The 55,274-nt window shown below is 41.8% G+C and carries 63 protein-coding genes, 1 tRNA gene, 7 pseudogenes and 2 riboswitches (2 of these 73 only partly in view); of the genes and pseudogenes, 42 read left to right on the forward strand and 29 right to left on the reverse strand.

Annotated elements, in window-relative coordinates:
* Both AXI57_RS15040 and AXI57_RS15045 read right to left on the reverse strand, forming a co-directional pair.
* Positions 1-443, reverse strand: partial view of a lytic transglycosylase domain-containing protein gene (locus tag AXI57_RS15040; RefSeq protein WP_061670521.1) — the 5' portion only. 268 nt of this gene lie to the left of the window's left edge; only the first 443 of its 711 coding nucleotides appear in the window; the start codon lies at positions 441-443; its stop codon lies beyond the left edge, outside the window.
* Between the two features lie 14 nt (positions 444-457).
* Positions 458-1,030, reverse strand: a complete 573-nt coding sequence (locus AXI57_RS15045; RefSeq protein ID WP_061670522.1) for a CYTH domain-containing protein — start codon at positions 1,028-1,030, stop codon at positions 458-460.
* Positions 1,031-1,154: 124 nt separating this feature from the next.
* On the opposite strand from AXI57_RS15045, the gene AXI57_RS15050 reads away from it, so the two are divergent.
* Genes AXI57_RS15050 through AXI57_RS15065 form a run of 4 tightly spaced genes read left to right on the forward strand, consistent with a single transcriptional unit; the run spans position 1,155 to position 3,922 of the window.
* Positions 1,155-1,523 carry a UPF0738 family protein gene (locus AXI57_RS15050; RefSeq protein WP_003327569.1) on the forward strand — a complete coding sequence of 123 codons (369 nt, stop codon included), beginning with the start codon at positions 1,155-1,157 and terminating at the stop codon, positions 1,521-1,523.
* Between the two features lie 33 nt (positions 1,524-1,556).
* Positions 1,557-2,192 carry a GTP diphosphokinase gene (gene yjbM / locus AXI57_RS15055; RefSeq protein WP_061670523.1) on the forward strand — a complete coding sequence of 212 codons (636 nt, stop codon included), beginning with the start codon at positions 1,557-1,559 and terminating at the stop codon, positions 2,190-2,192.
* A gap of 18 nt (positions 2,193-2,210) precedes the next feature.
* Positions 2,211-3,011, forward strand: coding sequence for an NAD kinase (locus AXI57_RS15060; protein ID WP_010788251.1), 801 nt, complete (start codon positions 2,211-2,213; stop codon positions 3,009-3,011).
* Between the two features lie 14 nt (positions 3,012-3,025).
* Positions 3,026-3,922 (forward strand): RluA family pseudouridine synthase, encoded by an 897-nt coding sequence (locus AXI57_RS15065; protein WP_061670524.1) that lies wholly within the window; start codon positions 3,026-3,028, stop codon positions 3,920-3,922.
* A gap of 83 nt (positions 3,923-4,005) precedes the next feature.
* Here AXI57_RS15065 and prpE read toward each other — a convergent pair whose 3' ends face one another.
* Positions 4,006-4,740 carry a bis(5'-nucleosyl)-tetraphosphatase PrpE gene (prpE, locus tag AXI57_RS15070; protein WP_061670525.1) on the reverse strand — a complete coding sequence of 245 codons (735 nt, stop codon included), beginning with the start codon at positions 4,738-4,740 and terminating at the stop codon, positions 4,006-4,008.
* Between the two features lie 244 nt (positions 4,741-4,984).
* Between prpE and AXI57_RS15075 the strand changes: the two genes are divergently transcribed.
* The 10 genes from AXI57_RS15075 (at position 4,985) to AXI57_RS15120 (ending at position 14,018) form a co-directional block, all read left to right on the forward strand.
* The gene (locus AXI57_RS15075; RefSeq protein ID WP_061670526.1) at positions 4,985-6,829 is read left to right on the forward strand and encodes a monovalent cation:proton antiporter family protein; all 1,845 of its coding nucleotides are present in this window, start codon (positions 4,985-4,987) and stop codon (positions 6,827-6,829) included.
* A 61-nt stretch (positions 6,830-6,890) separates the two neighbouring features.
* A riboswitch (TPP riboswitch) is annotated at positions 6,891-6,999 on the forward strand.
* Between the two features lie 83 nt (positions 7,000-7,082).
* Positions 7,083-7,790, forward strand: a complete 708-nt coding sequence (tenA, locus tag AXI57_RS15080) for a thiaminase II (protein WP_003327562.1) — start codon at positions 7,083-7,085, stop codon at positions 7,788-7,790.
* Positions 7,768-8,385 (forward strand): thiazole tautomerase TenI, encoded by a 618-nt coding sequence (gene tenI, locus AXI57_RS15085; protein ID WP_061670902.1) that lies wholly within the window; start codon positions 7,768-7,770, stop codon positions 8,383-8,385. The genes tenA and tenI overlap by 23 nt, the downstream gene beginning before the upstream one ends.
* Complete coding sequence (thiO, locus tag AXI57_RS15090) at positions 8,369-9,478, forward strand: glycine oxidase ThiO (RefSeq protein ID WP_061670527.1); 1,110 nt, start codon at positions 8,369-8,371, stop codon at positions 9,476-9,478. The genes tenI and thiO overlap by 17 nt, the downstream gene beginning before the upstream one ends.
* Complete coding sequence (gene thiS / locus AXI57_RS15095; RefSeq protein WP_141292168.1) at positions 9,478-9,678, forward strand: sulfur carrier protein ThiS; 201 nt, start codon at positions 9,478-9,480, stop codon at positions 9,676-9,678. The genes thiO and thiS overlap by 1 nt, the downstream gene beginning before the upstream one ends.
* Before the next feature lie 3 nt (positions 9,679-9,681).
* On the forward strand, positions 9,682-10,446 hold the full coding sequence (gene thiG / locus AXI57_RS15100) for a thiazole synthase (RefSeq protein ID WP_010788259.1): 765 nt from the start codon (positions 9,682-9,684) through the stop codon (positions 10,444-10,446).
* A complete protein-coding gene (gene thiF / locus AXI57_RS15105; protein WP_061670529.1) occupies positions 10,443-11,453 on the forward strand; it encodes a thiazole biosynthesis adenylyltransferase ThiF in 1,011 nt (336 codons plus the stop codon). Before thiG ends, thiF begins: the two co-directional genes overlap by 4 nt.
* A gap of 18 nt (positions 11,454-11,471) precedes the next feature.
* Entirely contained in the window at positions 11,472-12,287 is an 816-nt protein-coding gene (gene thiD / locus AXI57_RS15110) for a bifunctional hydroxymethylpyrimidine kinase/phosphomethylpyrimidine kinase (RefSeq protein ID WP_061670530.1), read from the forward strand.
* A gap of 136 nt (positions 12,288-12,423) precedes the next feature.
* Entirely contained in the window at positions 12,424-13,200 is a 777-nt protein-coding gene (fabI, locus tag AXI57_RS15115) for an enoyl-ACP reductase FabI (protein ID WP_061670531.1), read from the forward strand.
* 104 nt (positions 13,201-13,304) lie between these two features.
* Positions 13,305-14,018 carry a CotO family spore coat protein gene (locus tag AXI57_RS15120; protein WP_061670532.1) on the forward strand — a complete coding sequence of 238 codons (714 nt, stop codon included), beginning with the start codon at positions 13,305-13,307 and terminating at the stop codon, positions 14,016-14,018.
* Positions 14,019-14,127: 109 nt separating this feature from the next.
* Here the strand turns inward: AXI57_RS15120 and cotZ are convergent, their stop codons facing one another.
* The 5 genes from cotZ to AXI57_RS15145 form a co-directional block, all read right to left on the reverse strand.
* Positions 14,128-14,568: a spore coat protein CotZ gene (gene cotZ / locus AXI57_RS15125; protein ID WP_003327550.1), complete on the reverse strand. Its 441-nt coding sequence runs from the start codon at positions 14,566-14,568 to the stop codon at positions 14,128-14,130.
* A gap of 138 nt (positions 14,569-14,706) precedes the next feature.
* The gene (gene cotY / locus AXI57_RS15130; RefSeq protein WP_003327548.1) at positions 14,707-15,195 is read right to left on the reverse strand and encodes a spore coat protein CotY; all 489 of its coding nucleotides are present in this window, start codon (positions 15,193-15,195) and stop codon (positions 14,707-14,709) included.
* A 148-nt stretch (positions 15,196-15,343) separates the two neighbouring features.
* Positions 15,344-15,850, reverse strand: a complete 507-nt coding sequence (gene cotX, locus AXI57_RS15135; protein ID WP_061670533.1) for a spore coat protein CotX — start codon at positions 15,848-15,850, stop codon at positions 15,344-15,346.
* Between the two features lie 91 nt (positions 15,851-15,941).
* Complete coding sequence (locus tag AXI57_RS15140) at positions 15,942-16,262, reverse strand: hypothetical protein (RefSeq protein ID WP_061670534.1); 321 nt, start codon at positions 16,260-16,262, stop codon at positions 15,942-15,944.
* A gap of 40 nt (positions 16,263-16,302) precedes the next feature.
* Positions 16,303-16,689 carry a spore coat protein gene (locus tag AXI57_RS15145; protein ID WP_061670535.1) on the reverse strand — a complete coding sequence of 129 codons (387 nt, stop codon included), beginning with the start codon at positions 16,687-16,689 and terminating at the stop codon, positions 16,303-16,305.
* Positions 16,690-16,860: 171 nt separating this feature from the next.
* On the opposite strand from AXI57_RS15145, the gene AXI57_RS15150 reads away from it, so the two are divergent.
* From AXI57_RS15150 to spoVIF, 4 genes are all read left to right on the forward strand, one after another.
* A complete protein-coding gene (locus AXI57_RS15150) occupies positions 16,861-17,217 on the forward strand; it encodes a DUF1360 domain-containing protein (protein WP_061670536.1) in 357 nt (118 codons plus the stop codon).
* A gap of 289 nt (positions 17,218-17,506) precedes the next feature.
* Positions 17,507-17,713 (forward strand): hypothetical protein, encoded by a 207-nt coding sequence (locus AXI57_RS15155; RefSeq protein ID WP_010788265.1) that lies wholly within the window; start codon positions 17,507-17,509, stop codon positions 17,711-17,713.
* A gap of 81 nt (positions 17,714-17,794) precedes the next feature.
* Positions 17,795-17,944 carry a YjcZ family sporulation protein gene (locus AXI57_RS21015; RefSeq protein WP_003327540.1) on the forward strand — a complete coding sequence of 50 codons (150 nt, stop codon included), beginning with the start codon at positions 17,795-17,797 and terminating at the stop codon, positions 17,942-17,944.
* 175 nt (positions 17,945-18,119) lie between these two features.
* Positions 18,120-18,374, forward strand: a complete 255-nt coding sequence (gene spoVIF, locus AXI57_RS15160) for a sporulation-specific transcription regulator SpoVIF (protein WP_003327539.1) — start codon at positions 18,120-18,122, stop codon at positions 18,372-18,374.
* Positions 18,375-18,459: 85 nt separating this feature from the next.
* On the opposite strand, the gene AXI57_RS15165 is transcribed toward spoVIF, so the two are convergent.
* Positions 18,460-20,745 (reverse strand): ATP-dependent helicase, encoded by a 2,286-nt coding sequence (locus AXI57_RS15165; protein ID WP_061670537.1) that lies wholly within the window; start codon positions 20,743-20,745, stop codon positions 18,460-18,462.
* Between the two features lie 118 nt (positions 20,746-20,863).
* On the opposite strand from AXI57_RS15165, the gene AXI57_RS15170 reads away from it, so the two are divergent.
* From AXI57_RS15170 to AXI57_RS15185, 3 genes are all read left to right on the forward strand, one after another.
* Positions 20,864-21,118, forward strand: coding sequence for a hypothetical protein (locus AXI57_RS15170; RefSeq protein ID WP_061670538.1), 255 nt, complete (start codon positions 20,864-20,866; stop codon positions 21,116-21,118).
* Positions 21,119-21,348: 230 nt separating this feature from the next.
* Positions 21,349-22,836, forward strand: a complete 1,488-nt coding sequence (locus AXI57_RS22105) for a pre-toxin TG domain-containing protein (protein WP_219996602.1) — start codon at positions 21,349-21,351, stop codon at positions 22,834-22,836.
* 11 nt (positions 22,837-22,847) lie between these two features.
* The gene (locus AXI57_RS15185; RefSeq protein WP_003327534.1) at positions 22,848-23,201 is read left to right on the forward strand and encodes a hypothetical protein; all 354 of its coding nucleotides are present in this window, start codon (positions 22,848-22,850) and stop codon (positions 23,199-23,201) included.
* Between the two features lie 118 nt (positions 23,202-23,319).
* On the opposite strand, the gene AXI57_RS15190 is transcribed toward AXI57_RS15185, so the two are convergent.
* The 3 genes from AXI57_RS15190 to AXI57_RS15200 are packed head-to-tail and all read right to left on the reverse strand — an operon-like array spanning position 23,320 to position 25,051.
* A complete protein-coding gene (locus AXI57_RS15190) occupies positions 23,320-23,751 on the reverse strand; it encodes a GNAT family N-acetyltransferase (protein WP_061670539.1) in 432 nt (143 codons plus the stop codon).
* Between the two features lie 5 nt (positions 23,752-23,756).
* Positions 23,757-24,272, reverse strand: a complete 516-nt coding sequence (locus AXI57_RS15195; protein ID WP_061670540.1) for a YjcG family protein — start codon at positions 24,270-24,272, stop codon at positions 23,757-23,759.
* 56 nt (positions 24,273-24,328) lie between these two features.
* On the reverse strand, positions 24,329-25,051 hold the full coding sequence (locus AXI57_RS15200) for an esterase family protein (protein ID WP_003327531.1): 723 nt from the start codon (positions 25,049-25,051) through the stop codon (positions 24,329-24,331).
* 193 nt (positions 25,052-25,244) lie between these two features.
* Positions 25,245-25,369: riboswitch (SAM riboswitch) on the forward strand.
* A 70-nt stretch (positions 25,370-25,439) separates the two neighbouring features.
* Here AXI57_RS15200 and AXI57_RS15205 point away from each other — a divergent pair.
* Together AXI57_RS15205 and metC are read left to right on the forward strand one after the other, a co-directional pair.
* Positions 25,440-26,561, forward strand: coding sequence for a methionine biosynthesis PLP-dependent protein (locus tag AXI57_RS15205; RefSeq protein WP_061670541.1), 1,122 nt, complete (start codon positions 25,440-25,442; stop codon positions 26,559-26,561).
* Positions 26,554-27,726 (forward strand): cystathionine beta-lyase, encoded by a 1,173-nt coding sequence (gene metC, locus AXI57_RS15210; protein WP_061670542.1) that lies wholly within the window; start codon positions 26,554-26,556, stop codon positions 27,724-27,726. Before AXI57_RS15205 ends, metC begins: the two co-directional genes overlap by 8 nt.
* A gap of 31 nt (positions 27,727-27,757) precedes the next feature.
* On the opposite strand, the pseudogene AXI57_RS22380 reads toward metC, so the two are convergent.
* Together AXI57_RS22380 and AXI57_RS15215 are read right to left on the reverse strand one after the other, a co-directional pair.
* Positions 27,758-27,958 (reverse strand): annotated as a pseudogene (locus AXI57_RS22380) (GNAT family N-acetyltransferase); the annotation flags it as partial.
* A 72-nt stretch (positions 27,959-28,030) separates the two neighbouring features.
* Positions 28,031-29,221 (reverse strand): DUF819 family protein, encoded by a 1,191-nt coding sequence (locus AXI57_RS15215; RefSeq protein ID WP_061670543.1) that lies wholly within the window; start codon positions 29,219-29,221, stop codon positions 28,031-28,033.
* A 170-nt stretch (positions 29,222-29,391) separates the two neighbouring features.
* On the opposite strand from AXI57_RS15215, the gene AXI57_RS15220 reads away from it, so the two are divergent.
* A tRNA-Val gene (locus AXI57_RS15220) sits at positions 29,392-29,464 on the forward strand.
* Positions 29,465-29,578: 114 nt separating this feature from the next.
* Here the strand turns inward: AXI57_RS15220 and AXI57_RS22565 are convergent.
* A pseudogene (locus AXI57_RS22565) lies at positions 29,579-30,492 on the reverse strand (site-specific integrase); the annotation flags it as partial.
* Positions 30,493-30,635: 143 nt separating this feature from the next.
* Here AXI57_RS22565 and AXI57_RS21425 point away from each other — a divergent pair.
* From AXI57_RS21425 to AXI57_RS15245, 4 genes and pseudogenes are all read left to right on the forward strand, one after another.
* Positions 30,636-31,083: pseudogene (locus AXI57_RS21425) on the forward strand (peptidoglycan recognition protein family protein); the annotation flags it as partial.
* A gap of 41 nt (positions 31,084-31,124) precedes the next feature.
* Positions 31,125-31,352: a LysM peptidoglycan-binding domain-containing protein gene (locus AXI57_RS21430; RefSeq protein ID WP_238380192.1), complete on the forward strand. Its 228-nt coding sequence runs from the start codon at positions 31,125-31,127 to the stop codon at positions 31,350-31,352.
* A 315-nt stretch (positions 31,353-31,667) separates the two neighbouring features.
* Positions 31,668-32,168, forward strand: a complete 501-nt coding sequence (locus tag AXI57_RS15240) for a hypothetical protein (RefSeq protein WP_061670546.1) — start codon at positions 31,668-31,670, stop codon at positions 32,166-32,168.
* Positions 32,169-32,239: 71 nt separating this feature from the next.
* Entirely contained in the window at positions 32,240-32,974 is a 735-nt protein-coding gene (locus tag AXI57_RS15245; RefSeq protein WP_061670547.1) for a DUF6060 domain-containing protein, read from the forward strand.
* Positions 32,975-33,054: 80 nt separating this feature from the next.
* Here AXI57_RS15245 and AXI57_RS22120 read toward each other — a convergent pair.
* The 3 genes and pseudogenes from AXI57_RS22120 to AXI57_RS15255 all read right to left on the reverse strand — a co-directional run bounded on the left by AXI57_RS22120 (position 33,055) and on the right by AXI57_RS15255 (position 34,713).
* Positions 33,055-33,244 (reverse strand): annotated as a pseudogene (locus AXI57_RS22120) (hypothetical protein).
* A 4-nt stretch (positions 33,245-33,248) separates the two neighbouring features.
* Positions 33,249-33,589, reverse strand: a pseudogene (locus tag AXI57_RS22125) (YolD-like family protein).
* 671 nt (positions 33,590-34,260) lie between these two features.
* Positions 34,261-34,713 carry a MarR family winged helix-turn-helix transcriptional regulator gene (locus AXI57_RS15255; RefSeq protein ID WP_035175069.1) on the reverse strand — a complete coding sequence of 151 codons (453 nt, stop codon included), beginning with the start codon at positions 34,711-34,713 and terminating at the stop codon, positions 34,261-34,263.
* 125 nt (positions 34,714-34,838) lie between these two features.
* On the opposite strand from AXI57_RS15255, the gene AXI57_RS15260 reads away from it, so the two are divergent.
* Positions 34,839-35,708 carry an SDR family NAD(P)-dependent oxidoreductase gene (locus tag AXI57_RS15260; RefSeq protein ID WP_061670548.1) on the forward strand — a complete coding sequence of 290 codons (870 nt, stop codon included), beginning with the start codon at positions 34,839-34,841 and terminating at the stop codon, positions 35,706-35,708.
* Positions 35,709-35,713: 5 nt separating this feature from the next.
* Here AXI57_RS15260 and AXI57_RS15265 read toward each other — a convergent pair.
* A pseudogene (locus AXI57_RS15265) lies at positions 35,714-36,407 on the reverse strand (T7SS effector LXG polymorphic toxin); the annotation flags it as partial.
* Positions 36,408-36,628: 221 nt separating this feature from the next.
* Here AXI57_RS15265 and AXI57_RS15275 point away from each other — a divergent pair.
* The 3 genes from AXI57_RS15275 to AXI57_RS21770 all read left to right on the forward strand — a co-directional run bounded on the left by AXI57_RS15275 (position 36,629) and on the right by AXI57_RS21770 (position 38,416).
* Positions 36,629-37,759 carry a Rap family tetratricopeptide repeat protein gene (locus AXI57_RS15275; RefSeq protein ID WP_061670551.1) on the forward strand — a complete coding sequence of 377 codons (1,131 nt, stop codon included), beginning with the start codon at positions 36,629-36,631 and terminating at the stop codon, positions 37,757-37,759.
* The gene (locus tag AXI57_RS22305) at positions 37,759-37,890 is read left to right on the forward strand and encodes a hypothetical protein (RefSeq protein WP_255265364.1); all 132 of its coding nucleotides are present in this window, start codon (positions 37,759-37,761) and stop codon (positions 37,888-37,890) included. Before AXI57_RS15275 ends, AXI57_RS22305 begins: the two co-directional genes overlap by 1 nt.
* 352 nt (positions 37,891-38,242) lie before the next feature.
* Positions 38,243-38,416 carry a hypothetical protein gene (locus AXI57_RS21770; protein ID WP_169800246.1) on the forward strand — a complete coding sequence of 58 codons (174 nt, stop codon included), beginning with the start codon at positions 38,243-38,245 and terminating at the stop codon, positions 38,414-38,416.
* A gap of 1,090 nt (positions 38,417-39,506) precedes the next feature.
* On the opposite strand, the gene AXI57_RS15285 is transcribed toward AXI57_RS21770, so the two are convergent.
* Complete coding sequence (locus AXI57_RS15285) at positions 39,507-39,791, reverse strand: hypothetical protein (RefSeq protein WP_061670552.1); 285 nt, start codon at positions 39,789-39,791, stop codon at positions 39,507-39,509.
* Positions 39,792-40,179: 388 nt separating this feature from the next.
* Here AXI57_RS15285 and AXI57_RS21435 point away from each other — a divergent pair, with 388 nt between their 5' ends.
* A complete protein-coding gene (locus AXI57_RS21435) occupies positions 40,180-40,317 on the forward strand; it encodes a hypothetical protein (RefSeq protein ID WP_155723726.1) in 138 nt (45 codons plus the stop codon).
* 112 nt (positions 40,318-40,429) lie between these two features.
* Here the strand turns inward: AXI57_RS21435 and AXI57_RS15290 are convergent, their stop codons facing one another.
* Positions 40,430-40,759 (reverse strand): hypothetical protein, encoded by a 330-nt coding sequence (locus AXI57_RS15290; protein WP_010788288.1) that lies wholly within the window; start codon positions 40,757-40,759, stop codon positions 40,430-40,432.
* A gap of 59 nt (positions 40,760-40,818) precedes the next feature.
* On the reverse strand, positions 40,819-41,097 hold the full coding sequence (locus AXI57_RS15295) for a hypothetical protein (protein ID WP_061670553.1): 279 nt from the start codon (positions 41,095-41,097) through the stop codon (positions 40,819-40,821).
* 190 nt (positions 41,098-41,287) lie between these two features.
* On the opposite strand from AXI57_RS15295, the pseudogene AXI57_RS15300 reads away from it, so the two are divergent.
* A pseudogene (locus AXI57_RS15300) lies at positions 41,288-41,714 on the forward strand (NucA/NucB deoxyribonuclease domain-containing protein).
* A gap of 148 nt (positions 41,715-41,862) precedes the next feature.
* Positions 41,863-42,525, forward strand: coding sequence for an MgtC/SapB family protein (locus AXI57_RS15305; protein WP_010788290.1), 663 nt, complete (start codon positions 41,863-41,865; stop codon positions 42,523-42,525).
* Positions 42,526-42,583: 58 nt separating this feature from the next.
* Here the strand turns inward: AXI57_RS15305 and AXI57_RS15310 are convergent, their stop codons facing one another.
* The 3 genes from AXI57_RS15310 to AXI57_RS15320 form a co-directional block, all read right to left on the reverse strand.
* Complete coding sequence (locus tag AXI57_RS15310; RefSeq protein WP_061670554.1) at positions 42,584-42,823, reverse strand: hypothetical protein; 240 nt, start codon at positions 42,821-42,823, stop codon at positions 42,584-42,586.
* 212 nt (positions 42,824-43,035) lie between these two features.
* The gene (locus tag AXI57_RS22130; protein WP_061670555.1) at positions 43,036-43,248 is read right to left on the reverse strand and encodes an aspartyl-phosphate phosphatase Spo0E family protein; all 213 of its coding nucleotides are present in this window, start codon (positions 43,246-43,248) and stop codon (positions 43,036-43,038) included.
* A gap of 59 nt (positions 43,249-43,307) precedes the next feature.
* Positions 43,308-43,523 (reverse strand): spore coat protein, encoded by a 216-nt coding sequence (locus AXI57_RS15320; RefSeq protein WP_081112782.1) that lies wholly within the window; start codon positions 43,521-43,523, stop codon positions 43,308-43,310.
* A gap of 314 nt (positions 43,524-43,837) precedes the next feature.
* Here AXI57_RS15320 and AXI57_RS15325 point away from each other — a divergent pair, with 314 nt between their 5' ends.
* On the forward strand, positions 43,838-45,238 hold the full coding sequence (locus AXI57_RS15325) for a polysaccharide deacetylase family protein (protein ID WP_061670557.1): 1,401 nt from the start codon (positions 43,838-43,840) through the stop codon (positions 45,236-45,238).
* A gap of 52 nt (positions 45,239-45,290) precedes the next feature.
* Here AXI57_RS15325 and AXI57_RS15330 read toward each other — a convergent pair whose 3' ends face one another.
* From AXI57_RS15330 to AXI57_RS15340, 3 genes are all read right to left on the reverse strand, one after another.
* Positions 45,291-45,764, reverse strand: a complete 474-nt coding sequence (locus AXI57_RS15330; protein WP_061670904.1) for a YjfA family protein — start codon at positions 45,762-45,764, stop codon at positions 45,291-45,293.
* A gap of 135 nt (positions 45,765-45,899) precedes the next feature.
* Positions 45,900-46,310 carry a ribosomal maturation YjgA family protein gene (locus AXI57_RS15335; protein ID WP_061670558.1) on the reverse strand — a complete coding sequence of 137 codons (411 nt, stop codon included), beginning with the start codon at positions 46,308-46,310 and terminating at the stop codon, positions 45,900-45,902.
* Positions 46,311-46,435: 125 nt separating this feature from the next.
* Complete coding sequence (locus AXI57_RS15340; RefSeq protein WP_061670559.1) at positions 46,436-46,999, reverse strand: YjgB family protein; 564 nt, start codon at positions 46,997-46,999, stop codon at positions 46,436-46,438.
* 157 nt (positions 47,000-47,156) lie between these two features.
* Between AXI57_RS15340 and fdhF the strand changes: the two genes are divergently transcribed.
* The 4 genes from fdhF to AXI57_RS15360 all read left to right on the forward strand — a co-directional run bounded on the left by fdhF (position 47,157) and on the right by AXI57_RS15360 (position 52,210).
* Complete coding sequence (gene fdhF / locus AXI57_RS15345) at positions 47,157-50,111, forward strand: formate dehydrogenase subunit alpha (protein WP_061670560.1); 2,955 nt, start codon at positions 47,157-47,159, stop codon at positions 50,109-50,111.
* Positions 50,104-50,664: a helical membrane plugin domain-containing protein gene (locus AXI57_RS15350; RefSeq protein ID WP_003327503.1), complete on the forward strand. Its 561-nt coding sequence runs from the start codon at positions 50,104-50,106 to the stop codon at positions 50,662-50,664. Before fdhF ends, AXI57_RS15350 begins: the two co-directional genes overlap by 8 nt.
* A gap of 217 nt (positions 50,665-50,881) precedes the next feature.
* Positions 50,882-51,475: a DUF4352 domain-containing protein gene (locus tag AXI57_RS15355; protein WP_061670561.1), complete on the forward strand. Its 594-nt coding sequence runs from the start codon at positions 50,882-50,884 to the stop codon at positions 51,473-51,475.
* A 117-nt stretch (positions 51,476-51,592) separates the two neighbouring features.
* The gene (locus AXI57_RS15360) at positions 51,593-52,210 is read left to right on the forward strand and encodes an NUDIX hydrolase (protein WP_061670562.1); all 618 of its coding nucleotides are present in this window, start codon (positions 51,593-51,595) and stop codon (positions 52,208-52,210) included.
* A 29-nt stretch (positions 52,211-52,239) separates the two neighbouring features.
* Here AXI57_RS15360 and AXI57_RS15365 read toward each other — a convergent pair whose 3' ends face one another.
* Entirely contained in the window at positions 52,240-52,518 is a 279-nt protein-coding gene (locus tag AXI57_RS15365) for a hypothetical protein (RefSeq protein ID WP_061670563.1), read from the reverse strand.
* 391 nt (positions 52,519-52,909) lie between these two features.
* On the opposite strand from AXI57_RS15365, the gene AXI57_RS15370 reads away from it, so the two are divergent.
* A complete protein-coding gene (locus tag AXI57_RS15370; RefSeq protein ID WP_061670564.1) occupies positions 52,910-54,100 on the forward strand; it encodes a cytochrome P450 in 1,191 nt (396 codons plus the stop codon).
* Positions 54,101-54,144: 44 nt separating this feature from the next.
* Positions 54,145-55,274: the 5' portion of a macrolide family glycosyltransferase gene (locus tag AXI57_RS15375; RefSeq protein WP_061670565.1), read on the forward strand. The gene runs 52 nt beyond the window's last position; the window shows 1,130 of its 1,182 coding nt (coding positions 1-1,130); the start codon lies at positions 54,145-54,147; its stop codon lies beyond the right edge, outside the window.

Consider the following 55,274-nt stretch of genomic DNA (forward strand, 5'->3'; position numbering starts at 1 on the left):
ACGGCTTTGGAGTTGAAGCCTGATTCCTGCTGTATCACCGCGCGAATCAGGTTTTCATCAACACCGTGTTTGTCCGCCGCTTTTTTAATGGCGCTGTCGATTGAAAAGTCGCCTTTTGTTGAGGAAATTGCGGCTGTATTTGCCGCTGAGCTGCTTACGGCTTCCGGTGCGCTTTCTTCTATATTCGGCGTGCTGCCTGATAAAGAGCCCAGCCCGTTAGATGAAAGCACTGCCGGCGACAGCCTATAAAAACTGTTTGCCTGTGTTTGCAGATTTGATGCCAAGGACGCGGACTGCGGGCTTATGTTCTGTGTATACTGGCTGAGCAAAGAGCTGAAGTTTGAAAGCGGGCTGCCTGAGGCTTGAGTGCTCCCTGTATTTGTGCTGGCGATTGATTGTAATGCCTGAAGCTGAAGCAGAGCCGCCCAATTCGTTACGTTCACTTTGTCATTCCACCTTATAATGACTTTCGTTTTTGTTCATAAAAACGGAAGATTTTATTTTTTGTTTCACGCTGAGGAATGCTGAACTGCTGAAGAAGCTTTTCGAAAGCCATTTTGCCTTCATCCCAGTCTGCTGCTTCGAATTCCAATTCAAAATCCTCTTTATTTAAATATCGGCTGTGGTCTAAAACTATTAAGCCCTTTTCGGATTCTTTTTCTGCCCGATTTGTGGCAAGCGACCCAAAATAGCGGATCGCCTCGCAGTCAACCTCAAGCTGGACGAGCTGCTCCTGAACAGGGCCGGCCGGAACAATGAATTTCTCAAATTCTGGCACTTCCGTTAACGCTTGATGGGTTTCTAAAAGTCCGACGGCTGCCGGTTCTTTTAACGTCAGCACATACCGGCCGTTCTTTTTACGGATTCTCAGGGCTGCACCCTTATGTTTTAGCGCAAAGCTTTTTGTATCAAAATAGTGGTTCTCCTGTAAAACAAAATCCTCATTGTCTAGCTGGTAAGCTTGTGTCAGTTTTTCAAACTCGTTTTTTGTGAGCAGATTTTTAAATTCAATTTCAATTTCCTGGGCCATACTTTTCTTCCTTTCCGCACTGTAAATCGTATTTTTACTATTATCTCTTTAGATGTTACGTTTATCAATATTGATCTTGATATGATAAAATAAATCTGTACTTTGGTGAAAAAAGGAGAGCATTATGCAAAAGAGAATTGAAATCATGAATGCAACATTAACGGATGATCAGCTTCGCTTTACATGTCAGGCAGAGGGAGATGAAGCGGAGCGCAAGGCGTCAGGTCAAATGCTTGTTGATTCTGACCACTTTGCTTTTGTATACATACTTGAATTGGCTGATTCATTTGAATATGTCATTATAAAGGAAAATGTATGGCCGGAACTGAAACAGGCCCACAGTGACAGGAAACCGGTATTTTTAGAAGCGGGGAGCCAAATGATAGAGCTGTCAGGCCTGCATGAGGAACTTGAATACCTTTTAGAAAATATTAAAGATAATGCAAATTACGGTGAGGAAATGGAAGAAAAAGTGAGAAGTGTATTCCTCTAGAAAAAACTAGGGTCCGGAATTGGGGGATGTAAGATGGATGACAAACAATGGGAGCAGTTTTTAGTGCCGTACCGCCAGGCAGTAGAGGAATTGAAAGTGAAGCTGAAGGGAATCAGAACACTTTATGAATATGAGGATGACCATTCGCCGATCGAGTTTGTGACAGGCCGGGTGAAGCCGGTGGCAAGCATTCTGGAGAAAGCCAGACGGAAAAGCATCCCATTACATGAAATTGAGACTATGCAGGATATTGCGGGCCTTAGAATTATGTGCCAATTTGTGGATGATATTCAAATGGTAAAAGACATGCTGTTTGCAAGGAAAGATTTCACTGTCGTGGATAAGCGTGATTATATCGCAGAGCATAAAGAAAGCGGGTACCGCTCCTATCACCTTGTTGTTTTATACCCTTTGCAGACGCCCGCCGGTGAAAAACATGTTCTGGTTGAAATTCAGGTCCGCACGCTTGCGATGAACTTTTGGGCGACAATTGAGCATTCATTAAATTATAAATATAGCGGAAATATACCTGAAAAAGTAAAGCTGAGGCTTCAGCGGGCTTCGGAAGCGGCATCCCAGCTTGATGAAGAGATGTCTGAAATCAGAGGTGAGATTCAAGAAGCTCAAGCAGCCTTCTCAAGAAAGAAAAAAGGCAGTGAGCATCAATAAGAAAAGGGGGAAGAAGACGTGAAATTTTCCGTATCGTCAAAAGGAGACAGCGTGTCTGACACGCTGAAAAGCAAAATACAGGCGTATTTATTGGATTTTGATATGGAATTGGATGAAGACGAACCTGAAATCGTAATTTCTGTCGGCGGAGACGGAACGCTGCTTTATGCCTTCCACAGATACAGCGAACGTTTGGACAAAACGGCTTTTGTCGGTGTCCATACCGGCCATCTTGGGTTTTATGCAGATTGGGTTCCCCATGAGATTGAAAAGCTTGTTCTTGCGATAGCGAAAACGCCTTATCATATTGTGGAATACCCAATACTCGAAGTAACTGTCAGATATCATGAGGGCGAGCGGGAAGAGAAGTATCTGGCGCTGAATGAATGCACCATTAAGAGTATTGAAGGCAGCCTTGTGGCTGACGTGGAAATAAAAGGGCAGCTATTCGAAACCTTCCGGGGAGACGGTCTCTGCCTGTCAACGCCATCGGGCAGCACCGCTTATAATAAAGCGCTGGGCGGAGCGATCATCCATCCGTCTATCAGAGCCATCCAGCTTGCGGAGATGGCATCTATTAATAACCGTGTTTTCCGTACGGTAGGCTCGCCGCTCCTTCTTCCCGATCACCATACTTGTGTGATCAAACCGAGAAATGAGGTTGATTTTCAAGTCACCATCGACCATCTGACGCTCCTTCATAAGGATGTGAAATCCATCCAATGCCGAGTGGCTTCTGAAAAAGTAAGGTTTGCAAGATTCCGTCCGTTTCCATTTTGGAAAAGGGTGCAGGATTCCTTTATCGGTAAAGGCGAGTAAAGCGAGGAAATATATTGAAGAATTTTTTTATTCGGAAAGAGATCAGTTCTGCTGATGAGGGCATGACGGTAAAAGAATACGCCGGAAAGATGGGGATTTCAAAACGTATGCTGACGGATATTAAATTCGGAGGCGGAGATATTCTCATTAACGGCGGGCACGTCACAGTAAAATATGTACTGAAGCTTGGAGACACACTGGTGTTCGAGTTTCCCGAGGAACAGGTGAGCGAGTCTCTTTTTCCAGAGCCGGTTCCGCTGCATGTGTTGTATGAAGATGACCATGTGCTTGTGATTAACAAACAGCCGTATGTTTCATCTATACCTTCCAGAGAGCACCCTTCCGGAAGCATCGCAAACGGCATCCTCGGCCATTATAAGAAAAACGGCGTGCGTGCTACGGTTCATCTTGTCACTCGGCTTGACAGAGACACATCGGGTGTGATGCTGATTGCGAAGCATCGGTTTGCACATTCCATTTTGTCAACGGGGCAAAAAAACGGACTGGTCAAAAGGCGCTATCTCGCAGTTGTGCACGGCAGCATGGAGCAAGCTGAAGGCACGGTTGACGCGCCGATCGGCAGAAAGCCGGACAGCATTATAGAACGAATGGTCACACCCGGCGGACAGCGGGCTGTTACTCATTTTCAAGTCAATGAAAAGACAAACGGCTTAACATCGGTGACATTGCAGCTTGAAACGGGAAGAACCCATCAAATCCGTGTTCATATGAGCCATCTCGGCCACCCTTTATGCGGTGACACGCTGTATGGGGGAACAAGGCAGAAGATCAGCAGACAGGCCCTCCACAGTGAGAGGCTGTCCTTTATCCACCCGCTGACGGATGAAACGATGGTCTTTTATGCCCCGGTTCCGCAAGATATGCAGCAATTAATAGAGGAAAGCCGTTAACAAACGCTTCTCTCAATGTACGGCGGCCATCCTTCAAGGACAAAGAAGCCAGGGCATTCTCAATGCTCTGGCTTCTCTTTTTTTTACTGTTCGCGAAAACGTGATTCATCATACGGCATTGAGCTTTCAACGGAGACAGTCTCATGTTCAGGAAACCGGAAAGCTGTCAGCTGATTTCCGAATACACAGCCAGTGTCAATATTAATAGTGCGATTGACGATTCTCGGTTTTTTTACCGGGGTATGGCCGTACACCACCCACGCTTTGCCATTATATGTTGCGGCCCAATCTCTTCTTACGGGTCTTCCATCCGGCAGTGTTTCACCCGTTACATCTCCATACAGGACAAAATCCTTTACTTTTCTTGATTGTTTACCGATATCGTCAGCCTTTATGCCAGCATGGGCGACAACCAGATCTCCGTTATGTAAGATGTCGTAAAGCGGCGCCTTTTCATATAATCTGATAAATTGCTCCTTCACCGCCGTCCTGTCCTCATCGGAAAGCTGCTTGAGCTCGGCCTCGGTTGTTTCAAGTCCGTGCATGACTTTAACGGGATTTCCTTTTAAAAAACGGTATAGTTTATTGCAATGATTTCCCGGGACATAACGGACTGCGTCTTTCTCATACGCTTTTGCCACAAATCGAACAACCTCGATTGACTTTGGCCCTCTGTCTGTCAGATCCCCTGCGAATACGAGCATTCTGCCGTCAGAATGGACAGGCACCCCGTTTTGGATGGTGTAGCCGAGTTTTTTGATCAATGCGATCATTTCATCATAACATCCATGAATATCACCGATTACATCGTAGGCCATTTTTAGATCCTCCTCATGTTATTTTATTTATTATGAAGCAAATTCTCGTGACTCATCACATCGCTTTATGTGCAAATTATAGAAAGAAATTGTATTTGATAAAAGAAATAAGCCTTATCACTTTTTTTTCATGTCTGACCTTGTTAAAATCACGTTATGTTTTTTTAAAAAAGGTTCCGTTCGTGCTTGTGTAAACTCACTTTATCCTGGTTTTGAATGGTTTCTTAAAGGAGGTTTTTTATATATGGAGCATACATCTGTCGCTTCTTTAGTTGTTGTACTTGTAGTCGCATTTTTAACTCCGATTCTTTTGCATCGTTTTAAGCTCAGTATCCCCGTGGTAGTAGCTGAGATTATCATGGGGCTTATTATTGGAAAAAGCGGCTTTAATTTAGTAGTAGAGGGTGATACGTGGCTTGAAACGCTCTCTGTGCTTGGATTTATCTTTTTAATGTTTTTAAGCGGGCTGGAAATTGATTTTTCGTCTTTTGAGAAAGGCAAGAAAAAACAATTTCTCCCGAACGGCAAGGAGGCACCGAATACATTTAAAACAGCGTCTGTCATCTTTCTCGGCATCTTTGTTTTATCTTTGGCGCTGTCGTACGCATTTGTGCTGGCCGGGTTTATTGATAACGCCTTTTTAATGACGCTGATTATATCAACCATTTCTTTAGGCGTTGTTGTGCCGACTTTAAAAGAAGAGCGGATTATGAATTCAAATATCGGGCAGATCATTTTGCTTGTGGCTGTCATTGCTGACTTGGTTACTATGATTCTTCTCGCTGTTTTTGCTTCTTTGTACGGGAACGATAATGGTAACATGTGGCTCTTAATGATTTTGTTTGCAGCCGGAGTTGTACTTTATTTCTTCGGGCGAATCTTTAAGCACCGTTCTTTCGTGGAGTCGATGTCAAAAGGAACGATCCAAATCGGCACACGTGCGATTTTTACGTTGATTATCGTCCTCGTCGCATTGTCTGAATCACTTGGAGCTGAAAATATTCTCGGCGCATTTTTAGCCGGTGTGCTTGTTTCTCTGCTTTCGCCGAACAAAGAGCTGGTGCAGCAGCTGGATTCCTTCGGCTACGGCTTTTTGATTCCGATTTTCTTCGTGATGGTCGGTGTTAAATTAGACATTTGGTCGCTTTTTCAGGACCCATTGATTTTAATCATGATTCCGCTTCTCTTAATCGCGCTGCTATTGAGCAAAATCCTTCCTGTCCTTTACTTGAAAAAATGGTATGACAACAGGACGGTATGGGCATCGGGCTTTTTATTGACGTCTACGCTTTCTCTTGTCATTGCGGCTGCGACGATTGGAGAACGCCTGCATATCATCAGCCCGAATATGTCTGGGGCGCTGACTTTGGTTGCTGTCATTGCAAGCATTATAACGCCTGTCGGCTTTAAGAAATTGTTTAAAAGAGAAGAGGAGCCGGAGGAGAAAAAGACCATTACGTTTATTGGCGCCAATCAGATGACGCTGCCGGTAACATTGGAATTACCTGAGGAAGAGTATGAAGTCAGGGTGGTCCACGTATATCAGGAAAATGCGGAAGAAAAGCTGTCAGACTCTGTTTTCAGCGTGGAAACCATTTCTGATTATGAGCGTGAAACCCTTGAGTCACATGGGATATTTGAGACGGATGTCCTCGTGGTGGCGACAGGTAATGAAGATGTAAATGCTGATATTGCTCTTTACGCCAAAGAAAAAGGAACGGAACGGGTAATCGCAAGCGTCGGCTCAGTTGAACATGAAGCTGAATTAAAGGAGGAAGGCATCAATACATTTTCAATTTTGCTTTCTACTAAGACACTGCTGCGTGCGCTTATCGAAGCTCCGGGTGTTATGAAGTTGCTCACAAACCAGGAATCTTCGCTGTACCAAATTAATATGGAAAACAGCAAATACGATGGTGTCATTTTGCGTGAATTCCCTCTAACGGGAGATGTCATTTTTGTCAGGATTTTCAGAGGAGTGGACAGCATTGTTCCCCATGGAGATACAAGGCTTCAATCAGGTGACCGTCTGATCGTGACCGGATCACGTAAGTATGTGACGGAAATGAAAAGAACACTGGAAGGATAAACCTTGACCAAAAATGGATTCATGTTAATATAGAGGTGCAGTAAAAATTAAAATATAATTGTATGACCACTAGGGGTGCCCTTCAAAAGGGCTGAGATAAAAGTGAGACTTTTAGACCCTCATAACTTGAACAGGTTAAAACCTGCGTAGGGAAGTGGAGCGGTATTTGGGTTATTTTATCTATGCAAATTCCAAACCACTTTTCCTTCCGGGAAAGTGGTTTTTTTATTTTTCAGACTGGGGGAATGACATGATGAAGTTTTCGCAAGAGTGTCGTCAGGCAGCAGCAGAATGGTGGGATGGAAGCTTTGTCCATCCGTTTGTGCAGGGAATTGGTGACGGGAGCCTCCCGATTGACCGGTTTAAATATTATGTTCTTCAAGACTCTTATTACTTAACGCATTTTGCAAAGGTCCAGTCGTTCGGTGCTGCATATGCCAAGGATCTTTTTACGACGGGGCGAATGGCAAGCCACGCGCAAGGCACATATGAAGCGGAAATGGCGCTGCACCGTGAATTTACAGAGCTTTTGGAAATCAGTGAAAAAGAGCGTGAGGAGTTTAAGCCGTCTCCTACTGCGTATTCTTATACATCTCATATGTACCGTTCGGTGATGAGCGGGAACTTTGCGGAAATTTTGGCTGCTCTTTTGCCATGCTATTGGCTTTATTATGAAGTGGGCGAGAGGCTGCTTGAATGTGATCCGGGTCATCCGATTTATGAAAAATGGATAAATACCTATGGCGGCGACTGGTTTAAACAGCAGGTGGAAGAACAGATTAACAGATTAGATGAATTAGCGGAAAGCAGCACGGAGGAAGTCCGCGCCAAAATGAAAGAGAATTTTGTCATTTCCAGCTATTACGAGTACCAATTTTGGGGAATGGCCTACCGGAAAGAAGGCTGGTCGAACAGCGCCGCAAAAGAGGTGGAGAAACTTGGAGCTGCACGCGATAACTGATAATTGCCAGCGTGTTGAACATCTTGCGGCTTCGATCATTGCCGTTAAAGATGAGGTTGATTTCATTCATATCAGAGAACGGTCAAAATCGGCTGATGATATCCTGAAGCTGCTTGAGCTTATTTATCAAGGCGGTGTTGAGAAGCAAAAGCTGATTGTGAATGATCGGGTGGATATTGCGCTCTTTGCCAATATTCATCGTGTTCAGCTGCCGGGCCATAGTTTTTCGGCAAAACGGGTGAGAGCGAGGTTTCCCCATCTTCATATCGGACGGTCTGTTCATTCGCTTGAAGAAGCCGTTCAAGCAGAACGTGAAGATGCGGATTACGTGCTGTTCGGGCATGTATTTGAAACGGAATGCAAACAAGGTTTAGAAGGCAGGGGTGTACAGCTCTTGACAGAAATAAAACAAACGCTTGCGATACCGGTGATTGCATTAGGAGGTATAACGCCCTCCAGGATACCCGAAGTGAGACAAGCCGATCCTGCGGGGATTGCTGTCATGTCCGGAATATTTTCAGCGCCGGATCCTTTGGAAGCCTCCAGAAGCTATTCCCGCAAGCTAAAGGAGAACAAGTATGAAAAGGCACTATGATACAGTCATCATCGGCGGCGGGATCATTGGTTCAGCCATCGCTTATCATTTGTCAAAAGAAAAGCAAAAAACGGCTTTGTTTGAGAGCGGAACAATCGGCGGAAAAACAACGAGCGCAGCTGCGGGAATGCTTGGAGCTCACGCCGAGTGCGAGGCGCGGGATGCGTTTTTTGATTTTGCCATGTACAGCCAGCGTTTATATCAGGCGCTTGGAGCCGAGCTGAACGAACGGTCAGGCATTGATATCAGACGGCACAACGGCGGAATGTATAAGCTGGCGTTTTCAGAAGAAGACGTCGCTCGTTTACGGCAGATGGACGATTTAGACTCCGTCAGCTGGCATACAAAAGAAGAAGTGCTGGAGAATGAGCCGTATACGTCAAAAGAGATTGCCGGAGCCAGTCTGATTAAAGCTGATGTCCATGTTGAGCCTTTTTACGTATGCAAGGCTTACGCCAAAGCGGCAAGGCTTTCAGGGACTGAGTTGTATGAACACACATCCGTTACGGAAATAAAGCGGGACGGAGATGCCGTCTGCATCACAACGACGGCCGGTGAAGTCTATGCGGATCATGTTGTCGTGGCGAGCGGGGTATGGAGCGGGCAGTTTTTTAAGCAGCTCGGTCTGAACCAAGCGTTTTTCCCTGTTAAGGGAGAGTGCCTTTCTGTCTGGAATGACGATTTTCCGCTTACGAAAACACTTTATCATGACCATTGCTATATCGTTCCGAGAAAAAGCGGCAGATTGGTCGTGGGGGCGACAATGAAACCGGGGGATTGGAGTGATAAGCCGGAACTTGGCGGACTTGAATCCATTATGCAGAAAGCAAAAACAATGCTGCCGGCTATCCAATATATGAAGGTAGACCGTTTTTGGGCTGGTCTGCGGCCGGGAACTGGAGACGGCAAACCTTATATCGGCAGGCACCCGGAGGATAGCAGGATTCTATTTGCCGCAGGCCACTTCAGAAACGGAATTTTGCTGGCTCCGGCTACTGGTGAAGTAATTTGCGATTTGGTCATGGACAGAAAGGTCAATCAAAAATGGATAGACGCGTTTAGAATTGATCGCAAGGAGGCGGTTCAGGCATGATGCTTCAGCTGAATGGAAAACAAGTGGAATGGGACAAGGACACCGGCACTATCCAAGATTTACTCGCGTTCTACCAGCTTGAAAATAAAATTGTTATTGTGGAGAGAAATAAAGAAATCATTGATAAAGAGAACTATCGGCATATTAATCTCTGTGATCGGGATGTTATAGAAATTGTCCATTTTGTAGGAGGCGGATGAGAAATGCTAACAATTGGCGGAAAGCAATTTTCTTCAAGATTACTATTGGGAACAGGGAAATATCCAACATTTGAAATTCAAAAGGAAGCGGTACACGTTTCTGCGTCTGATATTTTAACTTTTGCTGTCAGGAGAATGAATATTTTTGAAGCGTCCCAGCCGAATTTTCTGGAACAGCTTGATTTATCCAAATATACACTGCTTCCAAACACAGCGGGAGCAAGTACCGCGGAAGAAGCGGTCAGAATTGCAAGACTTGCGAAAGCATCAGGTCTTTGCGACATGATTAAAGTGGAAGTAATCGGGTGCAGCCGTTCCTTGCTGCCGGATCCGGTTGAGACTTTAAAAGCGTCTGAACAGCTTTTGGAAGAGGGATTCATCGTTCTGCCTTATACGTCTGATGATGTCGTCTTGGCCAGAAAGCTTGAAGAGCTTGGCGTTCATGCTATTATGCCGGGTGCTTCACCGATAGGGTCAGGCCAGGGAATCGTTAATCCTTTGAATCTGTCATTTATCATTGAACAGGCTAAGGTGCCGGTCATTGTTGATGCGGGAATCGGCTCTCCTAAAGATGCAGCGCATGCAATGGAATTGGGGGCGGACGGTGTCTTGTTAAATACCGCTGTATCCGGGGCAAATGATCCCGTTAAGATGGCGCGCGCCATGAAGCTCGCAGTGGAAGCGGGCCGCCTTTCCTATGAAGCGGGCCGAATTCCGGTGAAACATTACGGAACGGCGAGCAGCCCGGGAGAAGGTCTTCCTGTATGACGGGCAGGTATTCCAGACAGGAGCTGTTCGCTCCGATCGGCCCCTCAGGCCAAGAAAAGCTGAGGGAAGCGCGTGCGGTGGTTATCGGCGGCGGCGCGCTTGGCACAGCCAGTGCTGAAATGCTTGTCAGGGCGGGAGTCGGGTCTGTGACGATCGCTGACAGAGATTATGTGGAATGGAGCAATTTACAGCGCCAGCAGCTATATACAGAGGACGATGTGAAAAAGGAAATGCCGAAAGCCGCTGCTGCTGAAAAGCGGCTTCGTTCCATTAATAGCGACGTACATGTCAAAGGGATTGTCATGGATGTCACTGCTGAAAATGTTTCTGAGCTGATCGAAGGAGCGTCCGTGATTGTGGATGCCGCCGACAATTTTGAAACCCGCCTGATCGTTAATGATGCCGCTGTGAAAATGGGGATTCCTTTTCTTTACGGCGCATGCGTCGGCAGCTACGGACTAACCTTTACTGTTTTGCCTGGTGTTACGCCTTGTCTTCATTGTTTGCTCGACAAACTTCCTTTAGGAGGATTAACGTGTGATACAGCCGGCATCATCAGTCCCGCCGTCCTGCAGGTCGCTGTCTATCAGGTGACAGACGCGCTTAAACTTTTGACGGGTGAACGGACTGAACCGATGATTCGGTCTTTTGATTTGTGGAAGAATGAGCGGTCTGAGATAAACGCAGCAAGTCTCGTTAATGCTTCCTGCCCGAGCTGCGGCACAAAAGATTTTCCGTTTTTATCCTATGAAAATCAAACAAAAGCGGCTGTGTTGTGCGGCAGGGACACCGTGCAAATCAGGTCAGGACTTGCCAAACAGCCTGATCTTGAATCGCTTGCTGTGCGGCTGAGACAGGCAGGGCTTGAAGTGACGGCGAACCCATATTTAATTTCATGCCGCTCACATGACATGAAGATGGTGTTGTTTCAGGACGGAAGAGCGTTTATACACGGGACAAATGATATTACCAAAGCTAAATCCCTTTATCATAAGTGGATCGGGTAATGTGAAAGGAGTTATTTTATGAGTATCAGTAAAGCATTGACCATCGCCGGCTCTGACTCGGGAGGCGGCGCAGGTATTCAGGCGGATTTAAAAACCTTCCAGGAGCTGGATGTATACGGCATGTCAGCTATTACTGCGGTGACGGCCCAGAATACATTAGGTGTTCATGGAGTATATCCGCTGTCTGTAGAAGCGCTCGGCCGGCAAATTGACGCAGTCGCAGAAGATTTAAGACCAGATGCAATCAAGACGGGAATGCTGTGGAGCGCGGAAATGATTGAAGAAGTTGCGAGGAAAATCGATCAGTATCAATTGGATCGGCTGATTGTTGACCCGGTAATGATTGCAAAAGGCGGTGCCTCATTATTACGCGATGAATCAGTTGCCACGCTGAAGGAGCTTCTGGTCCCCAGAAGTTATGCGATCACGCCAAATGTGCCTGAAGCAGAGGCGCTGACAGGAATTCAAATCCACACGATGGATGACCGGAAAAGGGCCGCTGAAAAATGTATCGAGCTTGGGGCGCAGCATGTCATTATTAAAGGCGGACACCAGCCGAAAGATGAAACGATCATTGACCTACTTTATGATGGAAAAACGTTTACACAAATCAGCCATCCATATGTTAATACGAAGCACACCCATGGAACAGGCTGTACCTTTGCCGCTGCTTTAACGGCTCAAACCGCCAAAGGACACGGGATTCATGCGGCTTTTGAAGTCGCGGCAAACTTTGTTCGTGAAGCGGTGGAACATACGCTTGGAATTGGAGCAGGCCATGGTCCGACAAATCATTTTGCATTTAAAAGAAACAGCTTAAATACAGCTGATTAGGGATCACCTTTTGAAAGGTGATCTCTTTATGTGCCTTTTTTCAGTTCTTTTATTCTGCCCTTCGTTATGATATGATGAATATTAAGATCAGGTACTAATACTATGTATTGACATGAATATAGGAGGCTTTATACATATGAATTTTTCACTGGAAGGCCGCAACATCGTCGTAATGGGAGTTGCCAATAAACGCAGTATCGCCTGGGGAATCGCACGTTCTTTACACGAAGCTGGCGCACGACTGATTTTCACTTATGCGGGTGAACGCTTGGAGAAGTCAGTGAATGAATTGGCAGGGACATTAGAACGAAACGATTCAATTATACTTCCTTGTGACGTAACAAACGATGAGGAAATCGAAACATGTTTTGCAAGCATTAAAGAGCAGGTCGGCGTTATCCACGGTATCGCGCATTGTATCGCTTTTGCGAACAAAGAAGAGCTTGTCGGCGAATATTTAAATACGAATCGTGACGGCTTCCTTTTGGCGCATAATATCAGCTCATATTCATTGACAGCTGTCGTCAAAGCCGCTCGTCCGATCATGGCAGAAGGCGGAAGCATTGTGACATTGACTTACCTTGGCGGAGAACTCGTTATGCCGAATTACAACGTCATGGGAGTGGCGAAAGCTTCTTTAGACGCAAGCGTAAAATATTTAGCTGCTGATTTAGGTAAAGAAAATATTCGTGTAAACAGTATTTCAGCTGGCCCGATCAGAACATTGTCTGCTAAAGGCATCAGCGACTTCAATTCAATCTTAAAAGACATCGAAGAGCGTGCGCCGCTCCGCCGCACGACAACGCCTGAAGAGGTTGGAGATACAGCTGCATTCTTATTCAGCGATATGTCCAGAGGCATCACTGGTGAAAACCTTCACGTTGATTCAGGTTTCCATATTACCGCACGCTAAGTAAAATATTCAAAGGCAGTCCCAATTGGGATTGCTTTTTTCTTTCTTCTGATTTTTAACATTCTGTCATATAGATAGGATATGACAGAATCGGAGGGATGAAGATGTCAAATAAAAACAGAGACGCGGATATAAAACCGCTCATGTATATTGTTCAGCCCAATTACTCAGAAACAAGATCTTCTATGCAGGAAATTGTGATCAAGCGAAAGGTCAAAACGGCTCCGCCGGAAGAGCGGAAAAAGCCGGAAACGGCTGAAAAGAGGCATGAAGAATCTCTGAAAAAAGATATCCAGCAAGAAAAAGGAGCGGTGCAGCAGCAAGAAGCACAGCAGCATGAGGGGACGTTGCAGCAGCAGGAAGCACGGAAGCATGAGGAGACGTTGCAGCAGCAGGAAGCACAGCAGCATGAGGAAACCGCGCAGCACCAAGAGGCGCAGCAATCGGAATCGGCACAGCAACAAGAAGAAACTGAAGATCGTCAAAAAAACGAGAAAGAGCCGGCTGCCGAAGTGAAGAAGCCCGAAAAAGAACCGGAAGCCGTCCATAATGCGGAAGCGGAGGAAAAACAAACACCTCCAAGAAGAGTGAAAAAACCGATGAGCAAAATGTCCATTATTGAAAAAATTGACTTTTTAACAAAGCTTCCGCACAATATGCCAAGAGCTCTTTGCCTGATTGAAGCGAATGGAAAAACATACAGAGGGGTGATCGTCGGAAGAAGAAATAATTCCGTCCTTCTTCGCACGACCGGAAACGGCGCGCCGACAGAGCTGGTAATTGATGACATCACCTCTTTGCATCCGCTTGGATTTTGATAAGATGGGTTATGGCTGTCTGGATTACCTCCGGCAGCTTATTTAGATGAAAGAAAAAGCCTGCAGGTTTCTGCAGGCTTTTTTTTTATCTGGGAAAGGATGTCTGTCTTTAGTGAGTGCGATTAAGAAGTCTTGGGTTTAAACAATTGATTGCACAGAAGCAATCTAGATCAACTTCTACGCAAAAGTTTGTTTTTTCCAGACGGAACACGTCGCAAACCGTATCTTTATCTGTGAAATCTAAAATGTGTTTATGTTCGTCAAATGCGATTAATAGGCTTAGCGTGGCACAGCCGTCATGGACTTTTTCTACTCTGAAGAATGCGGTATTGAAACAAGGTCCGTTATCCAGTTCGCCGACATTCCCGAACGCAACGAAAGGTTTTGATTTTGAAGTGAATATTGCGAATGGTACAGTATCGCCTAATGTATAGGATGGAGACAAAAGCTTTGAATAGCAGCCTGTCGGGCATTCTTCTTTTACTGCGCTTTGGAGATCCTCGATATTCTCAACCGCTTCACGCACACAGCTTGATGATTTCTGGCTCATATTATCCCTCCTGCCTTAAAGTTTTAAATGACTGGCAAAAATAATGGAGAGTCAGCTGCTCATAAAGAGAGCAGCTGAATGATTTTGCATCCGTAATCAAAGCTTGGAAGGGGATTTCTTTTCATGCAAAATCAGTGTTTATCCATGATGATGATGCTTTTTGTCCTTGCTTGGCGATGTCCGGTCAACTAATTCCGGAGACAGACATTGAATCGCGCAGAAGCAGCTTAGATCAACTTCGATACAAAAGTTTGTTTTCTCAAGACCGAAGAAATCTGGATCACAAGGGTGGCACACGCTGAGTGTGTCACAGTTTACATCGACAGGCCGTAAAATAGAGAGTGTCGCACAGCAGTCGCATAATTTTTCAACTCGGAAGAAAATGGATTCGAAGCATTGCATATCATCCACAAATCCTCCGACGTTTCCAAATGTGGAGAACAATCCGCCTTTTTTATCGTACACAAGAAACGGAATTGAGTCTTTTCCAGCAATGTTCGGGCTTAAAAGATTGGTATAGCAGCCAGTGGGACACTGTTCTTCAACTGCCTCCTGCTCTGCTAAAATCTTTTCAACCGCTTCGCATACACAGTTTTCATGTCGGCCATGGTGTTTTCCGCAGCTCATGGATTTCAGCTCCTTCTTATAGGGTATTTGACTTTAGTCTTTAACAACATATGTACGCGAGCCCCACTTGGTGTGGGTATCCGTCTATAAATTAATATATGCAGGAAAATAAGAAAAAGCAGAGCATTTTTAGCTCTGCTTTTAGGTCTTAGAGGATGAGCGTGATGACTAGGATGGCTAAGAGAGTGTTTGTTGCTGTAGAGATAAGCACTGCGATGTCAGCATCTACTGTTGTGACATTTACGCCGCGGGAGCATTCGATAAGAAGTTTTTGTCGGTTTACTTGTTTATTAGCTGTAAGCTGCAATAAATCTTGTGCGACTAATTCGGCAATTACTCCGTCTGCAATTGATGTGAGAGTAGCTGTAACAACAGCAGCATTAAGCGCTGTGACAACTGATGTTACCGCTTGAACGTCTGTAGATGAAACGTTGATGTCACAAGAATCTCTAATAATAATTGTCTCATCGGAGACTTGTTTGTTGAGATTTGCCTGAGCTAGATCTTGGTCGATGAAAGCATTGTTGTCGCCAAACCCATTACCATTGCAGCAAATATCGCAATTACATTTTCTATCTTTCTTTTCTTCTTTGTCGTCTAGCGGATGGTCGCAGTCAGGATCAAGTGCAACCCAAGAATATGGTCTGCTTTCCATATCTATTCCTCCTTTTCTTTTACTATTATTAAATGAGCCAGCCTCTTACTTTGACTCAGGCATATACCCTAGTGAATAACACTATTTTTGATTATTTATCAGGATTTTGGCGTCTCTGCCGGAGCTGTTCGATTAATTGTTCTCTGCGGCTTTGCGGCTTTTGGTTTTTTGGCTGTTCTTGTTCTTTTTCCTGTTCCTTTTTCTTTCTCTGGCTTTCAAGGAAAGCATCGGACTTTGCCTGCATGTCTTTCACTAATGCCAGAAGCATTTCTTTTTCTTCATCTGATACTTCTTTTAATTTATCCTTCGTAACGCCGTGTTTTTTAAAGATATTGCTGACAAGCATTTTCATCATCGGGTCTACTTCTGGAAGCTTAGCGAGCTCTTCTTTGAACTTTTCGTTATCTGCCAATTGTTTTCACCTCAACTTTAAAGTATGTGAAAAGAAAGGGTTAAAGGATGCCTAGTTCAATGAAAAGTATATTTAATAATTGAAGTAGAATTTGTACAAAGGCCATGATATCGTCTGCTGCCAGAGTGATCCTGATATTTCGGCTGTTGATGACTTGAATGACCGTTCTTTTTTTGATCTGACAATCATCCAGGATGAGGATTTCACTTACCACTCCGTCAGCTGCGTCCTGATCGGCGATCATCAGTTGTGTCGCTAGGATAATCATTGTAGTAACCGAAGCTTGTATGGAAAGAGCGGCCGTTATATGTGTTGTATCAATGGTGATATTTTCACAATCAATCACTTCGATTTGCTGCTCGAATTCGTTGGATAATTGATCAAATATTTGAGGATGCAGTGATTCAGCTTTTTCTTCAAACGACATAACCTTCACTCCTTTCTTATCCATACTTTATATAATGCAGATCAAGTGCAGAGGGGAATAAGAAAAACAACCAATCCGCACCCATTTTTTTACCGGACAAGATGCGATTCATGAGGATCAGGGTTTTGGCATATATGTAAAAGAGGTCATGTTTAAAAAAGGAGTGAATCAGTGGTTATCAATTGGCTTTCTTTTATTCTTCTTTCGTTTGCAGTGTTTCGCCTGGCGCGGCTTTTCGTATTCGACACCATCATGGCGCCTCTCAGAAGCCTTTTTTATGAAGAGAAGGAGGAAACAGATGCAGACGGGAATGTCGAGACGTATATTGTCATCAAAGGAACAGGCGTAAGGGCGTTTATAGGAGAATTGCTCAGCTGTTATTGGTGTACGGGTGTGTGGTGCGCCGGATTTTTAATCGTGTGCCAGGCGCTTATCCCGGCTATCGCTCAGTGGCTGATTTTACTGTTGGCCATCGCCGGTCTTGCCGGAATCATTGAAACTCTTGTTTCGAAGTGGCTGCAAGAATAAGGCGAACCCACCAGAAACTTTTAAACAAAAAAAGCATAAATTAGCATATATGACATAATGAAAGGAAGGATTCACTATGAGCCAACTAAGCAAACCTTCCCAAAAATCTCCATATCAAGGTTCAACCAATCAACAACCTTATTCTAAAAAAATAAAAAAGAAAGGCTGCGGATGCGGCGGCAAGAAAAAGCCTCAGTAGCCTGGCGGAGAAACCGGAGATGTCCGGTTTTTTGTTTTTTTAGAAACAAGTTCGCTCCCCTTTGCATACATCATGAACAGGGGGGATACAGTGAGCGAATTTGAAGCGTATATAAATGGAAAATACCGGCCGCATGATGAAAAGCAAAGGGAGCATGACAAAAAGATCCGAAATATTGAGAAGGAATTAGCCCGATTTGATCAAGCCGGTATGACCTTTGAACAAGAGATCGAAACGTTTGCGGAAGAGACGGAAGCCCGGCTGAAGAAACATGCAGAATTTCCAAAACATCCATAAATCCGCAAGCGCCCTATGCATTTATCCAAGCCAAATGATTTGAGTCACATAGTGTATAGAGAGTAAAGGAGGTGCTTAATTATGGGTTTCGGATACGGATACGGCGGAGGCTGCTATAGCGGCGGAGGTTACGCTGGAGGATATTCTGGAGGCGGATACGGTTCCACATTCGTTCTTGTGGTCGTATTGTTCATTCTTCTTATTATCGTAGGCGCATCTTTTTTTGGTTAATATGATCTAACTAGAGGAAGTACGGGAACTTGCCCCGTGCTTCCTTACCTTGTGTAAATCATTCATGTGAATCAAAAAACTTGTGGGCGGACTGCAATTTTCTCGCGATGGAAAAAGCACACTATCGTGCGGCGCTCATACAATAATGTATTACTCCAACAAAAGGAGGCACATGATGGATAATCAATTTTTTAAGAATATTGAAAAGAAAACAGGCGTGAATATGAACGATGTCATGAATCTTGCCGGCTCTTTGCAAAACGCCAATTTTAAAGACGAGAATACAGTCAGAAGCGTGATTAAGCGTGTATCGCAGCTTGCGAACAAACGCGTGCCGAAAGAGTTAGAAGATAAGATCGTTGAGTCCATTACGAGCGGAAAAGAAAAGCTTGATTTTGGCACGATTTCAAAAATGCTTAACAATAAATAAGCAACCCTGGGTCCTGCTGTTTCAAATGGCGGGCCTTCTTTATTTGAAAAAGCCTGACAGATGGCCTGTCAGGCTGATTTCCATTTTATTTGTGTAAGGACGATCGTTTGTTCAGCTGCATAAGCGGCTGCAAAAATCTGGAGCGGTGAGCGGTTTTTCCCCGTCGATTTGCCGGACAGGAAATATACAAATGCTGTTCTGCCCGGGTCATCGCAACGTAAAGCAGTCTTCTTTCTTCTTCAAGAGCGGTTTCGTCTCCTTTTCTCGCCGTTTCAAGCGAGAAATCGTGCGGAATCGAGCCGTCTACCGCTCCTAGTACATAGACCGTTTTGAATTCTAATCCTTTGGAACGGTGAACGGTCATAAGCTGGACGCCGTTTTCTGCTGTTTTGTTTTTTTCAGCAGCGCGCATATGATCGACATGAGCGAGAAAGTCAGGTATGGTCTTAAATTTCTTGGCGACAACCTTTACATCCCGGAGGTCATCCGACCCTTTTTCCAGCTTGTTTCCTTCGTTGCCGCGTTTTTTTAAATACTCGGAAAAGCCCATCTTACCTTCAGCAAACGTGATGGCTTCTACCGGTTTCATGGTGCGAAGGCTGGCGAAAAACGGCACGATTTTTTTGATTTTATTCAGCTGGAAGGGCTTGAGGTCCGGAAGCTTTGTCAGAGCTTTGACCATCGAGCAATCTTCCGTAATCGAGAGAGCCTTTAGCGTATTTAAGGCTGACTGTTTTAAAAACAGTGCGGGAAGCAGATGTTTGATGGCTTCTGTATCATCTTCGTTCTGGCTGACATATAAGTAAGCCAGAATTTGGCGGACGATTCTTCTGCTGTAAAAGGATTGAACGCCGCGATCCGCTGTATATGGAACTGATGATTGATGAAGCCGTTCGTAAATGGCCCGCCCGCCGCTGTTTGTCCGGTAAAGAACCGCGAAGTCTTCCGGACGCGCGCCGTTTTGAATTTTTTCTTTTATATCGGACACGACCATAGTCGCTTCTTCCTCTTCGTCATAAGGATAAAACAATACCGGGTGCTGCACATCGTCACGGGTGGCTTCTAACGTTTTCACATACCGCTTTTTATTTTTCTTCACCACAAGATCAGCGCTTGAGACAATCGGATGAGTCGATCTGTAATTGGCCGTTAAGTAAACGGTCTTTGCCCCGGGATAATCCTTCTGAAAGTCGAGGATAAAAGAAGGGCTGCTTCCGCGAAACGCGTAAATTGACTGATCATCATCTCCGACACAGCACAGATTTTGTTCTGGGCTGGCGAGCATTTGCATGATTTTATATTGCACCGGATTTATGTCTTGGAACTCATCTATTAAAATATAAGTGAAGCGAGTCTGGTAATGTTCGAGAATATCAGGCCGCAATTGAAACAGTTCATAGCACGCGGACGCCATATCATCAAAATCAAATTGGCCATGTTCTTTTTTCTGCCGTTCGTAATGCTCGTACAGCCGGTAGACTTGTTTTTCCCATTCATCCTTTAAAGGAATGCGTTCTCCAGGCAAATAAGAGTTTTTCCAATAGCCGATCTGCTGGATTGCTTGATCGACGGGAAACTCTTTTTCGTCTGCCCCTTCTTCATAAAGCGCTTTTTTTATATACTGCTCCTTTTGCCATTCCATTTTCAGCAGATGGTCTCCGTTCCATTTGGAAGAATCATAATGATAGAGAATCTTATAAAATAAGCTGTGGAACGTTCCGGTGACAAGCCTTCCTACATGTTGGGGCGCCAGTCCGTATTCATTAGCCATCCGTTCTTTCATTTCGGCGACTGCTTTTGTCGTAAAGGTCACAAGCAGCATGTTCTCCGGCGATACGCCAAGGTGTTCAATCATATGGGCGGCGCGGGCGGTCAGCACGCGTGTTTTTCCGCTCCCCGCACCGGCAAGCACAAGCAGCGGACCTTCCGTTTCCGTTACAGCCTGAAGCTGATCAGTGTTTAAACCGATCGTTGGAAAAAGAGACAAGTGCTGTGCTTCCGGTTTTTTTAGAAAAGGCGTGCCGGGCTTTATTTTTCTTGGCGGCTGCCATTCTGTCAGGACGGGAGATTTATCGGCTGAAATGGCTTTGCCTTTAGGTAAACGGAAAACGCCGGATTCCTCGTAATCTTCCTTTTTTGCTTCCTGTTTGCGGGGTGTTGAATGGCAAGCCTCTTCGCAAGCTGAGAAATCTCCTTTTTCACGGTGGAGAAATTCAGGTTCCTGAAGAATATCGAGCCGCATGATGACAGGCCTTCCGCAATGGGCGCAAAATAAATGTCCTTTTACCGCTTCTTCATAGAGGAATTGGTAATGTTCTCTCGAATATGTATGTAAATGTATTGTTCGATCATTCAGTCGGGCACATTTCAAAAAGGGGTCCTCCCACTAAAGGTGTTCATGTATTTGCAGACAAAGAATATCATAACAAAAGAATAGCGTTTCAAAAAGTAAGTTTAAGGGAAAAAGAGAGCAAAGGGGAGGGTATCATATGATATATGCTGGTCCAATCCAAAATCACCAATATGCTCAGTATGCAAATCGCACAATAGGCCATAAACAGGATTATGCCGGAACAGAAAAGATCAGCTATGTCCCGTTTCAGCGGGTATACAAGGAACTTGAAAAACAGCAGGAAAATCAATCTGCGGCAGAAAAAAGAGTGAACAAAGCGAAACGTAAGCGGTTACTTTATAAGAACGAAAAAAGATTTGAAAAGGGAAACTTTATTAATGAATATAAATAAAAAATCTCCGATACCATTTCGGAGATTTTTTATTGCAGAATATTACATAAAATTAACCGATAAAAAGTTAAATAAGAGTCTTTTGATATATATATTGTTGAAAAAGAAATATATTCATGGTATAAAAATTACTGGAATAATATTAAAAAAGGCGGTGTGATTTAGTAATTTTACATAATTCCAAATCAATTTAATATTTTAAGAAATAGTAAAAGGCCGGAGGAATACGCTTGAAAAGATTTATTAGTGCATTATTAATTATTTTTGTTATATCTACGATTAATTTACCAAATTACATAAAACCAGAAAAAGTGTATGCTGTATCAAAAGAAACTGATGGAGATAAAGTTATAAGAATACAGAAAGAACTTCAAGTAGTCTTAACACTTTTGAGTGATTATAACAAAATTAGTAATTCTAACAGTTATTTAGCAAAACTCAGAAAAGAAAGTTTGCAAAAAACTATAAATAGCAAGATAAACAAATTAAATAAAGAAATGAAGAATGTAGTTGTACCTAAGGCTGTTTCTACAATAAATAATGCTGTTAATATTTACATTAAGTTTTATAATTTTATACTAGAGCTTGATCGGTTTCTTGACGAAACTGTAAGCGATATGAAAGCATATAATGCTAAATTAACTAAAATGAATAATGATCTAAATAAAGTTAATAAAAATTTAGATAAAACGAATAAAAACATAAGTAAAAGTATGAATGAGTTACAAAAAGACTGTAACGAGGTAAGTAAAGGAATTGCAGAATCAAACAAACAACTTAAAAAAGCGGGAAAAGAATTAGACCAGTTAAATAAATTAAATTTTAGCTATCTTAAAGAAACAAACAAAGAGCTAGATAAAGCCAATAAAGACATAAACACAAATCTTAATGGTGCTATTCAAGCAATGAATAAAATGAATAAGGGAATTAACCAAGCTGTTAGTGGTGTTACTGAAGTAAATAGTGCTATTAGTAAGACTTCAAAAGCCATGGATAAAACCTCAAATGCTTTAAATAATTTAGATAAATTTTCAACGAATACTAATTATTATTATTATACTGTTAAAGATGGAAAAACAGATACTTTTAAAGATCTTAATAAAAAATCAAAGGAATTAAAACACAAAGAAAAAAAACTGAATCAATTAAACGTTGATGTGATATCTTATCAGAAGAAGTCAAATGTTAATACAACCGCCTTATCGCTATTTTTCGATGTTTTGCCTGTAGTATCTAACTTAAAAGCGGCAGGTGATGTTATTAGAGGAGAAGACTTAATAACAGATAAGAAAATATCTTCCGTTGACAGGCTTCTTTCTGGAGTTAGTGTAGTTGGATCTGGATATGTGAAGGTTGCAGGTAAAGCAGTTAAAAATATGGAAAAAGCAGAAAAAATCGAAAAACAATTTCAGAAAGGTGCGAAAACTGCTGAGGAAGCTGGGAAATTTGGAGGGAAAATCATTGCCGAAAATATCCCTAATATGTCTAAAAAGGAAATTTTAGATTCTCTACCTACTGAATGGAAATACACAGAACACAATGGTTTTGTTCATGTTAGAGATACTAGTGGAAATATCCGAATGAGAATTGATCCTCCTGATAAAATGACAAAGTACGACCATGTTCATTTATTTGATAAAAATGGTAATCCACTTGATAAAAATTTGAGAATAGTCGATAGAAAAAGCCCAGATGCTCATATTCCATACAAGAAGTGAGGTAATTAATTATGAAAGCTGAGCAAATTCAAAGCGATATTGAAGGTTTAAATTATTGGGATGCAAGGGTACTACAATTAGAATCCCGTTTTTTCGGTGATGAAATAACAATGACTTTTGAAGACACGAACTATAATGTGAAATTATCTTTTACTGGTTGTTCAAAATTCTCATTTGTCACCACTGCTGACGATAGAATAAATCCCCTAAAAGATATGACTAAATCACAAATTCCTTATTTTCTTCAGGATGTTGGAATTTCAGAGGTTCAGAGCGAAGGGAAGGACTTATTAAAATGTGAAATTTTAATGCCTCCTTTAAATGTAGAAATAGTATGTAATACTATTTCTATTAATAAAGTATAAATTTATAAAAAAGACATAGGCCCTAATGATAGGGCCTTATGTTATGCAAACAGCTTTGTCCATATTGCTTTTCCAACTAAACGTTTATTTAATTTGAGTGATTATACATATAGAAAGATTAAAAAGATCTATATTTAATCATTTGCAAATGGGGAATGCCGGCATCGAGAAATTCCTCTTTCGACGAGACCTTGTATCCCTGTTTTTCATAAAACGGCACTGCCTGAGTCTGTGCGTTTAAAATAAAACCGGACACGCCGCGGGCTTCTGCCGCTTTTTCCAGCGCCTCCATAATGATGACTCCGACACCGGCTGAGCGGTGGCTTTTTAAGACACAAATCCGCTCTAATTTGCCGAGCCCCTTTTTAAGGCGCCATCTTCCGGCACCGACTGGCTGTCCTTCGTCATACACCACGATATGCTCTGATTCGTTTTCGAGCTCATCAATTTCTTCTTCAACTGGTACGTTTTGTTCTTTGACAAAGACTTCTTTTCTTACATAAAATGCATCTTTCATTTGTTCTTCATTTTTTGCGATAACTGCTTCCAAGTCTCTTATTCTCCTCCGCCTAACAAAAATGTTTCATATACAGTCCATGATCCGTTTTCTAGCTGGTACATTAAGTGAAAGCGGTCGATTACTTCTTCATGGGATACTTCTTGCATTTTTAACTGTCCCAGTACGTCGGAATGCTCATCGTCTGAAAGATCTTGGGCGACTGTCACATGCGGGACAAAGCTGTATTCCGGTTCTGCGGCTAAAACACCGCTGTATAATTGTTCATTCAGCTCTTTTAATTCGTCTGTCGGCTCAGCTTTAATATAAATCACGTTATTCACAGGAGCAAAAGAGCTGTATTTTGTTAATTTTAAAACAATCGGGTGTGATTCCTTTGCAATTTGTCTTAATTGCGACACCACCTGAGATGCTTCTTGCTCAGAAGATTCAAACGGGGGTCTGAGTGTTAGGTGAGGCGGGATAAGTGCATAGCTTGGGTCATAGCGCTTTCTGTAAGAGTTTGCAAGATCCTGCAGTTTTTTTGATGGAAATAAAACAATTCCGTATTTCATGATATTACCTCCCTGAATTGTTTGATCATAATGAGTATAGCAAGCGATTGGATGACTTACAGCATTTTTTTCAGCGCCGGAGTAATTAACGGCTGCCAGTAGGTCCATTTATGATCTCCGTCAAACGTTTCATAATAATATTCCGACTGTTTTTGTTCAATTAGCTGTTTGAGCTCCAAATTCGGTGCTGTAAAATCTAAAATTTGTCCGTCTGTTGTATGGACGTCTGTTTCCTTTTCGCCGATTTGATGATAAATCGAGATATTCTTCATATCATCTGACCGGCTCACAGCCTCCAGTACATGATGGTCAACGTACGGCGATTGCATAATCACGTTGCCGAACATATTCGGGTAATCAAGAGCTGTCATTAAGGAAACAGTGGCTCCGAGAGAATCACCGATCAGCGTTCGGCCGTACCCAACCTCGTACGTAGGATATTCGCTGTCAGCATAAGGGATCAGTTCATTTGCGATAAACCGCTTATAGCTTGCAAATTTAGAGCCTTCCGGATGATACATTTCCCTGCGTTCTTTGACGTTCTGATAAGGAACGCCGATGATGATGCTGCGGTCAATCTCTCTTTTTGAGAGAAGATCTTCCACCTGACGGCCGATTCTGCCCAGCCTAAAATAATCATGACCGTCCTGGGCGATAATAAGGTGATACTTATAAAGAGGGGAGTAGACTGATGGCAAATAGACCAGTATTGTCATTTCTCCGCCAAGCTCTTCTGAAAAAAGCTTCTTTTCATGAATTACTCCGGTTTTTGGTGCCACAATAAATTCCTCCAGGCCATCTAAAGTCTTCATATATGTTATGTATCCTTTATTGTACCACGAATTGTTAGAAATTTCTCTCTTTAGAACATCTTCTGTGAGTGTTTGCAGCCGATTCACCAGCAGATCTAAAAAACTGTTGAAATATAAAATGAATTACGCTAATATAAAACAATCAGAAAATTTAGAGACATTCTTATCGTGAGAGGTGGAGGGACTGGCCCTTTGAAACCTCAGCAACCGGTTTGCTTTGCCAAGAAAGGCGAAGTGCCAAGGTGCTAAATCCAGCAAGCGATTTTTGTGCTTGGAAGATAAGAGGAAGTGTAAAACCCCTTCTTCTTATGAAGCAAGGGGGTTTTTTATTTTGAAAAGGGATGGTGTTTGTTCTATGTCAGAGCATATTGAAACGAAATTAGCCCAAATCGGAAACCGCAGCGAAGAAACGACGGGAACTGTAAACCCGCCGATTTATTTATCAACGGCCTACCGTCACAAAGGCATCGGCGAATCGACCGGATTTGATTATGTCCGGACGAAAAATCCGACACGCCAGCTTGTCGAAGATGCGATCGCAAGCCTAGAGAACGGCGCAAGAGGGTTTGCTTTCAGTTCAGGCATGGCCGCCATCCAAACGATTATGGCCTTATTCAAAAGTGGTGATGAACTGATTGTCTCCTCAGACTTGTACGGCGGCACATACCGTCTGTTTGAAAATGAATGGAGAAAATACGGATTGAGCTTCCTCTACGATGATTTCACAGACGAAGACTGTTTACGCTCAAAAATAACGAAAAACACAAAAGCGGTGTTCGTGGAAACGCCGACAAATCCGCTGATGCAGGAAGCTGATATCGAATTCATCGCCCGGATTACCAATGAGTTAGGCTTGCTTCTCATTGTGGACAATACATTTTACACGCCGATTTTGCAGCGTCCCTTGGAACTTGGGGCAGATATTATCATTCACAGTGCGACGAAGTATTTGGGAGGGCATAATGATTTGCTTGCCGGTCTTGTCGTCGTGAAAGATGAGGAGCTTGGTGAGGAAATGTTTCAGCACCAAAATGCGATTGGCGCCGTTCTTCCGCCATTTGATTCCTGGCTTTTAATGAGGGGAATGAAGACGCTGGGCCTCAGAATGCGCCAGCACCAAGAAAATGCGCAGGAGCTTGCGGCATTTTTGGAAGAGCAAGATGAAATCGCCGATGTGCTGTATCCGGGCAAAGGCGGTATGCTGTCATTCCGTTTGCAGAAAGAAGAATGGGTGAATCCGTTTTTAAAAGCTTTGCAGACGATTTGTTTTGCGGAGAGCCTTGGCGGGGTAGAAAGCTTTATTACATACCCCGCGACCCAAACCCATATGGATATTCCGGAAGACATCCGAATCGCAAACGGCGTCTGCAATCGTTTGCTTCGCTTTTCAGTCGGTATTGAGCACGCCGAAGATTTAAAACTAGACTTAAAACAGGCGCTACGTCAGGTCAAAGAGGGAGCTGTTTCATTTGAGTAATCATACTTGGACGCTGGAAACCCAGCTCGTCCACAACCCATTTAAAACAGACGGAGCAACAGGGGCAGTCAGTGTGCCGATCCAGCATGCCTCAACTTTTCACCAATCATCGTTTGAAGAGTTTGGCGCATTTGATTACAGCCGCTCAGGCACGCCGACTAGAACGGCTCTTGAGGAAACGATTGCGGCTTTAGAAGGCGGAACGAGAGGGTTTGCCTTCAGTTCGGGGATGGCCGCCATTTCAACGGCTTTCTTGCTGCTTTCACAGGGTGACCATGTATTAGTGACAGAAGATGTGTATGGCGGAACATTCCGTATGGTGACAGAGGTTTTGACCCGCTTTGGGATTGAGCATACCTTTGTCGATATGACCGATGTAAATGAAATCGCCCGGAACATTCAGCCAAATACTAAAGTCATTTACATGGAAACCCCGTCAAACCCGACGCTTGGCGTTACCGACATTAAAGAAGTCGTCAAGCTGGCGAAGGAGAATGGCTGTCTGACATACTTGGATAACACGTTTATGACACCGGCATTGCAGAGACCGCTTGATCTCGGGGTAGACATCGTGCTTCACAGCGCCACAAAGTTTTTGAGCGGACACAGCGATGTTTTATCCGGGCTTGCAGCTGTTAAAGATAAAGAACTGGGGCACGAATTGTATAAACTGCAAAACGCATTCGGCGCTGTCCTTGGCGTGCAAGATTGCTGGCTCGTACTGCGCGGTTTAAAAACATTGCAGGTCCGGTTAGAAAAAGCAAGCCAGACGGCACTGCGGCTTGCGGAATATTTCCAGCAGCATCCGGCCGTAAAACGTGTGTATTACCCAGGGCTGTCTGATCATCCGGGAGCCGCTATCCATAAAAGCCAATCAAGCGGAGCGGGCGCCGTACTTTCATTTGAGCTTGAAAGCAAAGAGGCCGTCAAAAAATTGGTGGAAAACGTATCACTCCCGGTCTTTGCTGTCAGTCTCGGCGCAGTGGAATCCATTTTGTCATACCCGGCGACGATGTCCCATGCGGCGATGCCTAAGGAAGAACGTGAAAAACGCGGTATCACTGACGGATTATTGCGGCTCAGTGTGGGAGTCGAAAATGCAGATGATTTAGAACGCGATTTCGAACAAGCGCTGAAAGAAATAGTGCCTGTAGCTGCGCGGTAAAAAAGAAGCCGGGGACACTCGGCTTCTTTCTATAATGATATTCTTGGTCTTTTTTCAGTTTTTGCCTATATTGTTCGATTCTCTTCCTTTGTACTTCGATCGTATAAAAATCGCAAGCGCGAGTCATTGAAAACAGTTCAAAGAAATCTCGATTCTCGCTTTGTAACTTCAGGTTTCCTTCAGCATCGTCTATCGGTAAGGGCCTTATATAAATGGTATTTTCTTTTATCATGCCATATGATCTCTTCGTTATCTCTATAGCATTAGTTTTTTATCATTTTAAGAAAATCTCAGAAAATCCTTCTTATAAAAAGGAAGAAAACCAATTTCCCATAAAAGTACCGACATAGTTGCCGATTAAGTAGCCAAGCGTTCCGACCAGCATAATCGGCGCGACAAGTTCCCGCCATCCCTTTGCTATCGCCATCGCCGCAGCTGTCGTGGGGCCGCCTACTGTGGCGTTCACGGCAAGCAGAATTTCCTCAAGGCGGACGCGGAACAGTTTTCCGACAAGGAGAGAAACGATTAAATTACTGATCGCAATGAGGAACACAAATAATAGAATAAGCGGCGCATTGGTCACAATTAAACGGAGGTCGGCAGGAATACCTATCACCACAAAAAACAAATAAATGAAATAGGTTCCCAGCTCCTGAGACCCATTGAGCTTTTCAAAAAAGCGAGGGAAAAGAAAAATCACAAGGACGGTCAAAGTCGTAAGCACAAGATACTGATCGCCAAACGTCCCGGTCAAAAGGGGATGAGAAAAAACACTCTTAAAAAAACCAGCAATCTTAACGCTCACTGCGACAAGCGCAAAAGCAGCGCCCATATTAACCGCAATATCCTTTAAGGAAATACTTTTCCGTTTCCAATAGCTTTCCGCACTATTTTCTCCGTTTCCTTCCGCCTTTACTTTGTCTTCAAACGGCATATCATAATGTATTTGAAACCACTTCAGAGCGGGAATGCTGATTAATATAAAAAACAGCAACGCCATCATGAAATTGTCAGCCACCACAGTCGCCGAAACATATTCACCCGGCGTCTCAAACTTCGCAGCCATCGCCGCAAAATTAATTCCTCCGCCGATATAAGAAGCGCTGAGCATACCGCCGATTTTATCAAGAAAAGGAATATGATTTTTCAAAAGAAAAAAAGCCGCAATGCTGCCAAGCACCGTTCCCCCCGCGCTTACCAGAAAGATAAACAGCAAACGCCTGCTTTCGCTAAAAATCTGACGCACATTGATCTGAAACAGCAAAAGAGGAATCGCAAGCGGCACAACATATGCCCACACCGAATCATACACAGGGGATTCAACAGGGAGCACCCCGATATTCGTAAATAACATCGCCCCGACAAGCGCCAATATTGCTCCGGAAATAGCAGAAGCCCATTTAAAGCGCTGTTCGAAATAGATACTAACTGCGGCCCACACCGCGATAAATCCCCATAGCACCCAAACATCGTCAGAAGAAATAAAAGAATTCACTCAACCACCCCTATTTATTTGAAAATTAAAATAATTATAAGTGTGAAAAGACAGCAGAGCAAGAGAAGATAAAGTTTTTATAAAAAAGATATTGACGGAAAGCACATTAGCACATATAATAGAACTTGTCAGTAAGATAACCAACATACCCAGCAACACATACATACCATGATTCCGTAGCTCAGCTGGGAGAGCGCTACCTTGACAGGGTAGAGGTCGCTGGTTCGAGCCCAGTCGGAATCATAGCTTAAACCCTTGCGCAGCAAGGGTTTTTTACTTTGCTTTAATAAAGCCGGTTTATCAAATTCGCAAGTTGTTGGCAAACTGTTGGCGAACTTGATTTCTTGGCTTCGAAATTCATTGACAGTATCTCTTTTTAGGGGCAAAATTGTTGAAAAGTTCAGCTGTCACATCAGCTAATTTTTTTGTTATATGGCCATATATATCGAATGTAGTTCGATAACTGGCGTGACCGACTCGTTCTTGAATCGCTCTATAATTTGCACCAGCTTCAATTATTAAAGTAACCATTGTATGACGCAACTCATGAAGTCATATTTTTTTCAGCTCATACTTTTTAGTGAACTTGGACCATTTTGTAGTGGGGGTTGTGTAATAATAGGGCTTACCTTTCCCACTATGGAAAATGTATTGATGTTCTCCACCTTCCCAAGCATCACCTAATCTTAGTTTCTCTTTTTTCCACATTCTATAGTACTTCTCAAGCTCATCCATATACCAATCAGGCATCTTTACAAAGCGCTTGGATTTTTTTGATTTAGGATCCTTGATAAGTGGTTTTCCATCAATTGTTTTTGGGATTGAACGATTTACATAAAAACCTCCTGCATTCCAATCAACATCTAAATGCCATTCAAAGGCTAATCCTTCTGCTCTTCTTAGACCGCCAATCATTGCGCCCAAAAAATACAATCTCCACATTATATCAATCTGATAAAGAGCTTCAATGCATTCCTTAGCTGCTTCTGAATCATAAAATTGCATTTCTTTGGTTTCAAGGGATCTAAATCTTCAGTTGGATCTACTTTGATTAGTTTCCATGCTTTCAGAACTTTGAATACGTCGTACCTAGTTGAACTCGATAAACCTCCTGATTTGCCGTCTTTTCGAATTCCGTCTTTTTCAAGTGAATCCATAAAGTCAACAATATGCATTGTTTTAATTTGATCTAATCTCCTATGACCTATTGATGGCACAATATAGTTTTTAATATGACTCTCATGCATTTCAGATGTTCTATGGGCAAATTCCAGAGAAGATAATAACGGCAATTTAGTAATGGAACAGAAACTTATTGATATACTGAATAAATACAATCTAATAGCCGAACATAAAGTAGTGTTACAATCATTCAGTGTTTAAAGAAGATACATTCTATTAATAAAGAGATACCACTTACAATGATGCTTCTGCTGTTAACGAGGTCAGCTACATGATCGGAAACAACAGTTCAACGAGTTTCACTTTGCTGTTGATGATAAAGAGGTAAGGCAGGGTATCCCTAAAATCGCAACGCATGGCACACAGGAGACGGCACGAACGGCACCGGGAACCGTAAGTCTATCAGTGTTGTAATCTGCTACAGCAAGTCAGGAGGCGCGCGATACAAGGCGGCAGAGAAAAGAGCCATCAAGTTTGTGGTGCAGTTACTAAAAAAACGAGGCTGGGGCATTGATCGTGTTCGGAAGCATCAAGATTGGAACGGCAAATACTGCCCTCACCGTATTTTATCAGAAGGACGATGGGACGAGGTTAAGGCTGCCATTGAAGTAGAGTTAAAGGCGTTAGGAGGAAAGACAACATCTAAAAAAGCAGCAGGAGCACTTACACAGTCAAAAAAGGCGATACTCTTTCCACAATTGCAAAAGAGCATGGGGTAAGTGTGGCAAACCTTCAGAAATGGAATAATATTAAGAATTCGAATAAAATCAAAGTCGGCCAAGTGCTAAAGCTGATGGATCATCCGGCTCTTCTAAGCCGTCATCCAGCGGTAAGAAATACGTTTACCTTCCGGCTTCGGCCGATTCATGGCGCATCTATCCGACAAACAAGGCGCCGGTCAAAGGGGACGAATGTAGCTTATTGCGTCCTAAGAAATTCGGCGGCCTGAAATACAGGGTTCTCGGTAATCCACAAACGGACGTTTACACGATCAAGACGGACCAGTTCGGAAAGGTAAACATCTATGTTGCGAAGCACACAGGCGCAACAGTAAAATAAACGAAAGCAAAACTTGAATCTTTATTGAAGTGAAAAAAGACCCTCTCTATGAGAGGGTCTTTTAACTAATGCTTTAAGAATGCACTTAATTAACGAGAGTTAATGACTGACTATTTTGAAATTAAATTAATAAGATCTTTATTTTATTACTCTAAAATTGTTATACTAATAACTAACATATTTTCTAAATTGGAGGACTATTGTTATGAAAGGGAAAAAGATCATCATTTGTTTATTGGCCATCTCTATTATTTTCATAGTTGGCTTTTATTTTATTAAGAATAATGAAACTCCCGATTCAGCGAAAAAATTTAATACTGAACAGGAAGCTTTACAGTATGCTAAACAAGAATCACCTTATATTACTGACTTTATAGATGAAACAAAGGAAATTGACAATGAAAAAGTTGTGATATATACATTTAAAAAAAATAAACAAATGGGTATAGGAACAGGAACATTGGCATGGAAAGATAAAAAAGTGACATGGTTAAAGAACGGGAATGATATAGTACTTGATAGTAAGAATAATAAGACTGATATTTCAGGTGATGTAAAGTCGTATTCAGGTAAAAAGTATAAATTATATGCTGGATTTAACAAAACAAAAAATCTAAAAATTGAAACTCAGACAGATAATAATGTAACTCCTCATGTGGATAAGAAATCAGGAATATATTATTTGTTAATTCCTAGTATAAATTAATCACATCTTATTTACAAAACTACCCTCCTTTGGTAATATTTTAATGTGTCGTAAAAATAAGGAGGGTGTATATGAAAAAGAAAGTTGCGTTTTTGATTACTGTTTGCGTGGTATGTTTGATGATTTTTGGAAATCCTACGAAAGGATTTGCAGCCGAGCAAAATACTATCAATCTATCTGATCCAAATGTTGAAAAATTTTATGATGAGGAACAAAATGCAGTAATTGCACCATTCAAAGCGACAGAAAATGGTCTTGTACCTGTTTCGAAAGAGGAATATGAAAAAGCGACTAATACAACAGAAAACGAAGATTTAGAGAATGAGTTTGTTGTTTCTGAGGAAAATAATGACGAGCCAGAATTTAATGCCTATGCTGACGTTGATATTAGAACTTGGAGTTATAAAGAAAAATCAGCCACTAAATATTATGGAAATCCTATTAAAGTTTCAGCATCAATTAAGTGTACTTCATCATCGTGTAGAGTAGATAAACAATGGCAAGCTACTATATCTAAGTCTTACAGTGTTAATGCTTCATCAGAAATTAAAGCTATAAACTATGGTGCTAGTTTTAATTTTACGTCAGCAAAATCTAGTTCTAGTACATATTCCTTTACAATAAAAAAAGGTCAATCAGGTTATATAGCTTTTAAACCATACAAAAGAAAGTCTACAGGTACCTTAACGCAGTATTCTACAATGCATGGTAAAATCAGTAGCAAATCAGCCTACGGAAGATCAGCAATTAAGTTGAAAACTGGAGAATCTGATGGATATTATTCTTTTGTTTTTACCAAAAAATAGTATGATAGATCAGTTTAATAGAGGAAGGGTAAAAGTAATACCCTCGCCCAAAAAAGCCCAACTCATATGAGTTGGGCTTTTTAAATAATCCATATTTTCTTTTCTTTATCCAATGAAAGAGTTCCTTTGCGGATTAGGCTTTTTGTGGCATCCCGTATTTCCTATTCGCTTTTTCCGGTCTTTCTTTTCAGTTCGGGAAGAGTCGGATTCTTTCCGTACAGCCGCATATTAACAAAGATTTTGATATAATTTTCGCTCGAAATCAGTCATTTGATCAGCTCCCAACTTCATATGTACCAACGGATAAAAGAGAATCGAATGCAATCATGTATCTCTTATTAAATCCTTTACATGTAGTCTCTGTTTTACTTCATCTATGTAATGAACATGTCCTGTTACTTCTTCAATAAAACCGTCTCTATATACGCTGATGGCCAGAACAGAATTAAACTCCATCGCTTCACAAATGGTGCGTGTCATTTATTCCAGTTGGTATTCATCAAGAATGGGTTTTTCGATCTTCTGGACTTCTCTCTTTCTGTTTAAAAGGGCAGCCCTTTGCTCAGGCAATATGAACTTTTGTTCCCATCTCTTGTCGTAAATTCCTTGACTCATTCCGATCATCTCCTTGAACAAATTACATGCGAACAAACGTTCTTTTATCAACGGAGAACTTGGGGACGAAACTGTTTTTTGAGCTGATTTTGAAGCGAAAAATCAACTCTGTTTCTGTCCTAGGTTTCTAGGATCGAAATGATTAAAGTGTTTTACTGTACTGTTTTCGAGTTTCTCGGAACAATGGTCATAAATATCACTAGTTGTTCGAGCGCATACATTCAGCTGCTTCTTCCGATTGAAGAAAGTTCATTTCTTTATCCTCAGCTTCAGGTGAGCTCAATCCCTGCCTAGGATCGTCTTTTATATCTTTGATTGTTTGATCTCCTAATCCGCCAAGCTTTCCATCTTTTTTAGCCCATTTTTAGATAAATCATCTATAAAATCAACAATATGAAGACTACTTTGTCTATTTTTTTATGGCCTCATGCTGGGAGGATGTGATTGTTTAAGTGATTTGAATACTTAACAGATGTTGTAAAAGAGTACGGTTTCCTCTTTTACCGTTTGCGTCATAACTATCTATTAATCTAAAAGGTTTTTCGCTATGTCGTTCAATACTAGCCAAGCTATCTCCGTTAAGAACTCCCTTTGTGGTTTATTCGAGAGAAGGGAGTTTTAATGGACCCATGTTGTTGTCTCTATACAGCACCCCATCAAAAAAGGAACTGTTATGGGCTTTGGATCGTTAGTTTTTTTAGCATTTCAATATATGCTTTTAATTCTGTATCAGTTAAACGTGAAATACGTTCATAAAAAATCGATTCTTTTTCTTTTAGTGCTTTCATGGTTTTTTCACGACCTAGTTCAGTTAAGGATAACAGTACTCCTCGACGGTCTTTAGGATCTCTTTCGCTCTTTACATATCCTTGGTTTTTCAATTGCCTAATAAGTCTACTGATAGAGCTGCGGTCCATAGCAGTTGATTCAGCTAAATTCGTGGCATTAGTAGGACCATGAGAATATAACCAACGAACCACCACAAAGGCTGCTGCATGCATAGTTTCATCAAATGCAGATGCAGTTCTGACGTTAAGTGCATGTGCTTCGCTAATTAACGCATTGAGCTGTTCACCAAGAGCTAACTCTAGATTTTTTCTTAAGTCAAAATTATTAACATCCATTATTTCTCCTTCTTAACGCAAAAAAATATTTGACATATATCAAACAAAAAACTTAATATAATTGATATATGTCAACTATATTAAGTTGTTTATACTATGTCAAGTTAATAAAAGGAGAATAGATCATGTCTAAGTGTCCATTAATTATAATGACTGGAGCTACCAGTGGTATCGGTCAGATTGCCGCAATTGAAATGGCAAAACGTGGAGCACGTTTAGTGTTGACTGCCCGTAACAAAGAACGAGCTGAAGAAACTGAAAAGTTAATTAAAGAAGCTTCGCCAGAGACGGACGTTGACTTCTATTTTGGTGATTTATCGATAATGAAAGATGTACGCCGTATGGGATTAGAGATAAAACAGAATTATTCAAAAATTGATATACTCATCCACAATGCTGGACTCCATAGGTTCGAGCAGTGCGTTACCTCTGAAGGATTTTCTGAGATGATTGCGGTAAACTATCTAGCACCTTGGCTACTTACAAATACGTTAAAAGATTCTCTGGTAAAAGCAGAGAATGCCAAAATTATTAATGTTGCTTCAGAAGCCTCCCGAAATCATGGAGATTTGAAGTTACCATATGATTTGACGGACATATCTCCATTTACAGTAAGGGGATCATCTAAAATTTATGGAAAAACAAAACTTCTAAATATTATGTTTACTGGTGAACTAGCACGGCAGTTTTCTGGTACCAAGGTCATTGCCAATGCTATTAATCCTGGTTTTAATAATACTGGACTTGGCAGAGACCTTCGTCTATCTACTGTATTAGGTAAATTTTTAAAATTAATTAATGTCGGTAATCCAAAAAGAGGGGCTGATATCATTATTCGTTTAGCGTTTGATCCTGAATACGAAAGAGTCACAGGAGGATACTTTAATGTTGGAACAGGAGCAAAGATTGATCCGATATATCCAGGAAAAGATGTTTTTAAGCAGCAACGTTTATGGAATAATACAAAAGAATTATTGTTAGAGTATTTAACGTAATGCTTCTGAGCGGGTGTAAGGTTCTCATATCCGATCTGCTTGGCAATTTCTAAATATTCATCCGGGTCATCACACCAGCTGCAAGTTTCTTCTTCAGGTTCTTGATTTCACGTTCTTTTGCTTCTTCTTTTTTTTTGATAGCTAAATAGGCTTCTGTGTGCTTTTCAATTTCGCCCTTTTTCTTATGTATGTCACTTTCACGGTATGCTTTGGCATTATAATGAATTGGCGTAGCATTTTTTCCTTTACCTGTGGATTCCTCTAACTTTTGAAAGTCCGACTTGATAAATTGCTCGTTGATTTCCGACTGTGAATATTCTGTCAAAAGCGCTTCGTCTACAATGCCTAGTTTTTGGACTGTTTTTTTCCGCTTATCATTCGCATCGCCGAGCTCGTCTTTGAAGTCTTCTGTTGAAAACAGATCAAGCGGGAGGATATCGTCAATATCATTCAATATGTCTTTCATGGCTTTTTTCTGTTCAGACATGATGGATTTAGATTTTGTGTAGGCGTTAGCCAGCTCGTGTTCTAAGAAGGATTCTTCTATGTAGGCATCGGATAAGCCGGAATATTCCAAAACCCGGTAATTCTCGTTAGAAATGCAATTTTCAGATTCGTCATTTGGCTGCGCAATTCTTTGTATTCGGTTGCACGTTGCTTTGCGGCAGAAAGAAGAGTATCTGCTTCAAAAACTCTCATAATTATATCCTTTCCTAATGAATTTTTTTGACTGAATTTTACCATGGTGAAAAGAAACATGATCAATAACATGGTTTTTTTAACATAAATGATTCTTTAGAATTGAGTATAAATAGCTGCATGCGAAATAGCCGCAAAATGATTGCGGTTTTTTTTCGTTTGCGATTATTGTAGGAAAAGTTATAATATTACAAAAATAGACATTAGAGGGAGGGATATGTATGGATCAAGTTTTACCGTCGTCTCAAGTGGGGGTCAAAATCAATGAATGGTATAAAATGATTCGGCAGTTCAGTGTTCCAGATGCAGAGATTTTAAAGGCGGAAGTGGAGCAAGAAATAGAGGAGATGGAAGAGGATCAGGATTTACTTGTTTATTATTCCCTGATGTGTTTCCGTCATCAATTGATGTTAGACTCATTAGAGCCAGAAGACAGATATCGGGATCGTCCCACAGTGGATGAACTACTTGAAAAAATAGAAAAACCGCAAAAAAGACTTACAGGCCTTTTAAAATATTACTCATTATTTTTCCGAGGGATGTATGAATTTGATCATAAAGAATACGTTGAAGCAATAAGTTATTATCGTAAAGCTGAGAGAGAATTGACTGCTGTTTCAGATGAAATGGAACAAGCTGAATTTCATTACAAAATAGCGGATGCCTACTATCAAATTGATCAGCATTTTGTTTCCCTGAATCATTTGAAAAAAGCTAAGCATTTGTTTGAAAAGAATCAGTTATATAAGGTGAAAGTAATCGGATGCAATATGATGTTTGGAGCTAATATGTACGATATGTACCGGCTGACAGAGGCAGAATCATATTACCGGGAAGCTTTAAGCGTCGCTGAGGGAATGAATGAGAAAAAAGCAAAAAGGATCATTGGAGTGATCTTTCATAATTTAGGCTTAGTTTATTTAAGGGCTCAAAACCTAAGTGCAGCTGAAGAGCACTTCAAAAAAGCAATAGACATGAAAGAACATCTTGATACAGTGTATGGTGTTAGGTCATTATATATGATGGCAAATGTACTTTACCAAAGCAACAAACCGAAGGAAGCACGTTTCTTTTATGAAACAGCTTTAAATAGGGCTGAAGATTCTAATGAAGAAGAATACATGGCGAAATTAAAGATCATTAATTCATTATATGAAGAATATAATGAAACAGAAGTATATCGAAGCTTAGACTATTTGGAAAAGAAACGCCTGTGGTCTGATTTTGCAGAATTAACAGAAAAATTAGGTGACTTTCATTATGAGCAAAGAAATTATGCAGAGGGAAGAAGCTTCTTAAAGAGAACTATACATGCCCAAACACAAATACTTAAGGTTACGGAGGCTATATAATGAAGAAATTTTTAATCAGTTCCGCTTTAATTGGTATTCTTTTTACAGGTTTATTAAATGTGGAAAAGGCGCATGCTGCTATGAATGATTCTGGAACTTTCTATGTAGCCGAAAAAGCTATTAATATCTAAGTGAGTATTACCTTGTTAAACCCCAACTTTTTAAGGTGGGGTTTTTAAACAATTCATTTATTCTATCTCTTATCTCATTTTAATAAACGCTGCCTCATGAGATTCTTAACTGCTTCTCGTATAGCGCGTTCATCCTTCCCGTTTTTTTTCTTCAATTCATCCAAAGAGGGATTTTTTCCGAAGTGGTTCATGTTAAAAATGATCCGGTATACTTACCGCTTAAAGTCATTCATCCCGATTGCCTCCTCCTCTGAGTAAATAATACGAGAACAAACATTCCCTTTTTAACTCGAAATCGAACAAACGTTATGTGGTCAATGATCATATATGATTGTAGAAAGGAGGGAGTTAAATGACATTTAAAAAGGCCTTTAATATTGGCTACGTTGTACTTTTGCTCTCTTTTGTTCTTGTTTATTTTATTTTACCGGCTGAACAAGTAATTACAGCAGTGATCATTCTAACTTTAATTTTCGGAGCATACCAATTCATTTTGCTTAAAAGGCTCTATAAAAAACATGATTAAAAAAAAACATTCTGACTCGGGACTTCCCAAGTAAAGAGTGTTCTTTTTGTTTGATCAACCAGTACCACACATGTAAACTTTCAATGGGCTAAATGTCTCGTCAAGTTTCTGTTGTTTCCGCTTGCTATCTTGGAACAATTTCACTCGTTTTTTAGACCATAGGTAGTACTGGTTAGTGTCTGCGGCTGTTCCGTATTTTACGCTGAAATACCCGGTTTTCACCGAAACGCCGCAATGAAGGGGAATCATACCGAAAGCTTGCTAATGAGCTCAATAGGTCATCAGGAGCCATTGTGGGCCTCATTAACGAATGCAGAAAAAAAGTTGCTCCACTCGCTGAAGCTTGGTGGGATTGGAAACAGGATCAAGCTTTCAGAAGCTGAGCCTATGGAAAAAGAAAAACCATCTATTCCTCTGGATGAAAGTAGTGAATACGATTTGCCTTCAAGCGATGAAAAGAGGAAGACAACCAGGATGAGGGCGAACACGGAGCAGCCTAATGTGTAAAAGGAAGCGGTGTTGGTATTTGCTGTTTCGCATGGAGGATGGACGAGCCGTCCACCTCTATGAACCTTTGAGAAAATACGAGGTGCTCAGCCGGCTTAGTATGGGGGTGGCCACAAGGAGAGATTATCTTATAAAACGTCTTAGGGAAGATTTTGTGATGGTTCTAAGGCCCCGACTTTGCGGAATAAAATTCCACTTTTTTTACCCATTTATTAGGTAACCACCCAATTATGCAAGAGACAATCACCTAAAAAGAGTGTGGGTAAGTATAATATTGGAAACCCAAAAGGAGTTGAAAATGTTGTATTATTACCCGTCTTTCCATTTGTATCAGCGGCAACAATATAATTCTTATCCATGGATTTATCCAGGAAGCTCCCACTATGTATATGGGCGCCCTAATTCTCCATGTTACAGAGAGTGTTTAAGAAGCGGAGCGGATAGTTATTTCTGCTGCTATTTCTGCGGTATCTGTTAAAAGAAAGACTCATAGAAGTGGAATAGGGGGCATTGAGCTTGCTGCTAAATCGGCTGGCATCCAAAAATATAAAAAAGTGAAGGGCTATTGACCCTTCACATCTTATTAACCGTTATACCAACCTTCAAATATTCCCGTCCAAGTTCCGTTGCTTTCTTGCCGAGCATCCTTTAAATAGAATGTTGATCCCATAAACACTGTTGTATTAGGAATAGACCAGCGAGAAGAATAACCAGGAATTTCAATAGTTTTTTTGACAGCTTGTGTAGATACTTCAGTTTGTTTTTCAACTCCCGCTGTAATTGGGCTTGCGGCTAAAGCAGGGGCTGCAGAAACAAGCATAGCAAGGGACAATGCGGAACCAGTTAAAACTTTTTTCATTTTTTTCATTCTTAAACACTCCCTTTATTTTTTTTGATACAACTGTATCATTACATGATTTGTAAAATTTGTCCATGTAAATTTATGTTAACTTTTTGTGAACGACTAATTAAGCTAGGGGGATTTGTTGGCACTAAGAATATTGCTTCTGTTGATGGGATACGGATTCTCGACATACTTCCTGACGATTACAGGCCGGATATGAAAGCGAATCTTGCTTTAATCGGGGCAATCATTGTCTGCGGCAGCGTATTTTAGAGATATTGATAAGTATATAGAAAAGAAGTTATACAAATTATGGTAAATAACAGGATGGGAAATTGGTGTTAACGGCTAGAGTGCGGGTGGTTTCTCTCCAAAACAAACACAATACAATAGGAGGCAACGGTGAATGTAAATGGCAGAAAAACATATTACGTCAAAATACAAGGAGCTTGCCAAAAAGCACGGGGTGTCAGGGAACACCATTAAATCAATAGCTGCTGGGAACGAAAAAAGAGTGCGCCCATTCAAACTCATGCACAGAAATTATTAGACTCGTCTAAATAGACGGGTCTATTCTTTTTTTTCTATCAGAATAGCTAACTACATTACAAAGTTACAAAAGGCTGATTTCCATAAAGTCTCTATGTAAAAGAGAGAAGATATTACTTCTCCCAAACCTGCTGATCAATGAGTTTCACGTGAGATGGATCGCCTGCGTTTTTTTGGCTCATATAATCAGCATTCATATTTAATAGTTGATGGTAGGCGGAATCGAATTCTTCTTTTGATATTTGATTGGAAGCCAATGAGGAGCACAAAATGGCGAATGCGATCGGCATTGTATCAATTTGAATATTTACGTGAACATTGGCTTCTGAATTTCCGCTGTGTTCTATGATGGAACCTTTGACATGAGTATTTTCCGGGTTGGCTTTTTCGATCTCGGGCCTTTTTTTATTAAACTCCATTATGTTATGAACTTTGTCTTCCATGGATTTCACCATTTTCTTTAAAGGCTGAGGGTTTTTTAAAATTCAATTGTTCTGAGTCTTTACGATGGGTTTGAATTATTATTTGAATTATTTTGGTTTTGAGATTGTGCTGATTCTTCATCAGGGTCGTCTTCAGTACGCACTTTTGTTGCTTTCGTATCTACATCAACTTTAATATTCACTTTTGAATTTCCGCTATTTTCGACTTTTGCAATATTAGTATTTCGATCTTCGTTTTTTAATTCGTTGTCATTTTGAGCATAAGCCTTCGCTTTTGCATGGCTATCTGATTTTGCTTTTGAATAGTGATCCTCATCATCTTCATAGAAATGACTCATATTCATTCTCCTTTCTCTGTTTAATTATGATAGGTTATTCATTTTTGAGTTAAATCGATTGGACGAACTCCGTAGGGTAAACGTTCAATTTCGCATTGCTCATTTAATATTCATACAGATCATTTAAATAATCTGTAAATAACCGCCATACATTTAACTGTAAGTGCAAAATGGGGGTTGAATGTATACGATGAAAAAATGGATCACGAGCTTATTTCTGACCGCAGCGATATTATTTGGATTGATGGGTGCGGAAGTGTATGCTCCGCAGGATGTCAAAGGCGCATCACGGTATGATCAGGTTCTTTACTTCCCATTTTCACGTTATCCTGAAACCGGCGATCACATTAAAGATGCGGTAGCGGCCGGACATTCAGATGTATGTACGATTGACAGGGCCGGGGCGGATGAGCGGCAGGGAGGAGTCTTTAAAGGGGGTTCCTACGAAACCGGGGTATGACCGGGATGAGTGGCCGATGGCTGTATGTGAAGAAGGCGGGGCCGGGGCGGATATCCGGTATGTCACCCCATCTGATAATCGAGGCGCCGGTTCATGGGTCGGGAATCAAATGAGCGGTTATTCTGATGGTACGAGAGTATTATTTTTCGTACAGTAGAGTGAGCCTTCTTTTGAACGAGTCTGTACAAGTTTTTTCTAACTATTCTCAGTCTGTTCGTCCCGTCTCCAGTTTTACACTCTAATTTCTGCCCGGTAGTATATAAACCGCAATTTTGTGGTATTTAGATATGGAAAGGAGTGACAGGATGGACATTGATTTTGTAATTCGCTTAGCGGTTGCGGGCTTTTTAGGCGCACTTATCGGTTTAGAAAGAGAATTTAGAGCGAAAGAAGCCGGCTTGCGGACGCATTTCTTAGTTGCAGTAGGCAGTGCATTAATGATGCTTGTATCTAAATATGGGTTTTCCGATATCATTCAGAATGAACATACGTCCTTGGATCCAAGCCGGGTCGCTGCACAAGTCGTAAGCGGGGTCGGATTTTTAGGTGCGGGAACCATCATTTTACAAAGGCATATTGTTCGCGGTCTTACGACGGCGGCCGGCATTTGGGCTACTTCGGGAATAGGACTGACAATCGGCGCCGGAATGTATGTAATTGGAATCAGCGGGACGATACTGGCATTGATCGGTCTTGAACTTTTGAATGTCTTGTTCAAATCGATATCCACGCATTCTTTATTCATCGGCTTTGATGCGGACCAAAAAGATTCTATATACAAAATTCTTGAGCACATAGAAGCAAAGGGCATTTTAATATCTTCTTATGAAATAAAGAACAAAACAGCAGGGAATCAAATCATATATGCCGTTGAGGTAAAAGGGAAAGCCAAGAATAAAAGCGGTAAAGTAGAGCTCATTAAAACGATTCAGTCAATCCCTCATATTTTGTCTGTGAAAGTGGAATAAAGCGCAATAAAAAAGGGCGGTGAGCCGCCTTTTTTTGGTTTATTCAGATGTGTTTCTCTTACATTCGGACAATGACTGATCCGCCGCTGCCGCTGCCGCCGTTTGTGCATACGCGGTTTTGCTGTTCTTCAATTGAACGCAGCAATTGATTGTTTTGTTCGCTCATTTTAAGTAATTGTTCCATTTTATATTCCAGGTTGCTGAGCCTTTCTGCAAATTCCTGCGGATGATAACCCCATGCTGAGGAAGAGGTTTTTTTAGACGAATAAGGCCAATGCGAATTCAAGTGTGAATACATATGAGAGCCTCCAATATCTAGACTTGTGTAGTACATATTATGTTTTTGGGATATGAGTGTTCGCCTATTTATGCCAAGAGGAATCAGGTCTGGCTTCTTTGCGTGAGCTAAAGAAAGTGAATCTAAAGTAAGTAATCAGGGTGCTTATCGCCGGTAATGAAATATATGGAAAGAGGGAGTCCGAAGAAGTTTGAGACAACATAAAAAGGGGGCTAATCCCCCTTTCTATCTGCATGATACTGATTCAGCAATACATCTAATGCTTCGCTCAGCCTGATCGTGTCAGGATGAATCCGGCCTTTTTTGACTGCTGACAGTATCATTTTTTCTCTCGTGATTTCGATGTTTTTAAGCAATTCTTTTTGTTTTGCCTCTGAAATAACAAAATCACTCCATAATTCGGGGCGGAAAAGGATGGAGTTCATCCTTATTTTAATATGAAGCGCCCTCTCGTCACAAGTGTTCTGTTATGCCTTAAACCAATTTAGGGCCTTCCGCCATATCCATATCCGTATTGCCATGGATAGTAAGGTCTCGGATAGTAGTAATAAGGGGGATAAAATGGATAATAGGGTCTTGGTCTTGGATAGTAGTAAGGCGGATAAAATGGCGGTCTCGGTCTCGGGCGCGGATAATAATAAGGCTGTCTTTCATCGGCAAAATCGATTTGTTCAAAATCTTCATAATAAGGATAATTCAAGAGGAAAACCTCCCTGGTTTTTTTTATTCTGTTTACTATATTCCCTTTTTCCCAGATAGTGTAAGTACATCTTTTTTTCCCGGGATCTTGGCTGATTCTCAAGGATTTTTCTTTTCAAATCATATGAAAAATGTTTGACAAGAACTGCTAAAACTCTTAATATTACAAATGGGAAACGAATGTTACTTTATTGTTACAATTAGATGTCAATTTAAAAGTTAGGATGATCGCTTGATGTAAAGAAAGGAATATAGGGCTAAAGTTTATCATCTGTGGATTTTAAAACGAAATGATTACGAAAGAAGGAGAAAGGTTTGTTTGCAAGCAGAATAAAGTGGATCAATGTGCTATTGCTGATTGTATTAATGGCGGGCGTCATTGGTTACTGTCAAAATAAAATCTCAAACGACAATGAAAAGAAAAAGATAAAAATGGATTCAACATACGGCGATGTAGAGATTGCTACTCTCGTTAACGATGGAAAAACGTATAACTATGCCGTCAACTATCCTGTATTTAAAAATAAAGTTATTGATGAGAAGTTTAAGAGTTATGCAGAAAAAGAACTTCATAAGTTTCAGCAGGAATACAAAAAAGCAAATCAGGAAAGCACGAAAACGCGGTGCGAATTAAATATAAATTACAATATCGTTCATTACGCAAAGCAATCGGTAGCAGTCGTGTTCGATGAATATAAATATTTAGGCGGCGCGAATGGAGAAACAACTCAAACGACATTTAATTTTGACTTTGATAAGCAAAAATTTATCAAGCTTAATGATATTTTTAAAAAAGACAAAGATTACCTGAATAAGCTTTCATACATATCTTATCAAGAATTAAAGAAAGAAAAAGAAATTGCCGCCAATGATGAGCTGTTAAAAGAAGGAACGGCTCCGACTCAGAAAAATTTCAGCCATTTTGCGGTAAAGGAAGATTATCTGGAAATTTATTTTGATAAATATCAGGTAGCAGCCGGATATCTCGGTGAGCAATCCATCGCGATTAAAAAAGATCTTTTGAAAGATATGATGAAAGAAAAGTATTTGAATAAAGAGAAAAACAAGAATAAAATCAAGGAAAATAAACCTAAACACGAAGTCATTTCCCTGCCGAAAGAGGAAACGATTGATCCCGCTCAAAAAGCTATTGCTTTAACCTTTGATGATGGCCCGAATCCTGCGACAACCAATCAAATTTTGGATTCGTTAAAGAAATACAATGGGCACGCTACGTTTTTTGTGCTGGGAAACAGGGTTCAATATTATCCTGAAACCTTAAAGAGAACGCTGAAAGAAGGACATGAGGTCGGGAACCATTCATGGAGCCATCCGCTTCTTACAAGGCTTTCTGTTCAAGAAGCGATGAAACAGATCAATGACACACAGAATATCATTGAAAAGATAAGCGGCTACCGGCCGACACACGTAAGGCCTCCATATGGCGGTTTAAATGATTCTCTGCGCAGCGCTTTTAACATGAAAGTCGCTTTATGGGATGTTGATCCGGAAGATTGGAAATACCGTGATAAAAAAACTGTCGTCAATCACGTTTTAAGCCAAGCGGGGGACGGAAAAACGATACTGATCCATGACATCTATTCCACATCTGCGGATGCAGCCGATGAAATTATTCGCAAATTAACAGATGAAGGGTATCAATTGGTAACTGTTACACAAATGGAGGAAATAAAAAAACAAAGAGAAGAAAAATAGTTTTGAAATGCTGCCGAGGGGGGATCTTGGCAGCCTTTATTTTATTCTGAAATTAATAAGAGCCAGTTGTTGCCCACACATTCAGGCTGGGTCCAGAATACTTGCCAAAAGCGTATGAACTCCTGGGGTCTAAATCATAAACCATCGGCGTATAACAAGATTTTTGACCTGCCGCCGCCTTGCCATTGCCTCCTGAAGAATCACAGTTATACCGCTTTCCATCCGTGTTGCGGGTAATCTCCGCATTCGCTTCATAACCGGATGTCAGCGTGTTGTTCATCGAAATTTTAGCCCAAGCTGTTTTACAAGTACTGCTGAATTTCAGTTCCACCACGCCAATGACTTGATTGTTTGCATTCACTAAGTTAGAGGATTTTTTTGTGGAACCGCTAGAATCACAGTCATTGTAATAAGGGCTTTTTCCATCGTAGGAATGGGTTTCGGCGTTAACGGGAATGCCATTGCCGGCCAAAAACAATGCAGTGACTAGAAACATCAAGGACACTTTCATGAACAAGCTTTTCATCAATCACTTTACCTCCTTCAAATGCGAAACAATAAATCATATTACTCTCCCATGCGAAAATGCATGTCTGTCGTTTTTATTTATTTAAAGGTCTTTTTTCTAAGAGTCACTTGCAGTGTAATCAGAACAGCTGATTCATCTGTGTTTTAATTTGTGTCTCCGAAAATCCCTGCAGGTAATGTCTATCACAACACCTATCCCAATTCCTATCGTATAAGCTCCCAAATCGCTCCATAAAAACCCATACCCTAACACCAATCCGCCAAGTGTTGTGTCTCTGATCCGATCAATCCAGTCGGCATGATACAGTTGGCTGCATTCAATAAGGTAACAAAACGCAAGGCTTATCAATCCCGCCCGCGATGTTTTTATCGTATGGAAAACAAATCCGATCCCAAGGAAAATCATGAGCGCCCACAGTGCGTCGCCTGCATAGATATTCAATACATTCGGCAGAACATCAGGGATTTTTCTGGACAATAATCCTAGCCCCATGACAACAGCAGTCATTCCGGCATAAGCAAATCTATTCCGTTTATCAATCATCTGAAAAACCTCATTTCACATATCTTCCCGTACGTATTCTCCAGATGTATTGTAAGGAATATGGGTGAGTGTGTCCACAGTAAAAAAAGCAGCGGCTCTGATAGCCGCTGCTCTTCCCTATACATCTATTTCGCTTTTAAGTTTACATGGTCGGCTGTCTGGTCGCTGCCGATGACAAAATGAAGTTCATAGTCGCCTGTGAAGTAAACATAATCTGTTTCATTTGTGTGCGGAACAGTTAGAATTTGATCCGCGCTGCCGATTTGTTCACTTAACACAGCCGGCGTGATTCCGCCGAGGTTTTGCTGTCTTTCCACCCCGGTTCCGAAGTAGCGGATTTGTGAAATCGTATTGTCTTTGTTATACGAAAATCCATATCCGGGATTCCCCATATTTGAGCTGTATAAATCGAATGGGTTGCCGGCATCCGCTTTTTTCTCCGGTTCTCCGATTTTGTTATAGACATCGCTTTGTGTGCTTTTGTTGACTTTCAGACCTTCGATATCTTGAGGCATTTCTCCCTTAAAGGCGGTGTTGTAAAGCTCGTTCAGAATCTCAGCTGCTCGTGGGTTTGTCTTTTCAGATGCAGCTGCCGATTGAGACGCAGCTTGTGCCGGCGCAGAAAAGGATACCATTCCCAATCCTAATACAGAACCTGTCAATACAGTCGCTGTGACCGCGGTAGCCATCGTTTTTTTTTGTGAGCATTTTATACCTCCTAGATACAGTATCGTTTCCCTTGAGCTTCCTAGCCGAAACATGGCTTCTTCATGTTTTGATGTTCGGCTGTGAGGGAACTGAAATGTTTAGTTAGTGATATACAAGGGGAGAAAGGGGAAATGTCAGATGACAAATTGTAAAGTGATTGTAAATGGCGTCGAAATGGAGACAGCCGGGGAACAAAACGTGCTGAATCTGCTTTCTGACAGCTCTATTGAAGTGCCGCATGTATGCTATCATCCGAGCCTCGGCCCGATTGAGACTTGCGATACTTGTATTGTCAGTGTAAATGGGGAACTGGTGAGATCATGCTCCGCAGAATTAAAAGATGGAGATGTGATTGATACGCTCTCCTCTGAGGTGAAAAAGGCGCAAGTGATTGGGATGGATAACATTTTATATAATCACGAACTATACTGTACGGTTTGTGATTACAACAACGGGGGATGCGAAATACATAATACGGTGAAGGAAATGAAAATCAATCACCAAAGCATTCCGTTCGACCAAAAACCGTACCATAAAGACGAGTCTCACCCGTTTTACCGTTATGATCCGGACCAATGCATTTTGTGCGGACGCTGTGTAGAGGCATGTCAGGACGTACAGGTAACTGAGACGCTGACAATAGATTGGGAACGTAAACGTCCACGCGTGATTTGGGATAACGACGTACCCATTAACGAATCCTCATGCGTCTCCTGCGGCCATTGCTCCACCGTTTGTCCGTGCAACGCGATGATGGAAAAAGGGATGGAAGGGGAAGCTGGTTATTTAACGGGTATAACTGAAGAAACCCTTCGCCCGATGATTGAAATGACAAAAAGCGTTGAGACCGGTTATGGTTCCATTCTTGCCATTTCTGACATGGAATCGGCGATGCGAGATGAAAGAATAAAGAAAACGAAAACTGTATGCACATATTGCGGAGTCGGGTGCAGCTTTGACATTTGGACGAAAGGCAGAGACATTTTGAAGGTCGAACCGCAGCAAGAAGCCCCTGCCAACGGTATTTCCACATGTGTCAAAGGAAAATTCGGCTGGGATTTTGTAAACAGCGAGGAAAGGCTGACAAAGCCGCTGATCCGGGAGGGCGGCCATTTCCGTGAAGCGGAATGGGAGGAAGCGTTAGCGCTGATTGCCGATAAGTTTTCAAGTATTAAAGAGGAATACGGCCCTGACGCGCTTGCTTTTATTACGTCTTCGAAATGTACGAATGAAGAATCCTATCTCATGCAAAAGCTCGCAAGGGGAGTGATCGGCACAAATAATGTGGATAACTGCTCCCGCTATTGCCAATCCCCCGCTACAGCCGGATTATTCCGGACAGTCGGATACGGAGGAGATTCAGGTTCGATTCAGGATATAGAAAAGGCAGAGCTTATATTGATTATCGGCTCCAACACGTCTGAATCACACCCTGTATTATCGACAAGAATCAAAAGAGCCCACAAATTGAGAGGCCAAAAAGTGATTGTAGCTGACCTCAGAAAGCATGAAATGGCAGAGCGTTCCGACTTATTTATCCAGCCTGACGCGGGTTCCGATATCGTCTGGCTTAATGCGGTTTCAAAGTATTTGATTGATAATGGCATGGCCGATGAGGCATTTCTTAATGATAGGGTCAATGGTCTGGATCAATTTGTGAAGAGTCTTGAGCCGTACACAATGGAATACGCAGAAAAACAAACCGGCATTGATAAGCAAACACTTATCAAGATTGCAAACATGATTCACGAAGCGGACAGTATGTGTGCATTATGGGCGATGGGGGTCACGCAGCATATCGGAGGCAGCGATACGAGCACAGCGATTTCCAACCTGCTGCTGGTGACAGGAAATTATGGGAAGCCGGGCACCGGTTCTTATCCGTTGCGCGGCCACAATAATGTACAGGGAGCCAGCGACTTCGGAAGTATGCCGGATAGCCTGCCGGGCTATGAAAAAGTGACAGACGAAAAAGTGCGGGAAAAATATAAACAAGGCTGGGGGACGGAAATACCGGCCGAACCAGGTATGACAAACCATGAAATGATTGAAGAAATTCACTCTGGGCAGCTGAAAGCTATGTATGTCAAAGGGGAAGAAATGGGGCTTGTGGACTCCAATATTAATCACGTTCACGCTGCTTACGAGAAGCTTGACTTCTTTGTCGGTCAGGACATTTTCCTGTCCCGTACAGCGGAATATGCGGATGTTGTGCTTCCGGCAAGCCCAAGTCTTGAAAAAGACGGAACCTTTACAAATACGGAGCGCCGGATTCAGCGTCTTTATCAAGTCTTTGAGCCGCTTGGGGAATCAAAACCGGACTGGCAGATTATTATGGAAATCGCCAATCAATTAGGTGCGGATTGGAGTTACGATCATCCGGCTGACATCATGCAGGAGGCTGCGATGCTCTCGCCATTATATGCCGGTGTAACATACGAACGGCTTGAAGGATACAGCTCTCTGCAATGGCCAGTGAGCGCAGACGGAACAGATTCGCCATTATTATTTGAAGAAGAATTCCCGTTTCCGGACGGCAAAGCCGTTCTCTACCCAGTCCAGTGGACCAAGCCGTCAGAGTTTGGCGAGGAATACGATATTCACGTAAATAACGGGCGTCTTTTAGAGCATTTCCATGAAGGCAATCTGACGTATAAATCAAAAGGCATTTCTGAAAAAACGCCGAATGCATTTTTGGAGATTTCCCATGAGCTCGCCGAAGAAAGAGGGATCAAAGACGGCACGCTGGTGAGGCTGACTTCACCATATGGAAATGTGAAGGTGAAATGCCTCATCACTGATCGCGTCAAAGGCAAGGAAGTCTACTTGCCGATGAACGATTCCAAAGAGGCGGCGATCAACCTGTTAACAAGCAGCTATTCAGACAAGGATACAGATACACCTGCTTATAAAGAAACCTCTGCGAAAATGGAAATTTTAAAACATGACGGAATTAATCCGCTTCCGAAAATCAACCATCGAAACGGAAATCCTCAGCCGCAAATCGGTGTGCAGGTTCAAAGGAAATGGGCGCGGAAGGATTATATGTTCCCTGGAGATGCTGTAAAGAAAGGGCTGAAACATAATGGCTAAAGCGATCACAAAGATTCAAAAACAAACTGTGACAGAAGAGGATCAGCGCAAACGGGATTTAGAGGAAATTGAAACGGCTTTAATTGATCATAAAGAGGCCATTCTCGAAACGATGCATATCCTGGGCCATATGAATGACCGCGGGATTCTGTCTGCATTGAGCGGACTGTTTGGCCAAGGCGACAAGGTGATGGATATATTGGTGAAAACAGCGGACAAGCCTGAAACGGCAAATATGCTGAAGAATCTTCTTTTGCTTGGTGGCACGCTCGGAATGCTCAATGTAAAACAGCTGGAGCCTTTCATCCTGAAGATCAACGCCGGTGTGGCAAATGCAGCGGAACAAAAAGACAGCAACGAAAAAATAGGCTATTTTGATATTCTCCGTTCCTTAAGAGACCCGGAAATCAATAAGGCGGTCACCATGCTGTTTACTTTTCTGAAAGGCATGGGGGAGGATACAAAGGAGAAGGAGAGAAATACCCAGCCCCCCGAACATCAGCAGCATCATCAAGAGCCGCACGACAACAGTGACATGGATAAACGAGATTGATTTCTGACACCCGAGCTGAAAACGGCAGCTCGGGTTTTTTGTGAAACACCGCTTCAAACCGGCTGTAAATCCGAATAGATCATATGATTCAGCCTTTTTACCGTACAAATGAAGGGAAAGTTTATGAAGTTCGGTAAAAACATTACTTTATTCCCTGTTAATGAGAGAGGTAATCTATTTATAATAGAAAACGATTACTTTAGATGGGGGAACAGGAATGAAAAAAGTCTTATTGTTATTATTCATGCTGACAATTGGTTTAGCGCTTACGGCATGCAGCCAATCAAACGATGCTTCAGCTGAACAAAAGGAAGAAAAGAAAGCAAGCGAAAAGAAAGAAGAAACTACAAAAGACAAAACTGAAAACAAAACAGATGAAGAGGTACATAAGATTGGCGAGACTTTTAAAGCTATGAATACTAATTTCTCAGTCAATAAGATTTATACTGCACAAAAAGGCGAGTATAAGGTGAAATTAAGTGAAGAAAAAGAAAGATCTCTGCAAAAGAACGAGGAATTTTTAATTGCAGAGGTAACAATTGAAAATAAAGGCGAAAAATCAATAGACTACAGTATATTAGGGTTTGAATTAAAGGACGGGAAAGATAAAACCATTTTACCTAATATAGTATCGACCCCAGATATAGACACGTACATTCAAGCAGGAAACTTAGCTTCCGGCAAAAAAGTGACCGGAACAATCAGTTTCGTGGTTCCTAAAGGGGAAAAGGACCTCACGCTCGTCTATAAACCATCTTTTTTTGATTTGACAAAAAAAGAAAATATTCATTATCTCATCACACTTAGATAGGCACAGCTCATGGCACGTTTTTCGCACCTAGGAAGCGTGCTTATTTTTTATAAGTTGATAACCATAATATGGTATAATGGTAAGGGCTTTCAGATTTGTTCAATTGAGGTGATATACATGAATATCAAGTGGCTTGAGCGGGCGAAGCGCATTCAAGCAATAGCGCAGGCGGGTCTCGCTTTTTCGAAAGACGACTATGACAGAGAAAGATATGAGGAGTTAAATAAGGTCGGTATGGAAATGATGGCAGATTACTCTGATTCGGATATAGAAATGATTGCAGACTTATTTGTAGGCGAGCCGGGTTATCCGACTCCGAAAGCGGATGTTCGCGGCGTGGTATTTCATGAGAATCGTATTTTGCTTGTCCGGGAGATCCATGATGATCTGTGGGCGTTGCCGGGCGGGTTCTGTGAGATTGGATTATCGCCGGCTGAAAATGTTGTAAAAGAAATCAAAGAAGAATCAGGATATGATACCGTTCCCGATAAATTACTGGCCGTTTTGGACAGCCATAAGCATCCTCATCCGCCTCAGCCTTACCATTACTATAAGATCTTTATTCAATGCAGGATTGTCGGCGGGCAAGCAAAAAGCGGTTTAGAGACGAATCATACAGCTTTTTTTCCAGCAGACAGTCTGCCTCGTCTATCCCCGAAAAGAAATACAGCCTCACAGCTCAGTATGCTTTTTGACTTTTTGCAAGATCCGAAAAAGGAAACGATGTTTGATTAACAATGAAAGAGCCCGAAAGGCTCTTTTATTTATAACGCGATATGTTTCTCACTGGCCAGTTTAAGAAGCGTGATAATAGAATCGGCTTTTTTGCTGCCAAGTTTCTTTTTCAATTGATTTACTTCAATTAATTGATTTCCATATACATCAACTGACGCTTTATCGACCACGGTGTGCCAGTTTTCCTGTTTATTTCCTTCAGCAAGCGGTTTTGAATGTTTCTCAGAGAAAGAGAACACAAACATCACAAATACGAGTGAAAGTATCATTCCTGCGTACAGTTTTTGACGATTAGTCTGGGCTGTCATATTGTTCTCTCCTTCACAATTTTACTCTTCATTTAATCATATATCGTACTTTATTGAAATAATGGAAAAGTCATTTTTTTAAATAGTTCATATGGTTTGAACAAAGGTGTTTTTGGCTGTTGATAAGCTGGTGAATCTGAGTCAGTATCCGATGATTATGCCTATAGTCACGTTGTGAGCCGTATCAATGGCGATGGATAGAAAAAAAATGAAAGATTATGGTAAGATGAACGAAATTCGAGAGGGTATATATGATGCCTTTTTGCACCTCGTTGTTTCAAAAACGACTTCCTGATTCAAGAATTTGACTTTACATCCCTCTCTTTGGCGATAGCAGGAGGTGGTGACGAGCATCAAATGAACAACACATTGTTTGATGGGGAGTGAGAAAATGAATGTAGTAAATCAGCGGCAGGCTTTACAGCGAGCTATATTGAAAGGGATAAACAAACAGGATGCTTACCATCCATTTCCGTGGTACGAATCAATGAGAAGGGAATCCCCTGTTCATTATGATGAAGAAAACCAAGTGTGGAGCGTTTTTCTTTATGAAGATGTGAAAAAAATAATCGGGGATAAAAATGGTTTTTCCAATTATGTGAAGCAGCAAGCGAATTCACTGGGCAATTCAATCATTAATATGGACCCGCCGAGACATACGCAGATTCGTTCAGTTGTCAACAAAGCGTTTACTCCACGGGTCTTGAAGCAGTGGGAATCGAGGATTCAGGGCATTACAGATGAATTAATTGATCGTTTACTTGGAAGCCGGGAGTTTGATCTAGTGCAGGATTTCTCTTATCCTCTTCCTGTCGTTGTGATATCTGAACTGCTGGGCGTGCCTTCAGAGTATATGGATCAATTTAAAAAGTGGTCGGACATTCTCGTAAGCACACCAAAGGATGGCAGTGAGGAAGCAGAAAAAGCTTTTCAGGAAGAAAGAAACAAATGCGAACAAGAGTTAGCGGCGTTTTTTGCCGCCATCATAGAAGAGAAACGGAAAAAACCGGCACAAGATCTCATCTCGATTTTAGTCAAAGCGGAAGAAGAAGGTGAGAAGCTTTCCGGAGAAGAATTGATCCCGTTTTGTAATTTACTCCTTGTGGCAGGGAATGAAACGACGACTAACTTAATATCAAACGCGATGTACAGCATATTAGACATGCCTGGGGCTTATGATGAGCTCAGGGACGACCCGGCGCTTATTCCTCAGGCAGTGGAGGAAGCCTTGCGTTTCAGGGCTCCCGCACCGATTTTGCGGCGAATCGCCAAACAGGATGTGGAAATAAGAGGGCATCTCATCAGAGAAGGAGATATGGTTTTGGCTTTTGTGGCGTCTGCGAATCGTGATGAAGCGAAGTTTGAACAGGCACACATATTTGATATTCATCGTCATCCTAATCCGCATATTGCGTTTGGTCACGGCAATCACTTTTGTTTAGGCGCTCCGCTTGCGCGTCTTGAAGCACAAATTGCTTTGAAAGCTCTGACAAATGCGTTCCCTGGCATGGAACGTATCAGTATATCGCCAATTGCAAACAGTGTGATTTATGGGTTAAAGAGTTTTCGTGTAAAAGTTTAGAATTTTCCAGAAACAAAAGATTCAAACTAACTGGAGGCTGAAAAATGAAACAGCATCATATCACAATTATTAATATCCCTGCGTATGGCCATGTAAACCCCACACTTGCATTAGTGGAGAAGCTTTGTGAAAAAGGACATCGGATAACATACGCTACGACAGAGGAATTTGCCCCGGCGGTTCAACAAGCGGGAGCCCGCCCGCTTTTATATGAAACAACCATTTCGGTAGATCCTCAGCAAATTAAAGAATTGATGGAAAAAAACGAAACGCCGCTTATGTTTTTGAAAGAATCGCTTGGAATCTTGCCACAGCTTGAAGAATTGTATAAAGATGACCAGCCTGACCTTATCGTCTATGATTTTATCGCACTGGCGGGAAAACTGTTAGCTGATAAGCTTCAAGTGCCGGCTGTCAGACTCTGTTCGTCATACGCTCAAAATGAATCCTTTCAGATGGGAACTGAGGAGATGCTCAAACAAGTCAAAGAAGCAGAGGCTGAATTTCAGGCCTTTCTGGAGCAAGAAAACTTACCGGCTGTCTCATTTGAACAACTGGCTATACCAGAAGCGTTTAATATTGTCTTTATGCCGCGCTCTTTTCAGATTAAGAACGAAACCTTCGACGACCGCTTCTGTTTTATCGGTCCGTCTCTTGGAAAACGAAGCGAACAAGAGCGCCTGTTGTTAAAAGAGAAAGGCGATCGCCCGCTTATGCTGATTTCACTGGGAACGGCCTTCAACGCCTGGCCGGAATTCTATCAAATGTGTATGGAGGCTTTTGGGGGGGCTGAATGGCATGTCATTATGTCAGTAGGAAAATCAATTGAGCCTGACAGTCTTGGTGATATTCCTGACAACTTCACGGTCCGCCAGCGCGTTCCGCAGCTGGACGTATTGACGGAAGCTGATGTATTTATTTCTCACGGAGGAATGAACAGCACGATGGAAGCGATGAACGAGGGAGTGCCGCTTGTAGTGATTCCGCAAATGCATGAACAGGAACTCACGGCTCAGCGTGTTGAAGAATTAGGGCTGGGAATCTACCTGCCGAAAGAAGAGGTCAGTGTACCTCGTTTGCAACAGGCGATCGGTAATATATTCTCTGACAAAGAGATTCACAGCCGCGTGAAAGATATGCAGAAAGATGTAAAGGAAGCAGGCGGAGCAGAACA

The organism is Bacillus atrophaeus (assembly GCF_001584335.1).
Lineage (GTDB): Bacteria > Bacillota > Bacilli > Bacillales > Bacillaceae > Bacillus > Bacillus atrophaeus.

Coding starts and splice junctions, on each gene's coding strand:
- AXI57_RS15045 (WP_061670522.1), bottom strand. CDS start 1,030: ATGGCCCAGGAAATTGAAATTGAATTTAAAAATCTGCTCACAAAAAAC.
- AXI57_RS15050 (WP_003327569.1), top strand. CDS start 1,155: ATGCAAAAGAGAATTGAAATCATGAATGCAACATTAACGGATGATCAG.
- yjbM (WP_061670523.1), top strand. CDS start 1,557: ATGGATGACAAACAATGGGAGCAGTTTTTAGTGCCGTACCGCCAGGCA.
- prpE (WP_061670525.1), bottom strand. CDS start 4,740: ATGGCCTACGATGTAATCGGTGATATTCATGGATGTTATGATGAAATG.
- AXI57_RS15075 (WP_061670526.1), top strand. CDS start 4,985: ATGGAGCATACATCTGTCGCTTCTTTAGTTGTTGTACTTGTAGTCGCA.
- tenA (WP_003327562.1), top strand. CDS start 7,083: ATGAAGTTTTCGCAAGAGTGTCGTCAGGCAGCAGCAGAATGGTGGGAT.
- thiO (WP_061670527.1), top strand. CDS start 8,369: ATGAAAAGGCACTATGATACAGTCATCATCGGCGGCGGGATCATTGGT.
- thiS (WP_141292168.1), top strand. CDS start 9,478: ATGCTTCAGCTGAATGGAAAACAAGTGGAATGGGACAAGGACACCGGC.
- thiG (WP_010788259.1), top strand. CDS start 9,682: ATGCTAACAATTGGCGGAAAGCAATTTTCTTCAAGATTACTATTGGGA.
- thiF (WP_061670529.1), top strand. CDS start 10,443: ATGACGGGCAGGTATTCCAGACAGGAGCTGTTCGCTCCGATCGGCCCC.
- thiD (WP_061670530.1), top strand. CDS start 11,472: ATGAGTATCAGTAAAGCATTGACCATCGCCGGCTCTGACTCGGGAGGC.
- fabI (WP_061670531.1), top strand. CDS start 12,424: ATGAATTTTTCACTGGAAGGCCGCAACATCGTCGTAATGGGAGTTGCC.
- AXI57_RS15120 (WP_061670532.1), top strand. CDS start 13,305: ATGTCAAATAAAAACAGAGACGCGGATATAAAACCGCTCATGTATATT.
- cotZ (WP_003327550.1), bottom strand. CDS start 14,568: ATGAGCCAGAAATCATCAAGCTGTGTGCGTGAAGCGGTTGAGAATATC.
- cotY (WP_003327548.1), bottom strand. CDS start 15,195: ATGAGCTGCGGAAAACACCATGGCCGACATGAAAACTGTGTATGCGAA.
- cotX (WP_061670533.1), bottom strand. CDS start 15,850: ATGGAAAGCAGACCATATTCTTGGGTTGCACTTGATCCTGACTGCGAC.
- AXI57_RS15145 (WP_061670535.1), bottom strand. CDS start 16,689: ATGTCGTTTGAAGAAAAAGCTGAATCACTGCATCCTCAAATATTTGAT.
- AXI57_RS21015 (WP_003327540.1), top strand. CDS start 17,795: ATGGGTTTCGGATACGGATACGGCGGAGGCTGCTATAGCGGCGGAGGT.
- spoVIF (WP_003327539.1), top strand. CDS start 18,120: ATGGATAATCAATTTTTTAAGAATATTGAAAAGAAAACAGGCGTGAAT.
- AXI57_RS15170 (WP_061670538.1), top strand. CDS start 20,864: ATGATATATGCTGGTCCAATCCAAAATCACCAATATGCTCAGTATGCA.
- AXI57_RS15185 (WP_003327534.1), top strand. CDS start 22,848: ATGAAAGCTGAGCAAATTCAAAGCGATATTGAAGGTTTAAATTATTGG.
- AXI57_RS15195 (WP_061670540.1), bottom strand. CDS start 24,272: ATGAAATACGGAATTGTTTTATTTCCATCAAAAAAACTGCAGGATCTT.
- AXI57_RS15205 (WP_061670541.1), top strand. CDS start 25,440: ATGTCAGAGCATATTGAAACGAAATTAGCCCAAATCGGAAACCGCAGC.
- AXI57_RS15240 (WP_061670546.1), top strand. CDS start 31,668: ATGAAAGGGAAAAAGATCATCATTTGTTTATTGGCCATCTCTATTATT.
- AXI57_RS15245 (WP_061670547.1), top strand. CDS start 32,240: ATGAAAAAGAAAGTTGCGTTTTTGATTACTGTTTGCGTGGTATGTTTG.
- AXI57_RS15255 (WP_035175069.1), bottom strand. CDS start 34,713: ATGGATGTTAATAATTTTGACTTAAGAAAAAATCTAGAGTTAGCTCTT.
- AXI57_RS15260 (WP_061670548.1), top strand. CDS start 34,839: ATGTCTAAGTGTCCATTAATTATAATGACTGGAGCTACCAGTGGTATC.
- AXI57_RS15275 (WP_061670551.1), top strand. CDS start 36,629: ATGGATCAAGTTTTACCGTCGTCTCAAGTGGGGGTCAAAATCAATGAA.
- AXI57_RS22305 (WP_255265364.1), top strand. CDS start 37,759: ATGAAGAAATTTTTAATCAGTTCCGCTTTAATTGGTATTCTTTTTACA.
- AXI57_RS21770 (WP_169800246.1), top strand. CDS start 38,243: ATGACATTTAAAAAGGCCTTTAATATTGGCTACGTTGTACTTTTGCTC.
- AXI57_RS15285 (WP_061670552.1), bottom strand. CDS start 39,791: ATGAAAAAAATGAAAAAAGTTTTAACTGGTTCCGCATTGTCCCTTGCT.
- AXI57_RS21435 (WP_155723726.1), top strand. CDS start 40,180: ATGGCAGAAAAACATATTACGTCAAAATACAAGGAGCTTGCCAAAAAG.
- AXI57_RS15290 (WP_010788288.1), bottom strand. CDS start 40,759: ATGGAAGACAAAGTTCATAACATAATGGAGTTTAATAAAAAAAGGCCC.
- AXI57_RS15295 (WP_061670553.1), bottom strand. CDS start 41,097: ATGAGTCATTTCTATGAAGATGATGAGGATCACTATTCAAAAGCAAAA.
- AXI57_RS15305 (WP_010788290.1), top strand. CDS start 41,863: ATGGACATTGATTTTGTAATTCGCTTAGCGGTTGCGGGCTTTTTAGGC.
- AXI57_RS15310 (WP_061670554.1), bottom strand. CDS start 42,823: ATGTATTCACACTTGAATTCGCATTGGCCTTATTCGTCTAAAAAAACC.
- AXI57_RS22130 (WP_061670555.1), bottom strand. CDS start 43,248: ATGAACTCCATCCTTTTCCGCCCCGAATTATGGAGTGATTTTGTTATT.
- AXI57_RS15330 (WP_061670904.1), bottom strand. CDS start 45,764: ATGAAAAGCTTGTTCATGAAAGTGTCCTTGATGTTTCTAGTCACTGCA.
- AXI57_RS15335 (WP_061670558.1), bottom strand. CDS start 46,310: ATGATTGATAAACGGAATAGATTTGCTTATGCCGGAATGACTGCTGTT.
- AXI57_RS15340 (WP_061670559.1), bottom strand. CDS start 46,999: ATGGCTACCGCGGTCACAGCGACTGTATTGACAGGTTCTGTATTAGGA.
- fdhF (WP_061670560.1), top strand. CDS start 47,157: ATGACAAATTGTAAAGTGATTGTAAATGGCGTCGAAATGGAGACAGCC.
- AXI57_RS15350 (WP_003327503.1), top strand. CDS start 50,104: ATGGCTAAAGCGATCACAAAGATTCAAAAACAAACTGTGACAGAAGAG.
- AXI57_RS15355 (WP_061670561.1), top strand. CDS start 50,882: ATGAAAAAAGTCTTATTGTTATTATTCATGCTGACAATTGGTTTAGCG.
- AXI57_RS15360 (WP_061670562.1), top strand. CDS start 51,593: ATGAATATCAAGTGGCTTGAGCGGGCGAAGCGCATTCAAGCAATAGCG.
- AXI57_RS15365 (WP_061670563.1), bottom strand. CDS start 52,518: ATGACAGCCCAGACTAATCGTCAAAAACTGTACGCAGGAATGATACTT.
- AXI57_RS15370 (WP_061670564.1), top strand. CDS start 52,910: ATGAATGTAGTAAATCAGCGGCAGGCTTTACAGCGAGCTATATTGAAA.